General features: G+C 72.9%; 52 protein-coding genes, 1 pseudogene and 1 riboswitch (2 of these 54 cut by a window edge). Of the genes and pseudogenes, 16 read left to right on the top strand and 37 right to left on the bottom strand.

Features of this window, described 5'->3' with window-relative positions; all coding sequences use genetic code 11:
- Positions 1–533, bottom strand: the 5' portion of a protein-coding gene (ung, locus tag ACIBJE_RS15355; RefSeq protein WP_396748455.1) for a uracil-DNA glycosylase. The gene continues 169 nt to the left of window position 1, outside the view; the window shows 533 of its 702 coding nt (coding positions 1–533); the start codon lies at positions 531–533; the stop codon falls past the left edge of the window.
- Between the two features lie 151 nt (positions 534–684).
- Between ung and ACIBJE_RS15350 the strand changes: the two genes are divergently transcribed.
- Complete coding sequence (locus ACIBJE_RS15350) at positions 685–1,341, top strand: hypothetical protein (RefSeq protein ID WP_396748453.1); 657 nt, start codon at positions 685–687, stop codon at positions 1,339–1,341.
- An 80-nt stretch (positions 1,342–1,421) separates the two neighbouring features.
- Here the strand turns inward: ACIBJE_RS15350 and tsaE are convergent, their stop codons facing one another.
- The 4 genes from tsaE to ACIBJE_RS15330 form a co-directional block, all read right to left on the bottom strand.
- Positions 1,422–1,904 (bottom strand): tRNA (adenosine(37)-N6)-threonylcarbamoyltransferase complex ATPase subunit type 1 TsaE, encoded by a 483-nt coding sequence (tsaE, locus tag ACIBJE_RS15345; protein WP_396748451.1) that lies wholly within the window; start codon positions 1,902–1,904, stop codon positions 1,422–1,424.
- A gap of 23 nt (positions 1,905–1,927) precedes the next feature.
- Positions 1,928–3,022 (bottom strand): alpha/beta fold hydrolase, encoded by a 1,095-nt coding sequence (locus tag ACIBJE_RS15340; RefSeq protein ID WP_396748449.1) that lies wholly within the window; start codon positions 3,020–3,022, stop codon positions 1,928–1,930.
- Entirely contained in the window at positions 3,019–4,137 is a 1,119-nt protein-coding gene (gene alr / locus ACIBJE_RS15335) for an alanine racemase (RefSeq protein ID WP_396748447.1), read from the bottom strand. Before alr ends, ACIBJE_RS15340 begins: the two co-directional genes overlap by 4 nt.
- Positions 4,138–4,242: 105 nt before the next feature.
- Entirely contained in the window at positions 4,243–5,712 is a 1,470-nt protein-coding gene (locus tag ACIBJE_RS15330; protein ID WP_396748445.1) for an NAD(P)H-hydrate dehydratase, read from the bottom strand.
- Between the two features lie 229 nt (positions 5,713–5,941).
- Between ACIBJE_RS15330 and ACIBJE_RS15325 the strand changes: the two genes are divergently transcribed.
- Together ACIBJE_RS15325 and ACIBJE_RS15320 are read left to right on the top strand one after the other, a co-directional pair.
- The gene (locus tag ACIBJE_RS15325; RefSeq protein WP_396748443.1) at positions 5,942–6,253 is read left to right on the top strand and encodes a hypothetical protein; all 312 of its coding nucleotides are present in this window, start codon (positions 5,942–5,944) and stop codon (positions 6,251–6,253) included.
- Positions 6,250–7,899 carry an alpha/beta hydrolase gene (locus ACIBJE_RS15320; protein ID WP_396748441.1) on the top strand — a complete coding sequence of 550 codons (1,650 nt, stop codon included), beginning with the start codon at positions 6,250–6,252 and terminating at the stop codon, positions 7,897–7,899. The genes ACIBJE_RS15325 and ACIBJE_RS15320 overlap by 4 nt, the downstream gene beginning before the upstream one ends.
- A gap of 86 nt (positions 7,900–7,985) precedes the next feature.
- Here ACIBJE_RS15320 and glmS read toward each other — a convergent pair whose 3' ends face one another.
- Positions 7,986–9,893 (bottom strand): glutamine--fructose-6-phosphate transaminase (isomerizing), encoded by a 1,908-nt coding sequence (gene glmS / locus ACIBJE_RS15315; RefSeq protein ID WP_396748439.1) that lies wholly within the window; start codon positions 9,891–9,893, stop codon positions 7,986–7,988.
- A gap of 252 nt (positions 9,894–10,145) precedes the next feature.
- Here glmS and ACIBJE_RS15310 point away from each other — a divergent pair, with 252 nt between their 5' ends.
- Positions 10,146–11,351 carry a pyridoxal phosphate-dependent aminotransferase gene (locus ACIBJE_RS15310; protein WP_396748437.1) on the top strand — a complete coding sequence of 402 codons (1,206 nt, stop codon included), beginning with the start codon at positions 10,146–10,148 and terminating at the stop codon, positions 11,349–11,351.
- Positions 11,352–11,486: 135 nt separating this feature from the next.
- On the opposite strand, the gene glmM is transcribed toward ACIBJE_RS15310, so the two are convergent.
- The 4 genes from glmM to ACIBJE_RS15290 all read right to left on the bottom strand — a co-directional run bounded on the left by glmM (position 11,487) and on the right by ACIBJE_RS15290 (position 15,489).
- Positions 11,487–12,842, bottom strand: a complete 1,356-nt coding sequence (gene glmM, locus ACIBJE_RS15305) for a phosphoglucosamine mutase (RefSeq protein WP_396748435.1) — start codon at positions 12,840–12,842, stop codon at positions 11,487–11,489.
- A 130-nt stretch (positions 12,843–12,972) separates the two neighbouring features.
- On the bottom strand, positions 12,973–13,437 hold the full coding sequence (gene rpsI, locus ACIBJE_RS15300; protein WP_088982095.1) for a 30S ribosomal protein S9: 465 nt from the start codon (positions 13,435–13,437) through the stop codon (positions 12,973–12,975).
- Positions 13,438–13,457: 20 nt separating this feature from the next.
- Entirely contained in the window at positions 13,458–13,901 is a 444-nt protein-coding gene (gene rplM / locus ACIBJE_RS15295) for a 50S ribosomal protein L13 (RefSeq protein ID WP_396748433.1), read from the bottom strand.
- Between the two features lie 208 nt (positions 13,902–14,109).
- On the bottom strand, positions 14,110–15,489 hold the full coding sequence (locus tag ACIBJE_RS15290) for an MFS transporter (RefSeq protein ID WP_396748431.1): 1,380 nt from the start codon (positions 15,487–15,489) through the stop codon (positions 14,110–14,112).
- A 288-nt stretch (positions 15,490–15,777) separates the two neighbouring features.
- On the opposite strand from ACIBJE_RS15290, the gene ACIBJE_RS15285 reads away from it, so the two are divergent.
- From ACIBJE_RS15285 to ACIBJE_RS15265, 5 genes and pseudogenes are all read left to right on the top strand, one after another.
- A complete protein-coding gene (locus ACIBJE_RS15285; protein ID WP_396748429.1) occupies positions 15,778–18,003 on the top strand; it encodes a molybdopterin oxidoreductase family protein in 2,226 nt (741 codons plus the stop codon).
- Positions 18,000–19,550: an FAD-dependent oxidoreductase gene (locus tag ACIBJE_RS15280; protein ID WP_396748427.1), complete on the top strand. Its 1,551-nt coding sequence runs from the start codon at positions 18,000–18,002 to the stop codon at positions 19,548–19,550. Before ACIBJE_RS15285 ends, ACIBJE_RS15280 begins: the two co-directional genes overlap by 4 nt.
- Positions 19,551–19,582: 32 nt before the next feature.
- Complete coding sequence (gene nirB / locus ACIBJE_RS15275; RefSeq protein WP_396748689.1) at positions 19,583–22,108, top strand: nitrite reductase large subunit NirB; 2,526 nt, start codon at positions 19,583–19,585, stop codon at positions 22,106–22,108.
- Positions 22,105–22,437, top strand: a pseudogene (gene nirD, locus ACIBJE_RS15270) (nitrite reductase small subunit NirD); the annotation flags it as partial. The gene nirB and the pseudogene nirD, both read left to right, overlap by 4 nt.
- Positions 22,438–22,537: 100 nt before the next feature.
- Positions 22,538–23,626 carry a uroporphyrinogen-III synthase gene (locus ACIBJE_RS15265; protein WP_396748425.1) on the top strand — a complete coding sequence of 363 codons (1,089 nt, stop codon included), beginning with the start codon at positions 22,538–22,540 and terminating at the stop codon, positions 23,624–23,626.
- Positions 23,627–23,747: 121 nt separating this feature from the next.
- On the opposite strand, the gene ACIBJE_RS15260 is transcribed toward ACIBJE_RS15265, so the two are convergent.
- The 4 genes from ACIBJE_RS15260 to ACIBJE_RS15245 all read right to left on the bottom strand — a co-directional run bounded on the left by ACIBJE_RS15260 (position 23,748) and on the right by ACIBJE_RS15245 (position 28,336).
- Positions 23,748–24,371 carry a GTP-binding protein gene (locus ACIBJE_RS15260; RefSeq protein ID WP_396748423.1) on the bottom strand — a complete coding sequence of 208 codons (624 nt, stop codon included), beginning with the start codon at positions 24,369–24,371 and terminating at the stop codon, positions 23,748–23,750.
- Positions 24,352–24,717 carry a DUF742 domain-containing protein gene (locus tag ACIBJE_RS15255; RefSeq protein ID WP_396748421.1) on the bottom strand — a complete coding sequence of 122 codons (366 nt, stop codon included), beginning with the start codon at positions 24,715–24,717 and terminating at the stop codon, positions 24,352–24,354. Before ACIBJE_RS15255 ends, ACIBJE_RS15260 begins: the two co-directional genes overlap by 20 nt.
- Before the next feature lie 65 nt (positions 24,718–24,782).
- Entirely contained in the window at positions 24,783–25,190 is a 408-nt protein-coding gene (locus ACIBJE_RS15250) for a roadblock/LC7 domain-containing protein (protein ID WP_088982086.1), read from the bottom strand.
- The gene (locus ACIBJE_RS15245; RefSeq protein ID WP_396748419.1) at positions 25,187–28,336 is read right to left on the bottom strand and encodes a nitrate- and nitrite sensing domain-containing protein; all 3,150 of its coding nucleotides are present in this window, start codon (positions 28,334–28,336) and stop codon (positions 25,187–25,189) included. The genes ACIBJE_RS15250 and ACIBJE_RS15245 overlap by 4 nt, the downstream gene beginning before the upstream one ends.
- A 443-nt stretch (positions 28,337–28,779) precedes the next feature.
- On the opposite strand from ACIBJE_RS15245, the gene ACIBJE_RS15240 reads away from it, so the two are divergent.
- The gene (locus ACIBJE_RS15240; RefSeq protein WP_396748417.1) at positions 28,780–29,964 is read left to right on the top strand and encodes an ABC transporter substrate-binding protein; all 1,185 of its coding nucleotides are present in this window, start codon (positions 28,780–28,782) and stop codon (positions 29,962–29,964) included.
- 197 nt (positions 29,965–30,161) lie between these two features.
- Here the strand turns inward: ACIBJE_RS15240 and ACIBJE_RS15235 are convergent, their stop codons facing one another.
- Together ACIBJE_RS15235 and ACIBJE_RS15230 are read right to left on the bottom strand one after the other, a co-directional pair.
- Positions 30,162–31,007 carry an ABC transporter permease gene (locus ACIBJE_RS15235; RefSeq protein ID WP_396748415.1) on the bottom strand — a complete coding sequence of 282 codons (846 nt, stop codon included), beginning with the start codon at positions 31,005–31,007 and terminating at the stop codon, positions 30,162–30,164.
- A gap of 138 nt (positions 31,008–31,145) precedes the next feature.
- Positions 31,146–32,177 carry an ABC transporter substrate-binding protein gene (locus tag ACIBJE_RS15230; RefSeq protein ID WP_396748413.1) on the bottom strand — a complete coding sequence of 344 codons (1,032 nt, stop codon included), beginning with the start codon at positions 32,175–32,177 and terminating at the stop codon, positions 31,146–31,148.
- Positions 32,178–32,450: 273 nt separating this feature from the next.
- Between ACIBJE_RS15230 and ACIBJE_RS15225 the strand changes: the two genes are divergently transcribed.
- The 4 genes from ACIBJE_RS15225 (at position 32,451) to ACIBJE_RS15210 (ending at position 36,554) form a co-directional block, all read left to right on the top strand.
- A complete protein-coding gene (locus tag ACIBJE_RS15225; RefSeq protein WP_396748411.1) occupies positions 32,451–33,233 on the top strand; it encodes an ABC transporter ATP-binding protein in 783 nt (260 codons plus the stop codon).
- Positions 33,234–33,235: 2 nt separating this feature from the next.
- Positions 33,236–34,183 carry an LLM class F420-dependent oxidoreductase gene (locus ACIBJE_RS15220; RefSeq protein ID WP_396748687.1) on the top strand — a complete coding sequence of 316 codons (948 nt, stop codon included), beginning with the start codon at positions 33,236–33,238 and terminating at the stop codon, positions 34,181–34,183.
- Positions 34,180–34,473, top strand: coding sequence for a cupin (locus ACIBJE_RS15215; RefSeq protein ID WP_088982081.1), 294 nt, complete (start codon positions 34,180–34,182; stop codon positions 34,471–34,473). The genes ACIBJE_RS15220 and ACIBJE_RS15215 overlap by 4 nt, the downstream gene beginning before the upstream one ends.
- A 158-nt stretch (positions 34,474–34,631) precedes the next feature.
- Positions 34,632–36,554 carry a hypothetical protein gene (locus tag ACIBJE_RS15210; protein ID WP_396748409.1) on the top strand — a complete coding sequence of 641 codons (1,923 nt, stop codon included), beginning with the start codon at positions 34,632–34,634 and terminating at the stop codon, positions 36,552–36,554.
- 4 nt (positions 36,555–36,558) lie between these two features.
- On the opposite strand, the gene thiC is transcribed toward ACIBJE_RS15210, so the two are convergent.
- The 7 genes from thiC to thiE all read right to left on the bottom strand — a co-directional run bounded on the left by thiC (position 36,559) and on the right by thiE (position 42,647).
- On the bottom strand, positions 36,559–38,151 hold the full coding sequence (gene thiC / locus ACIBJE_RS15205) for a phosphomethylpyrimidine synthase ThiC (protein ID WP_396748407.1): 1,593 nt from the start codon (positions 38,149–38,151) through the stop codon (positions 36,559–36,561).
- A 20-nt stretch (positions 38,152–38,171) separates the two neighbouring features.
- On the bottom strand, positions 38,172–38,957 hold the full coding sequence (gene thiD / locus ACIBJE_RS15200) for a bifunctional hydroxymethylpyrimidine kinase/phosphomethylpyrimidine kinase (protein ID WP_396748405.1): 786 nt from the start codon (positions 38,955–38,957) through the stop codon (positions 38,172–38,174).
- Positions 38,954–39,733 (bottom strand): thiamine phosphate synthase, encoded by a 780-nt coding sequence (locus tag ACIBJE_RS15195; RefSeq protein WP_396748685.1) that lies wholly within the window; start codon positions 39,731–39,733, stop codon positions 38,954–38,956. The genes thiD and ACIBJE_RS15195 overlap by 4 nt, the downstream gene beginning before the upstream one ends.
- 71 nt (positions 39,734–39,804) lie before the next feature.
- Complete coding sequence (locus tag ACIBJE_RS15190) at positions 39,805–40,581, bottom strand: thiazole synthase (protein WP_396748403.1); 777 nt, start codon at positions 40,579–40,581, stop codon at positions 39,805–39,807.
- Entirely contained in the window at positions 40,578–40,778 is a 201-nt protein-coding gene (gene thiS, locus ACIBJE_RS15185; RefSeq protein ID WP_396748401.1) for a sulfur carrier protein ThiS, read from the bottom strand. The genes ACIBJE_RS15190 and thiS overlap by 4 nt, the downstream gene beginning before the upstream one ends.
- Positions 40,779–40,884: 106 nt before the next feature.
- The gene (gene thiO, locus ACIBJE_RS15180; RefSeq protein WP_396748399.1) at positions 40,885–42,027 is read right to left on the bottom strand and encodes a glycine oxidase ThiO; all 1,143 of its coding nucleotides are present in this window, start codon (positions 42,025–42,027) and stop codon (positions 40,885–40,887) included.
- Entirely contained in the window at positions 42,021–42,647 is a 627-nt protein-coding gene (thiE, locus tag ACIBJE_RS15175) for a thiamine phosphate synthase (protein ID WP_396748397.1), read from the bottom strand. The genes thiO and thiE overlap by 7 nt, the downstream gene beginning before the upstream one ends.
- A riboswitch (TPP riboswitch) is annotated at positions 42,642–42,751 on the bottom strand. (Overlaps the previous gene by 6 nt.)
- A gap of 160 nt (positions 42,752–42,911) precedes the next feature.
- Here thiE and ACIBJE_RS15170 point away from each other — a divergent pair.
- On the top strand, positions 42,912–43,832 hold the full coding sequence (locus ACIBJE_RS15170) for a hypothetical protein (RefSeq protein ID WP_396748395.1): 921 nt from the start codon (positions 42,912–42,914) through the stop codon (positions 43,830–43,832).
- An 87-nt stretch (positions 43,833–43,919) separates the two neighbouring features.
- Here the strand turns inward: ACIBJE_RS15170 and ACIBJE_RS15165 are convergent, their stop codons facing one another.
- From ACIBJE_RS15165 to ACIBJE_RS15155, 3 genes are all read right to left on the bottom strand, one after another.
- Positions 43,920–44,864 (bottom strand): aldo/keto reductase, encoded by a 945-nt coding sequence (locus tag ACIBJE_RS15165; RefSeq protein WP_396748683.1) that lies wholly within the window; start codon positions 44,862–44,864, stop codon positions 43,920–43,922.
- 120 nt (positions 44,865–44,984) lie between these two features.
- Entirely contained in the window at positions 44,985–46,664 is a 1,680-nt protein-coding gene (locus tag ACIBJE_RS15160) for an ABC-F family ATP-binding cassette domain-containing protein (protein ID WP_396748393.1), read from the bottom strand.
- A 41-nt stretch (positions 46,665–46,705) separates the two neighbouring features.
- A complete protein-coding gene (locus tag ACIBJE_RS15155; protein ID WP_396748391.1) occupies positions 46,706–47,311 on the bottom strand; it encodes a class I SAM-dependent methyltransferase in 606 nt (201 codons plus the stop codon).
- A 123-nt stretch (positions 47,312–47,434) separates the two neighbouring features.
- Between ACIBJE_RS15155 and ACIBJE_RS15150 the strand changes: the two genes are divergently transcribed.
- Positions 47,435–48,652, top strand: coding sequence for a hypothetical protein (locus ACIBJE_RS15150; RefSeq protein WP_396748389.1), 1,218 nt, complete (start codon positions 47,435–47,437; stop codon positions 48,650–48,652).
- Between the two features lie 43 nt (positions 48,653–48,695).
- Here ACIBJE_RS15150 and truA read toward each other — a convergent pair whose 3' ends face one another.
- From truA to secY, 11 genes are all read right to left on the bottom strand, one after another.
- The gene (gene truA / locus ACIBJE_RS15145; RefSeq protein WP_396748681.1) at positions 48,696–49,526 is read right to left on the bottom strand and encodes a tRNA pseudouridine(38-40) synthase TruA; all 831 of its coding nucleotides are present in this window, start codon (positions 49,524–49,526) and stop codon (positions 48,696–48,698) included.
- A gap of 68 nt (positions 49,527–49,594) precedes the next feature.
- The gene (gene rplQ, locus ACIBJE_RS15140; protein WP_396748387.1) at positions 49,595–50,155 is read right to left on the bottom strand and encodes a 50S ribosomal protein L17; all 561 of its coding nucleotides are present in this window, start codon (positions 50,153–50,155) and stop codon (positions 49,595–49,597) included.
- Between the two features lie 34 nt (positions 50,156–50,189).
- A complete protein-coding gene (locus ACIBJE_RS15135; protein ID WP_088982068.1) occupies positions 50,190–51,212 on the bottom strand; it encodes a DNA-directed RNA polymerase subunit alpha in 1,023 nt (340 codons plus the stop codon).
- A gap of 98 nt (positions 51,213–51,310) precedes the next feature.
- A complete protein-coding gene (gene rpsD, locus ACIBJE_RS15130) occupies positions 51,311–51,937 on the bottom strand; it encodes a 30S ribosomal protein S4 (protein ID WP_396748385.1) in 627 nt (208 codons plus the stop codon).
- 13 nt (positions 51,938–51,950) lie between these two features.
- Entirely contained in the window at positions 51,951–52,358 is a 408-nt protein-coding gene (rpsK, locus tag ACIBJE_RS15125; RefSeq protein WP_030329919.1) for a 30S ribosomal protein S11, read from the bottom strand.
- Positions 52,359–52,376: 18 nt separating this feature from the next.
- Positions 52,377–52,757, bottom strand: coding sequence for a 30S ribosomal protein S13 (rpsM, locus tag ACIBJE_RS15120; RefSeq protein ID WP_043965541.1), 381 nt, complete (start codon positions 52,755–52,757; stop codon positions 52,377–52,379).
- A 265-nt stretch (positions 52,758–53,022) separates the two neighbouring features.
- A complete protein-coding gene (gene rpmJ, locus ACIBJE_RS15115) occupies positions 53,023–53,136 on the bottom strand; it encodes a 50S ribosomal protein L36 (RefSeq protein ID WP_088982067.1) in 114 nt (37 codons plus the stop codon).
- A gap of 97 nt (positions 53,137–53,233) precedes the next feature.
- Positions 53,234–53,455 (bottom strand): translation initiation factor IF-1, encoded by a 222-nt coding sequence (infA, locus tag ACIBJE_RS15110; protein WP_007073013.1) that lies wholly within the window; start codon positions 53,453–53,455, stop codon positions 53,234–53,236.
- A gap of 530 nt (positions 53,456–53,985) precedes the next feature.
- Positions 53,986–54,837, bottom strand: a complete 852-nt coding sequence (gene map / locus ACIBJE_RS15105; protein WP_396748382.1) for a type I methionyl aminopeptidase — start codon at positions 54,835–54,837, stop codon at positions 53,986–53,988.
- 113 nt (positions 54,838–54,950) lie between these two features.
- Positions 54,951–55,604: an adenylate kinase gene (locus ACIBJE_RS15100; protein ID WP_285789269.1), complete on the bottom strand. Its 654-nt coding sequence runs from the start codon at positions 55,602–55,604 to the stop codon at positions 54,951–54,953.
- A protein-coding gene (secY, locus tag ACIBJE_RS15095) for a preprotein translocase subunit SecY (protein ID WP_396748379.1) crosses the window boundary here: on the bottom strand, positions 55,605–56,780 show its 3' portion. The gene runs 153 nt beyond the window's last position; the window shows 1,176 of its 1,329 coding nt (coding positions 154–1,329); its start codon lies beyond the right edge, outside the window; its stop codon occupies positions 55,605–55,607.

Here is a 56,780-nt window from a genome sequence, read left to right as displayed (position 1 = left end):
CGGGCGTAGCCGCCCCAGAGCAGGAAGACCACCCGGTGGTCCAACGCGTCGAGGGCCCTGATGGTGGCGTCGGTGAACTCCTCCCACCCCTTGTTGCCGTGCGAGCCCGGCGTCGCCTGGCGGACGGTCAGCACCGCGTTGAGCAGCAGCACCCCCTGCGCCGCCCAGCCGTCGAGGTTGCCGCTGCGCGGCTTCGGCACGCCGAGGTCCTCGCTCAGCTCCTTGAAGACGTTGCGCAGCGACGGCGGCACGCTCACCCCGTCCCGGACGCTGAAGCTGAGCCCGTGCGCCTGCCCGGCCTTGTGGTACGGGTCCTGGCCGAGGATCAGCACCCGGCAGTCCTGCGGAGCGCAGAGCCGGTACGCCGAGAAGAGGTCCTCGACCGGCGGGAAGACCGTCTGGGTGGCGTACTCCCGGGCGACGAACTCGCCGAGCGCGGCCGTACGCGCCGGGTCGAGGTGCGGCGCCAGCACGGTCCGCCACCCTTCCGGCAGCAGGTCCATCAGGTCCAGGGTCGGCACGTCCTCGGGCATGGGCCACCTTTCCGTCCAGCGGTCGGCTCTGTCGACCGCGCGGGGTCGGCTACTTCCTACCAGTCCGGGCCGACAGCGGCGTTCCCACCACCCCACCCGTGGCAGTGGCGGCGGCGCACTACGCTGCGGCCACCTCTCGAAAGGATCATCGATGCGCAAGACCCTGCTGCCCGTCCTGGCCCTCGCCCTGGTCACCGTGCTCGCGTGTGGCTTCGGCGACCAGACATCCCCCGGCGGGGGCGGGACGAGCGACCAGGGCACGAGCAGTTTCACCCCGGACCCGGACGGCGACGACACCCCCGCCGCAACCCCGGCGGCCCGGGCGAGCACCACCGACCCGACCGGATCCGAGCCGCTGACCTGCGAGCAGCTGAGGACCGCCGAGCTGGGCAACGCCGAACAGCCCTACCAGGGCCGCCGCTCACCGATCCGACTGACCGACGGCTCCTGGTCGGGTGACGGCATGGTCGTCCAGTTGCAGTGGCCGTGCGCCATCGGCGACCTGACCGGCGACGACGTCGATGACGCCGTGGTTCCGGTGCTGATGGACGGCGGCGGCACGGGCAAGTTCTGGCAGATCGCGTTCTTCGGCAACATCGACGCCCGGCCGCACTACGTCACGACGACCGAGATCGGCGACCGGACGCCGGTCGAAACGGTGTCGATCAGCGACCGGAAGGTGACGGTGGTCTTCCTGATGCGTCCCGAGGACCCGTCGTCAACGGCGGACGTCGTGCGGCGTACCGCCACGTATGAGCTGAACGGCAGCCGCCTGGTAAAGACCGCCCACACCGACTCCCCCGCCTGAATCTCCCCCCCACGTCGTTGACCAAGAAGTTCTCGTCACCTGCGAGATCGACTCTGACGTCAACCTGTTGATCGACGCGGTCAGGACAGGGCGGTGAGGCGGGTCGGCCAGGTGCCGCCGACCCCGACCAGTTCGGCCGTACGGGTGTCGTCGTCGTGGCGGTCGAGACGGATGTGCAGGTGCGACTCGGTCAGGTGCTCGGCCAGGCCCTCACCCCACTCGACCACCGTCACGGAGTCGTCCAGCGAGGCGTCCAGGTCGAGGTCGTCGATCTCGGCGCGCGGATCGGTGGCGTCGCCCAGGCGGTACGCGTCGGCGTGCACCAGGCCGACCGTGCCGCCCCGCGTCGGATCGGGTCGATGCGCCCGGGCGATCACGAACGTCGGCGAGGTGACGTCGCCGAGCACGCCGAGGCCCGCGCCGATGCCCTGGGTCAGCGCGGTCTTGCCGGCCCCCAGCGGCCCGGTGAGCAGCACCAGGTCACCGGCGCGGAGCAGCCCGGCGAGCCGGCGGCCGAAGGCGTGCGTGTCGGCCAGGGTGGGCAGTTCCACGACGACCGACACCGTTCCTCCACCGCGCACACCGCTCACACTCTCTCCAGGAAGTCCATCAGGGCGGCGTTGACCTCGTCCGCGTGCTCCAGCATCACCACGTGCCCGCTGTCCGGGATCCGGACGAACTCGGCGTGCGGCAGACGGCGCACGATCTCCTCCGAGTGGGTCACCGGCGTGATCATGTCCTTCTCCCCGGCGACCACGAGCACCGGGGTGCCGGCCAGTGTGGCGAGCGCCGGGTAGCGGGCGTGGGTCGCCAGGGTACGCAGGTAGCGGGTGACCGTGTCGGCCGAGGTGCGCGAGTTCATCTTCTCCACGTACGACACCAGGGCCGGGCTCGGCTTCGGGGTGCCGAAGCCGTACCGGCGGGTGAGCAGCCAGGCCACGTTGGAGGTGGACCGGCGGGCCTTGTCGATGATCGTCCCGCCGTACCGGGTGGTGGTGTTGACCATGTAGAGCACCGGCGGGCCGACCCGGCCGAGCAGGGCCGGGGCGACCAGCTTGGTCTCGGCGAGCAGTCCACCGGAGGTGGCCATCAGCACGGTGCCGACCACCCGGTCGCCGAACATCTCCGGGTACAGCTCGGCGAACGCCATGATGGTCATGCCGCCCATCGAGTGCCCGACCAGCACCAGCGGCCCGTCCGGGGTGGTCCGGTCGATGACCCGGCGCAGGGCGTGGCCGAGCGCGGTCAGGTCGTACTCGCCGCTCTCCAGCCTGCCGGAGCGGCCGTGGCCGGGCTGGTCGTACGCGACGACGCGGTGCTCGCCCCGCTCGGCGAGCGCCCGACGCTGGAAGTGGAAGGTCCCCATGTCCAGGCAGAACCCGTGCACCAGGACGACGGTGGGCCGCCCGGCGGCCGGGCGGGTCGGCTCGACCACCTCCACGTGCAGGTCGGTGCCGTCGGGCAGTTCCATCCGGAACGACTCGTCGTACCGCAGCTGGCCGAAGACCTCGTCGGCGTACCGGTCGGTGGGGTCGGTCTTGTACCTACGGACCAGGACCCGTTCGGTGGCCACGCCCGCCGCGAGCCCGGCGGCGGCCACCCCGACGGCCGCGCCGACCAGGCCGGCGACCTTCCCGGCGGCGGTACGCGGCCGGGGCACCCGGTCGAGCAGGGACGTCATGTGCGCTCGCCGTCGTAGACCCGGGTGACCCGGCAGCCGCCGAACCGGGTGACGATCTCGTAGTTGATGGTGCCGACCGCCTCGGCCCAGTCGTCGGCGGTGGGCTCACCGTCGGCGCCGCTGCCGAAGAGGACCGCGACGTCGCCCGCCGCGACCGGGTCGTCGCCGCAGTCGATCATGATCTGGTCCATGCAGACCCGACCGGCGATGGTCCGGTTCCGCCCGGCGAGCCGGACCGGGCCGACGTTCGAGGCGTGCCGGGGCACCCCGTCGGCGTAGCCGACCGGCACCAGGGCCAGCGTGGTCTCCCGGTCGGTGGTGTAGGTGTGGCCGTAGGAGACGCCGGTGCCGGCCGGAACCCGCTTGGCGAGCGTCACCCGGGCCCGGGCGGTCATGGCGGGACGCAGGCCGTGCCGCTCGCCGGCCACCGGGGAGAGCCCGTAGACCGCCAGGCCGGGACGGACCAGGTCGAAGTGGGTGTCGGGGCGGGTCAGGGTGGCCGCCGAGTTGGCCAGGTGCCGGTGCCGGGGGCGCAGCCCGGCCCGCTCGACCATGGCCAGCCCCTCGTGGAAGACCGCGATCTGCCGGTCGATGGTCGGGTGGCCGGGCAGGTCGGCGTAGGCGAAGTGGCTCCACACGCCGACCACCTCGACCAGGCCGTCGGCCTCAGCCTTGGCGGCGGCCTCCAGGAGCGCCGGCCAGTCGGCGACGGTCGCGCCGTTGCGGGAGAGCCCAGTGTCGATCTTCAGGTGCAGCCGGGCCGGGCGCGCCGCCCGCCGGGCGGCGATGGTCATCTCGTCGAGCTGACCGAGGCTGGCGGCGGAGAGGTCGACGTCGGCCGCCACCCCCTCGTGCAGCGGCAGTCCGGGGCTGAGCAGCCAGGCCAGCACCGGCGCGGTGATCCCGGCCCGGCGCAGGGTGAGCGCCTCGTCCAGGGTGCAGACGCCGAGCCAGTCCGCCCCGGCGTCGAGCGCCGCGCGGGCCGCCGGGAGCATGCCGTGCCCGTACCCGTCGGCCTTGACCACCGCCATCAGCTCGGCGCTGGTGCCGGAGCGCAGCCGCGCCACGTTCTCCCGGATGGCGTCAAGATCAACCCGTACCTCGGCCTGCCACATGGTCCCAGCCTACTGACCACGGTGATCGGCGTGCTCCAGCGCCGCTGAAGGATTTCCGGACGATCCGGCCCGCACCGCCCGCCGCGCTCGCGGGTCGTCGCCGGGTCAGCCGAGCCCGGCCAGGACCGGCCGGAGCGCGGCGGCCACGTCGGTCGCGGTCACCGGCCCGTGCCGGGCCGCCTCCCGGCCGGCCAGCCCGTGCAGGTACGCGGCCAGCGCGGCGGCCCGCTCGGCCGGCAGCCCGGCGGCGAGCAGCGAGCCGAGCAGACCGGCCAGCACGTCCCCGGTGCCGCCGGTGGCCAGGACCGGGGTGCCGGTCGGATTGACGTAGGCCCGCCCGGCCGGCGTGCCGATCACCGTACGACTCCCCTTGAGCAGCACCACCGCGTTCATCCAGGCGGCCAGTCGCAGCGTCGCGGCCACGCGGTCGACACCCGGTTCCTCGCCGCAGAGCCGGGCGTACTCCCGGTCGTGCGGGGTCACCACGATCGGAGCGTCCCGCCCGCGCAGCCGGTCGGCCATCGAGCCGTCGACCAGCATGGTCAGCGCGTCCGCGTCGAGCACCACCGGCACCGGCGCGGCGAGCACGGTACGCAGCTCGGCGGCGGCCTCCGCACCGGTGCCGAGCCCGGAACCGCAGACCCACGCCTGCACCCGTCCGGCGTCGGCCACCCGCCCGGTGGCGATCACCGACGGGTGGTGGTGCAGCACCTCGGCGGCGGCGCTGCCGGCGTACCGGACCAGGCCGGTCGGCCCGGCGAGCGCCCCGGCGACGGAGAGCACCGCCGCGCCCGGGTAGGTCGCCGACCCGGTGGCCACCCCCACCACGCCCCGGTTGTACTTCTCCGACCTCGGGCCGAGCCGGGGCCAGTCGTCGACGACGTCCGTCACCTCGGTGACGTGCAGCGCCGGAGTGCCGCGCAGCCAGGGGGCCAACCCGATGTCGACCAGCTCGACCTGACCGGCGTACTCCGCCGCCTCCCCCACCACCAGGGCCGGCTTGAGCGCGCCGAAGGTCACCGTCACGTCGGCGCGCAGCGCGCCCGGCCGCCCGTCGCCGTCGTGCGGCACGTGACCGGTGTCGACCGCGACCCCGCTGGGCACGTCCACCGCGACCACGGTGGCCCGTCCGCCGTCCCGGCCACGGACCTCCCCGAGCCGCGCCACCAGCCGCGCCGCCGACTCCCGGAGCCCGCCACTCCCCCCGATCCCGACGATGCCGTCGAGCACCAGGTCGGCGCGGGCCGGCAGCTCGTCGACGGTTCGGCCACCGGCGGCCCGCAGCGCGGCGAGTCCGTCGGCGTGCGCCCGCCCGGGATTGAGCAGCAGCGCCTCGACCGCCGCGCCCCGACGGGCCAGGTGCGCCCCGGCGAAGAGGGCGTCCCCGCCGTTGTCGCCGCTGCCGACCAGCAGCAGCACCCGCCCGCCGTACACCCCGCCCCGGTCGGCGAGGAGCAGCGCGCAGCGCCGGGCCAGCCCGGCGGCGGCCCGCGCCATCAGGGTGCCCGCCGGCAGGGTCGCCATCAGCTGCGCCTCCGCCGCCCGTACGTCACCGACCCGCCACACCGGTCTCATGCGCACCCCATCCCTGTCGGCCCGATCGGCCCTCTCCCGTCCTGTGGCAGCGACGACGAACACCGACCAACCCTAACGGCGCGGAGGGTAACCGTCGGCCCCCCGGCGAGCAATCCCTGTGGACAGAGCGTGGCCGCGTCCGGCGTCGGTTGTCCACAGCCGGTTCCGGGACCGTCGCGCCGCCCCTAGCGTCGGCGGCACATCGGGGTCGTCGATCGGGAGGTGCCTCGTGGACGGAGCACGTAGATCGGGCGGGCCGCCCCTGACCGTCGACCTGCCGGCGCTGCGCACCGCCGCCGGCCGGCTCGCCGACGAGGCGTACCCGCTGGGCCACGGGCTGGCCGGGGTGCCCGGACTGACGTTGTCCGAGCCCCGCTGGCGCTGCGCACGGGCCCTGTCCGACCTGGAGTCGGCGACGCACATCTGGTTCGGGGCGCTCGGCGCCCGGCTGGCCGACACCGCCACGGCGGTCCGCACCGCCGCCGACCGGTACGCCGCGACCGACGAGCGGGCGGCCCGCCGGCTGCCCACCCCCCGGTGAGCGGCTACACCCGGCTCTGGACGACCGACCCGGCGACCTGGGAGCGGGCCGGCGTCGCCTGGCGGGGTGTCGGCACCCTGGTGGACCGCCGGGCCGCCGGGCTCTCCGCCGGGGCCTCCGGGCTCCGGGACGCCTGGGCCGGCGTCGCCGCCGGGGCCGCCGCCGACCGGCTCACCGGGCTCCGGGCCGAACTGGTCTCGGTCTCCCCGGTGCCGATCGAGGTGGACCAGGTCCTCGCCGAATTCGCCGCCCGGCTCCGCCGGGCCCGGGCCCGACTGGCCGGCGCGGTGACCCGGATCGACGCGGCGGGGCTCGGGGTCGACCGGGACGGGCGGGTCACCGTGCCCGCCGCCGCACCCGTTCCGCCCGGTGCGACCGCAGGTCGGGAGGCCGGGCCGACCCCGGGTCGGGTCACCCGACCGGCGGACCGGGCGGCCGAGGCGGCGCGCCTCTCGGCGGAGATCGGCGACGCGCTCGCCCTGGCTGAGGCGGCCGACCGGGAGGCGACGGCCCGGCTCGACGAACTGGCCGCCGCCGCACGCGCCGGTTGGGTGACGCCACCGCCCGCGTACCGGCCGCCGCCGGGGGCCGACCCGGCGCTGGTCCGTCGCTGGTGGGGCGGGCTGACCCCGGCCCAGCGCCGCTGGCTGGTGGTGCACGAGCCGGCCCGGGTCGGGCGGCTGGACGGGGTGCCCGCGACCGCCCGGGACCAGGCGAACCGGCTCCTCCTCGACGACCACCGGGAACGGCTCCTGGCCCGACGGCGGGAGTTGGTGCGCCAGGTTCCCCGGGGGCCGGCGGAGCTGGTCGGGCTGACCCGGCTCGACGCCACGCTGGCCGGACTCGCCACGCTCGCCGACCGGCTGGCCGCGCCGGGCACGGCCGACGCGCCCCGGGCGTACCTGCTCGGGCTGGACCCGGCCGGCGACGGGCGGGCGGTGGTGGCGCTCGGCAACCCGGACCGCGCCGACCGGGTGCTCACCTACGTGCCGGGGATGACCGCCGATCTGGCCGACGCCGACGGCGAACTGGGCCGGGCGGCCCGGGTCGCGGCCCGGGCCACCGCGCTCGACCCCGACGGCGAGACCTCGGCGGTGCTCTGGCTGGACTACGACGCCCCGGACTTCGTCCACGAGGCGTACCGGGCCCGGCAGGCCGAGGACGCCGCCGTCGGGCTGCACCGCTTCCAGGAGGGGCTACGGGTGACGCACGAGGGACCGCCGGCCCGGCAGACCGTCCTCGGGCACAGCTACGGATCGCTGGTGGTCGGCACCGCCGCCCGGGAGCACGGCCTGGCCGCCGACGCCCTGGTCTTCGTCGGTTCCCCAGGGGTCGGTGTGGACCACGCCGCCGACCTGCGCCTGCCACCCGGCCAGGTCTGGGCGAGCACCGCCACCGACGACGTCATCGGCCTGGTCCGGCCGCCGGTCGAGATGGCCGGCCGGGCGGCGGTCGGCGCGGTCCTGCCCTGGTTGGCCGGGGACGCGCTCGGGCGGCCCGACGACGACCTCTGGTTCGGCCGCGACCCGACCGATCCGGGCTTCGGCGGACGGGTCTTCCCCAGCGGCCGGTACGGCCACACCGGTTACTGGGAGCCGGCGAACCCGGCCCTGGACGGCATGGCCCGCATCGTGGTGGGGCGCTGACCCCCGCGCCCCGCCTTCCGAGTTGATCAAGAAGTTCGCGTCAGCGGCACGGCGGATCCTGACGCGAACTTCTTGATCGCCGCTCGCTACTCGACGGTGACCGACTTGGCCAGGTTGCGCGGCTGGTCGACGTCGTGTCCCCGGGCGGCGGCGATCTCGGCGGCGAGCACCTGCAACGGCACGGTGGTGACCAGCGGAGCAAGCAGCGTAGGGGTACGCGGCACGTAGATCAGGTGGTCGGCGTACGGGACGACGGCCTGGTCGCCCTCCTCGGCGATCACGATGGTCCGGGCCCCCCGGGCGCGGACCTCCTGGATGTTCGAGACGACCTTGTCGTGCAGCATGCCCCGGCCGACCGGCGACGGCACGATGCAGATCACCGGGGTGCCCTTGTCGATCAGCGCGATCGGGCCGTGCTTCAGCTCACCGGCAGCGAACCCCTCGGCGTGCATGTACGCCAGCTCCTTGAGCTTGAGCGCACCCTCCAGGGCCACCGGGTAGCCGACGTGCCGGCCGATGAAGAGCACGGTCGGCTCCGCCTTCAGGTCGCGGGCCAGCTCCCGGACCGGCTCGATCCGGTCCAGCAGCTCGCGCAGCTTGCCGGGCATCTGGTGGAGCTGATCCACCACGGCGGCCACCTCGTCGGCGAACTTGACCCCGCGCACCTGGGCCAGGTGCAAGCCGATCAGGTAGCAGGCGACGAGCTGGGTGAGGAACGCCTTGGTGGAAGCGACCGCGATCTCCGGACCACCGTGGGTGTAGAGCACGGCGTCGGACTCGCGCGGGATGGTGGAACCGTTGGTGTTGCAGATGGCCAGCACCCGGGCCTTCTGCTCCTTGGCGTGCCGCAGCGCCATCAGGGTGTCCATGGTCTCGCCGGACTGCGAGATCACCACGATCAGCGTGGACCGGTCGAGGACCGGATCGCGGTACCGGAACTCGCTGGCCAGCTCCACCTCGCAGGGGATCCGGGTCCAGTGCTCGATGGCGTACTTCGCGACCAGGCCGGAGTGGTAGGCGGTGCCGCAGGCGACGATGAAGATCTTGTCGACGTCGCGGAGGTCCTGGTCGCTGAGGCGTACCTCATCGAGCATGATCTCGCCGCTCTCGGTGAGCCGGCCGAGCAGCGTGTCGGCGACCGCCTGCGGCTGCTCCTCGATCTCCTTGAGCATGAACCAGTCGTAGCCGCCCTTCTCGGCTGCGGAGGAGTCCCAGTCGATGTGGAAGTCCTTGCCGCTGGCCGGCTGGCCGTCGAAGTCGGTGATCTCGATGCTGTCCGGGGTGATCAGGACGATCTGGTCCTGCCCCAGCTCGACCGCCTCCCGGGTGTGCTCGATGAACGCGGCGACGTCACTGGCGAGGTAGTTCTCCCCGTCGCCCCGGCCGACCACCAGGGGCGAGTTGCGCCGGGCGCCGACCACCGCGCCGGGCACCCGGGCGTCAACGGCGAGCAGGGTGAACGCCCCCTCCAGGCGTTGGCAGACCGCGCGCATGGCGGCGGCCAGCAGCGCGGGCCCGTCCGGCTCGCCGGCGGCGCGCAGCTCGGTCAGCGCGGCGGACAGCAGGTGGGCCGCGCACTCGGTGTCGGTGTCGCTGAGGAAGGTCACCCCGTCGGCTTCCAGCTCGGCGCGGAGCTTGGCGAAGTTCTCGATGATGCCGTTGTGGATCACCGCGACCCCGCTGTCCGGGGAGAGGTGCGGGTGGGCGTTGCGGTCGGTCGGACCGCCGTGGGTGGCCCAGCGGGTGTGGCCGATGCCGGTGGTGCCGTCGCCGATGCCGATTTCCCGGCACCCGGTCGGATCCGCGCTGACCCGCTCGGCCAGCACCTTCTCCAGGTTGGCCAGCTTGCCGGCCTTCTTCTCGGTCAGCAGCTCGTCCGCGCAGACGACGGCGACGCCCGCCGAGTCGTAGCCGCGGTACTCCAGCCGCCGCAGCCCGTCGAGCACGATGCCGAGCGCCGGGCGCGCACCGGCGTAACCCACGATTCCACACATGAACCGCAGCCTAACCCAGCTTCACTCACCATGCCTGCGCAGAACGGGGGTTATCGCTCACCGAACTTGAGCGATCAGACCTCATCGCGGGACACCCCGGGACGAATTCCCCTCCCACCAGGCCCGGCCCCCGGACCGGAGGGCACCCGGCCCCCGGACCGGAGGGCACCCGGCGACCGTGCGACAGGGAGGACACCACGCCCCGAAAACCGGGGACGTGAGGCGTCGGCGACAGCCCGTAGGCTGACCGACGTGACGACGACCACGAATGCCGACGTGCCCACGGATCCACTGGTGGCCCGGATGCGTCCGTTCGGCACCACCATCTTCGCCGAGATGTCCGCCCTGGCGGTGCGGACCGGCGCGGTCAACCTCGGGCAGGGCTTCCCGGACAGCGACGGGCCCCCGGAGATGCTCGCCGCCGCCGTCGACGCGTTGCGCGGCGGTCAGAACCAGTACCCGCCCGGTCCGGGCATCCCGGCGCTGCGCACCGCGATCTCCGCCCACCAGCGCCGCTTCTGGGGACTTGAGTACGACCCGGACGGCGAGATCGTGGTCACCGCCGGTGCCACCGAGGCGATCGCGGCGGCCATCCTCGCCCTCTGCGAACCCGGTGACGAGGTGGTCTGCTTCGAGCCGTACTACGACTCGTACGCGGCGTCGATCGCGCTGGCCGGGGCGGTCCGCCGGCCGGTGACCCTGCGCCCGGACGCCGACGGCCGGTACGCCTTCGACCCGGACGCGCTGCGCGCCGCGTTCGGTCCCCGTACCCGGCTGGTCCTGCTGAACTCCCCGCACAACCCCACCGGCAAGGTCTTCACCCCGGACGAGCTGCGCCTGGTCGCCGAGCTGTGCCAGGAGCACGGCGCGTACGCGGTGACCGACGAGGTCTACGAGCACCTGGTCTTCACCGGCACCGGGCACGTCCCGCTGGCCACCCTGCCCGGCATGCGGGAACGCACCCTGCGGATCTCCTCGGCCGGCAAGACGTTCTCCTGCACCGGCTGGAAGGTCGGCTGGGCGAGCGGCCCGGCGGCGCTCGTGTCGGCGCTGCTCCGGGTGAAGCAGTTCCTCACCTTCGTCAACGCCGCGCCGCTGCAACCGGCGGTCGCGGTGGCGCTGGCCCTGCCGGACAGCTACTACACCGGGTTCGCCGAGGACCTGCGGCAACGCCGGGACCAGCTCGTCGGCGGGCTCGCCCGGGCCGGATTCGACGTACTCACCCCGGAGGGGACGTACTTCGTCACCGCCGACATCACCCCGCTCGGCGGGACGGACGGCGTCGAGTTCTGCCGCTCCCTGCCGGAGCGCTGCGGCGTGGTGGCCGTCCCCACCCAGGTCTTCTACGACGACGTCGCCGCCGGCCGCCCGCTGATCCGGTTCGCCTTCTGCAAGCGGCCGGAGGTGCTCACCGAGGCGGTCACCCGGCTGCACACCCTCGCCCGTACCGCCGGCTGACCGGCCGCCGCGCCCGCAGGTGATCCACGCGGTGTACGGCATGTCGGGGTGTCCGAAGGGCTGGACACCCCGACATGCCGCAATTCGTGTCGATCGCCGCCCGAGGGACGGCCCGGTGGACGGCCCGGTGGACGGTCAGGCGGTGGGGCTGGCGGCGCGGACCTCGGCGGCGATGCGCTCGGCGACCTCCTGCGCGCTCTGCTGGGTGGCGGCCTCGACCATCACCCGCACCAGCGGCTCGGTGCCGGAGGGGCGCAGCAGCACCCGGCCGGTCTCGCCCAGCTCCGCCTCGGCCCGCTCGACCTCGGCGAGCACCGCCGGCGCGCCCGCGCCGACCGTCCGGTCGCCCACCGGCACGTTGATCAGCACCTGCGGCAGCCGGTTCACCACCGAGGCCAGCTCGGCCAGACTGCGGCCGGTGGCGGCCATCCGGGACATCAGGTGCAGCCCGGTCAGCACACCGTCCCCGGTGGTCGCGTACGCGGGCATGACGATGTGTCCGCTCTGCTCCCCGCCGAGGGCGAGACCGGAGGCGCGCAGCTCCTCCAGGACGTACCGGTCGCCGACCTTGGTCTCGACCAGCCGGATGCCCTGGGCGGACATGGCCAGGCGCAGGCCGAGGTTGCTCATCACGGTGGCGACCAGGGTGTCCTCGGTGAGCGTGCCGGCGTCGCGCATGGCCAGCGCGAGGATCGCCATGATCTGGTCGCCGTCCACCTCGTCGCCGTCGGCGCTGACCGCCACGCAGCGGTCGGCGTCGCCGTCGTGGGCGATGCCCAGGTTCGCGCCGTGCTCGACCACGGCGGCGCGCAACGCGTCGATGTGGTTCGAGCCGCACTCGTCGTTGATGTTGAGCCCGTCCGGCTCGGCGTTGATCGCGACGACCTCGGCGCCCGCCTCGCGGTAGGCGACCGGGGCCACGTCGGAGGCGGCCCCGTTGGCGCAGTCGACGACGACCTTGATGCCGTCGAGCCGGTGCGGCACCGTGCCGATCAGGTGCTGCACGTAGTGGTCGGCCCCGTCGAGCAGGTCGTGCACCCGACCGATGCCGGCACCGACGGGCCGGTCCCAGGCGGTGGTGGCGTTCGCCTCGACCGCGCCCTCGATCTCGATCTCGATGTCGTCCGGCAGCTTGTGCCCGCCGGCCGCGAAGAGCTTGATGCCGTTGTCCGGCATCGGGTTGTGCGACGCGGAGAGCATCACACCCAGGTCGGCCTTGGCCTCGGCGGTCAGGTACGCCACCGCCGGGGTGGGCAGCACGCCGACCCGCACGACGTTGGCCCCGGCGCTGGTCAGCCCGGCCACCACTGCGGCCTCCAGCATCTCGCCGCTGGCCCGCGGATCCCGCCCGACGACGGCCAGCGGCGGATGGCTGCGGTCCGACTCGGCCAGCGTGTGCGCGGCGGCCACCGCCACCGCCAGTGCCAGCTCGGGTGTGAGGTCGACGTTCGCCCGCCCGCGTACGCCGTCCGTGCCGAACAACCGACCCATACCCGCCAACCTCCAGAAACGGTCACTGCCAGAGAGAACTGGTGGAGAAAGCGGAACGGCCGGTCCACCTCCCCGCGAATCGAGGGAGGCGGACCGGCCGTCCGTCAGACGTACAAGGTGGAGACGCTGATCAGCGCTTCGAGTACTGCGGCGCCTTGCGGGCCTTCTTGAGACCGTACTTCTTGCTCTCCTTGACCCGGGCGTCCCGGGTGAGGAAGCCGGCCTTCTTCAGCGCCGGACGGTCGTCCGGCTCGCTGACGATCAGCGCCCGGGCGATGGCCAGGCGCAGCGCGCCGGCCTGGCCGGTGGTGCCGCCGCCCCGCAGGTTGGCGATCACGTCGAAGGCCTCGGGCTTCTCGGCGGTGACCAGCGGGTCCTTGATGAGCTGCTGGTGCACCTTGCTCGGGAAGTAGGCCTCGAGGTCCCGGCCGTTGCAGGTGATCTTGCCGCTGCCGGGGACGATGCGCACCCGGACGATGGCCTCCTTGCGGCGGCCCACGGTCTGGATCGGGCGGTCACCACGGGGCGCGCGGGCGACGGGCGCCGGCGCCTCGGTGGCGTCGACGCCAACCTCGGTCTCGGTGATGTCGGTCATGCTGATTCCTTCGCCCGCGCTCACTGCGCGATCTGCTTGATCTCGAACGGCACCGGCTGCTGCGCGGAGTGCGGGTGCTCGGCGCCGGCGTAGACCTTCAGCTTCTTGATCAGCTGACGGCCGAGCTTGTTGTGCGGGAGCATGCCCTTGACGGCCAGCTCGATGGCCCGCTCCGGACGCTTGGTCAGCAGCTCCTCGTAACCGACCTGCTTCAGACCACCCGGGTAGCCGGAGTGGCGGTAGGCGATCTTCTGCTGCCGCTTGTTGCCGGTCAGGGCGACCTTGCCGGCGTTGACGATGACGACGAAGTCGCCCGTGTCGACGTGCGGCGCGAAAGTCGGCTTGTGCTTACCACGCAGCAACGTGGCGGCGTGGGTGGCCAGGCGGCCCAGCACGACATCAGAGGCGTCGATGACGTGCCACTGACGCTCGATCTCACCCGGCTTCGGGCTGTACGTACGCACAGGTCTACCTTGTCTCGTCGTCGGTCTGGGGTCGCGCGCCGAGGTGACCAGGGGTTCCGGGCCGGACCAGCGCGCACGAACGACCAAGCGTACCTGAAGCGGTACGCCGCTGAATGTCGTACAACAGCAGGCAACGATACCCGGCGGCCGGCACGCGGGTCAAAACGGGGTCGGCGCCGCGCGCCAGCCGACCGGGACGTGGCATGAATCACACTCCGGCGAGTCGACGGCTGCCCGGCCGCAGGTAGACCACCCAGGTCACCAGCAGGCACACCGCGTAGCAGCCGATGAACGCCAGGTACGCGGCGTCCGCGCTCTGCCAGGTCAGGAACGACTGCCGGAAGGCGATGTTCACCAGTAGCCCGCCGGATGCCCCCACCGCCCCGGCGATGCCGATCAGCGCCCCGGTGAGCCGCCGCGCCCGACGCTCGGCGTCCGCCGCGCCCCACCGTCCGGCGAGCACCCCGGCCGCCGCCCGGGACCGGAAGATCGCCGGAATCATCTTGTACGTCGAGCCGTTACCGATCCCGCTGGTCACGAAGAGGGCCAGGAACCCGGTCAGGTAGAGCGGGAGCGACCGTTCGCGGGCCGCGTAGAGCACCAGCGCCGCGCCGCCGGCCATCGCGGCGAAGTTCCAGAAGGTCACCCGGGCCCCGCCGTACCGGTCGGCGAGGTGGCCGCCGACCGGCCGGATCAGCGAGCCGACCAGGGGGCCGAGGAACGTCAACCAGGCCGCGTCGACCGGGGTGGCGAAGCGGTCGGCGAACTCGATCTGGAGCACCTGGCCGAAGGCGAAACCGAAGCCGATGAACGAGCCGAAGGTGCCGACGTAGAGCAGGGACATCACCCAGGTGTGCGGCTCCCGGGCGGCCTCGCGCAGCGCACCTCGCTCGTTGCGCGCCGCCGGCACGTTGTCCAGCCAGCGGGCCGCGGCCAGCGCGGCCAGCACGATCAGCGGCAGGTAGACCGCCGGCACCAGCCGGGGGTACGCCGCCCCGGCGGTCGCCAGCACCGCCAGCCCGACGAGTTGCACCGCCGGTACGCCCAGATTGCCGCCCCCGGCGTTGAGGCCGAGCGCCTTACCCTTGAGCCGCTCCGGGAAGAAGAGGTTGATGTTCGCCATCGAGGAGGCGAAGTTGCCGCCACCCACGCCGGTGAGGCAGGCCAGCACCATCAGCGTGGAGTACGACACTCCCGGTTCGAGCAGCACCGCCATCGGCACCGCCGGCACCAGCAGCAGCAGAGCGCTGACGATCGTCCAGGTCCGCCCGCCGAAACGGGCCACGGCCAGGGTGTACGGCAGCCGCAGCGCCGCGCCCAGCGCGGCCGGCACGGCGGTGAGCAGGAACTTCCCGGCCGGGTCGATGCCGTACTCGGGCCCGAGGAAGAGCACGGTCACCGACCAGAGGCTCCACACCGAGAAGCCCACGTGCTCGGCGAAGATCGACACCCACAGGTTACGGCGGGCGATCCTGGCCCCGGTGGTGCGCCAGAACTCCGGATCCTCCGGACGCCAGTCGTCGAGCCGGTGCCGGCGGCCCGGCCTCGCGGCGGCGTCGGTGACCGGCGCGGTGGAGAGCATGCTCACGCCACGGCTCCTTCTCGTCTCGGGGCGGGACGAGGGGAACGCTAGACCGCAGCGGTTACCCGTCAATGCCCGTCGCGCGTCATCGCGGATACGGGCGGCGCACGGGCCGAGCGAAGCCGCCGTGAGGGAAGGGCGTCCCGGACGACGCCCCTGCTCGGCGCGGTGCGTCCCCTCGCCGGGCGTCGACCGGCGCCGATCCGCTGCCCCGGCCCGGTGTGAACGCCTCGTGACAGGGCCGAAACGAACGGGACGCGGCACGGAAACCGCCCGCCGGCACGCTTTGGCGACATGACAGACGGTGCACGAGCCGCGACCAGCCCGGGGCGGACGCCTCACGAGGCGGCCACGCACTGCCCGTACTGCGCTCTCCAGTGTGGAATGCTCCTGAGCGAGCGTGACGGGCGGATCGAGGTCCTGCCCCGCGACTTCCCCACCAACCGGGGCGGCCTGTGCCAGAAGGGCTGGACCGCCGCCGAGCTGCTCGACCACCCGGAACGGCTGACCACCCCGCTGCTGCGCGGCCCGGACGGCCGGCTGGCCCCGGCCACCTGGGCCGAGGCGTACGCCCGGATCGTCACCGGCATCCGCGACACCCAGGCCGCGCACGGTCGGGACGCGGTCGCGATCTTCGGCGGCGGCGGGCTGACCAACGAGAAGGCGTACGCGCTGGGGCGGTTCGCCCGGGTCGCGCTGCGCACCCGCATGATCGACTACAACGGACGCTTCTGCATGTCCTCGGCGGCGGCAGCCGGAATGCGCGCCTTCGGCATCGACCGGGGCCTGCCCTTCCCCCTGGCCGACCTGGGCCGGGCCGACACCCTGCTACTGGTCGGGGCGAACCCGGCCGAGACCATGCCCCCGCTGGCCCGGTACCTCACCGAGCAGCGCGAGCGCGGCGGGCGGCTGATCGTCGTCGACCCCCGGGTCACCGCCACCGCCCGCCTGGCCGACCTGCACCTGCAACCGCTGCCCGGCACCGACCTGGCGGTGGCGAACGCGCTGCTGCACATCGCGCTGACCGAGGGCTGGGTGGACCGGGAGTACGTGGCCGCGCGCACCGAGGGCTTCGACGCGGTCCGCCGGATCGCGGCGGGCTGGTGGCCGGCCCGCGCCGAGCGCCTCTCCGGGGTGCCCGTGGCCGACCTGGAGGAGGCGGCGCGGGCGCTGGGCACCGCCCGGACCGCGATCATCCTCACCGCCCGGGGCGCGGAGCAGCACGCCAAGGGCGTCGACACGGTCAGCGCCTTCGTCAACCTGGCGCTCGCCCTCGGCCTGCCCGGCCGCCCCGGCTCCGGGTACGGCTGCCTGACCGGGCAGGGCAACGGGCAGGGTGGACGCGAGCACGGGCAGAAGGCCGACCAACTGCCCGGGTACCGGCGGATCGACGACCCGGCCGCCCGGGCGCACGTGGCCGCCATCTGGGGCGTGCACCCCGACGAGCTGCCCGGTCCCGGGGTCTCCGCGTACGAGTTGCTCGACATGCTCGGCACCCCGACCGGCCCCCGGACGCTGCTGGTCTTCGGCTCCAACCCGGTGGTCTCCGCGCCCCGGGCGGCCCGGGTCGAGCGCCGGCTGCGTGACCTGGACCTGCTGGTGGTGGCCGATTTTCTGCTCTCGGAGACGGCGGCCCTCGCCGACGTGGTGCTGCCCACCGCCCAGTGGGCCGAGGAGGACGGCACGATGACCAACCTGGAGGGTCGGGTACTGCGCCGCCGGGCACTGCGCGAACCACCGTCGGGCGTCCGCACCGACCTGCGCGTCCTCGCCGACCTGACCACCGCCCTCACCCCGCCCGCCCTTCCCGCCGCGCGCTCCGCGCCCGCCGCTGAGGTGGTTGCAGGGGACCCTTCCTACCGCTTTTTGCCGAGCAGGGGTCCCCTGCAACCACCCGACGCAGCACCCGACGCAGCAGCAGACGGCGCGGATCCGCGGGCGGTGTTCGCCGAGCTGCGGCGTGCCTCGGCTGGCGGGGTGGCCGACTACGCCGGAGTCACCTGGGAGCGGATCGACGCCGCCGACGGGGTCTTCTGGCCCTGCCCCGACGAGGACGGGCCGGACACGCCGCGCCTGTTCGCCGACCGCTTCGCGACGCCGAGCGGCCGGGCCCGGTTCCACCCGGTCGAGCACCGGCCGGCGGCCGAGGAGGTGTGCGACGAGTACCCGCTCTACCTCACCACCGGCCGGGTGCTCGCGCAGTACCAGTCCGGCACCCAGACCCGCCGGGTCGACGCGCTGCGACGGGCCGCGCCCGAACCCTTCGTCGAACTGCACCCCGACCTGGCCGCCCGCCTCGGGGTCGAGGAAGGCGACGAACTGCGGGTCGCCTCTCGCCGGGGCGAGATGCGCGCACCGGCCCGGATCACCGCGACGATCCGTCCGGACACGCTCTTCGCGCCGTTCCACTGGGGCGGTGCCGGCCGGGTCAACTCGGTGACCAACGACGCTCTCGACCCGGTCTCCCGGATGCCCGAGTTCAAGGTCTGCGCAGTCCGCGTGGAGAGGGTGACACCGTGACCGGCCGGGTCGTGATCGTCGGGTACGGCATGGCCGGGGCCCGTCTCGCCACCGAACTGCACGCCCGCCCCGGCGACCACAAGGTCACCGTGCTCGGAGCGGAGCCGCACCGGGCGTACAACCGGATCATGCTCTCCACCCTGCTCGCCGGAAAGGTCGACGAGGCCGACGTGGAGTTGACCGATCTGGCCGGGCAGGGGGCGGACCTCCGGACCGGGACGGCGGTCACCGCGATCGACCGGGATGCCCGCACGGTCCGGACCACCACCGGCGAGCAGATCGGGTACGACCATCTCGTCCTCGCCACCGGCAGCCGGGCCATGGTGCCACCCCTGGCCGGGCTGGACCGCGACCGGCTCCCGGACCGGGTCGTGCCGTTCCGGACCCTGGACGACTGCCGGCGCATCCTGGCCGCCGTCCGGGACGCCCGGACCGTGCTGGTGCTCGGGGGTGGACTGCTCGGGCTGGAGGCGGCCCGGGGACTGGCGGCCCGGGGACTGGGCGTGCACGTGGTGCACCCGGTCGGTCATCTGATGGAACGCCAGCTCGATCCGGCCGCCGGGGCGGTGCTCGCCGGCACCCTGGCCCGCCTCGGGGTGCGTACCCATCTGGGGGTGCCGGCGACCGGGGTGGCCGCCGGCCCCGACGGGGTCCGCCTCGACCTGGCCGACGGCCGCGCGCTCGACGCCGACCTGCTGGTGCTCGCCTGCGGGGTGCGACCGGACACCGCCCTCGCCGCCGCGGCCGGACTCACCGTGGAGCGGGGCGTCGTGGTCGACGACCGGCTGCGCACCGGTGACCCGCGCGTCTCCGCGATCGGCGACTGCGCCCAGCACGACGGCGTGGTCGGCGGGCTGGTCGCTCCGGCCTGGGCCCAGGCCCGGGTGGTGGCCCGGTTGCTCACCGGCGAGGACGCCCAGGACCGCTACCGGCCCCCACCTGGGGTGACCCGACTCAAGGCGGCCGGGATCGACCTGGCCGCGATGGGCGAACTGCCCCCGCCGGACCTCCCGGCCGCAGCCGGCACCACGACCGGGAACGGCACGCCGCACGGGCTCGACGGCCGAGGCGGAAACGGCGGTCCCGGTGGGGACGAGCCCGGGGCGGTGGGGCGGTGCGAAGAGCTGACCTTCGCCGACCCGGCCCGGGGCACGTACGCCCGGTTGCGGATCACCGACGACCGGCTGACCGGCGCGATCCTGCTCGGCGACAACCCGGCCGTCGGCACGGTGATCCAGCTCTTCGACCGGGGTGCCCCGGTCCCGGCCGACCGGCGGGCGCTGCTGCTCGGCCGGACGGTCGACGGTCCGGGCGGCGGGGCCGAACCGGCGGCGTCCCCGGCACTGATGCCGGACGCGACGACGGTCTGCCGGTGCAACGGGGTCAGCAAGGCGGACCTGGTCGGCTGCTGGCGGGCCGGCGCACGATCGGTGGCCGAGGTGGTCACCGGCACCCGGGCCGGCACCGGCTGCGGCAGCTGCCGGGACGCGGTCGCCGGGATCGTCGAGTGGCTGTCCGGGGTGGACCCGGTGGAGGTGACGCGATGAGTGGAACGCACCCGATGGACGCAGGTGACGGGATGGACGACAACGACGGGACGACCGGCGGCCGGTTGGTGGTCGTCGGCAACGGAATGGTCGGTCAGCGCCTCGTGGAGGCGCTGCGCGCCCGGGACACCGCCGGACGCTGGCGGGTCACGGTGCTCGCCGAGGAGCACCGGCCGGCGTACGACCGGGTGCGGCTCTCGGCGTTCTTCGACGGGGTGGACGCCGACGAGTTGAGCCTGCACACCCCGGACGACGGGGTCGAACTGCGGCTGGGCGAACCGGTCACGACGGTCGACCGGACGCGGCGGGTGGTGACCACGGCCGGGGGCGAGTACCCGTACGACGCGTTGGTGCTGGCCACCGGCTCGTACGCCTTCGTGCCGCCGGTGGACGGCACGGACCTGCCCGGCGTCTTCGTCTACCGCACGCTGGACGACCTGGTGGCGATCCGGGAGCACGCCCGGGGTCGCCGGGTCGGCGCGGTGATCGGCGGCGGGCTGCTCGGGCTGGAGGCGGCGAACGCGCTGCGCCTGCTCGGGCTGGACACCCACGTGGTCGAGTTCGCGCCCCGGCTGATGCCGGTGCAGGTCGACGAGGCGGGCGGGGCGATGCTCCGGCGCTACGTCGAGGAGCTGGGGGTGCGTACCCATCTCGGGGTGGCCACCACCGCGCTGCGCGCCGGGCCGGACGGCACGGTCACCGGCCTGGTCCTCTCCGACGGCACCACGGTCGACGCGGACCTGGTGGTGGTCGCCGCCGGCATCCGCCCCCGCGACGAGCTGGCCCGCGCGGCCGGGCTCGCGGTCGGGCCGCGCGGCGGCGTGCTTGCCGACGCGACCTGCCGCACGGAGGACGCGCGGATCTGGGCGGTCGGCGAGTGCGCGGCGGTCGACGGCACCTGCTTCGGCCTGGTCGCTCCCGGCTACGCGATGGCCGAGGTGGTGGCCGACCGGCTGCTCGGCGGGGCGGCCGTCTTCCCCGGGGCGGACACCGCCACCAAACTGAAGCTGCTCGGGGTGGACGTGGCCTCGTTCGGCGACGCGCACGGGGTCACCCCGGGCTGCCTGGACGTGACGTTCACCGACCCGGCCACCCGGGTCTACGCCAAGCTGGTCCTCTCCGACGACGCGCGCACCCTGCTCGGCGGGGTGCTGGTCGGCGACGCGAGCGCGTACCCGACGCTGCGGGCGAGTGTCGGCGGCCCGCTGCCGGCCCCGCCGCTGGCACTGCTCGCGCCGGCCGGGGAGGCGGCGGCCGGCGGGGTGGCCACGCTGCCCGCCGCCGCGCAGGTCTGCTCGTGCAACGCGGTGACCCGCGAGCAGGTGGACGCGGCGATCACGGACGGCTACGCCGACGTGCCGGCGCTGAAGGCGTGCACCCGGGCCGGCACGAGCTGCGGCTCCTGCGTACCGCTGCTCAAGCAGCTCCTCGACGCGGCCGGGGTGGTGCAGTCGCGGGCGCTCTGCGAGCACTTCGACGTCAGCCGCAAGGAGCTGTTCGAGATCGTCCGGGTGCGGGGCATCCGGACCTTCTCCCAGCTGGTGGCGGAGCACGGGCGGGGCCGGGGCTGCGACATCTGCAAACCGGTGGTCGCCTCGATCCTGGCCTCGCTCGGCAGCGGGTACGTGCTCGACGGCGAGCAGGCGTCGTTGCAGGACACCAACGACCACTTCCTGGCCAACCTGCAACGCGACGGCAGCTACTCGGTGGTGCCCCGGATCCCCGGTGGCGAGATCACCCCGGAGAAACTGATCGTGATCGGTGAGGTGGCCCGGGACTTCAACCTCTACACCAAGATCACCGGTGGGCAGCGGATCGACCTGTTCGGGGCACGGGTGGACCAGTTGCCGGCGATCTGGCGGCGGCTGGTCGACGCCGGCTTCGAGTCCGGCCACGCATACGGCAAGGCGCTGCGCACCATCAAGTCCTGCGTCGGCGAGACCTGGTGCCGGTACGGGGTGCAGGACTCGGTCGGGCTCGCCGTCGCGCTGGAGCTGCGCTACCGGGGGCTCCGCGCCCCGCACAAGATCAAGTCAGCGGTCTCCGGGTGTGCCCGCGAGTGCGCCGAGGCGCGCAGCAAGGACTTCGGCGTCATCGCCACCGAGACCGGCTGGAACCTCTACGTCGGCGGCAACGGCGGCTTCCGTCCCCGGCACGCCGACCTCTTCGCCACCGACCTGACCACCGAGGAACTGGTCCGCTACGTCGACCGGTTCCTGATGTTCTACGTCCGCACCGCCGACCGGCTGCAACGCACCGCCGCCTGGATCGAGGCGATGGACGGCGGCCTCGACCACCTCCGCGCGGTGATCGTGGACGACTCGCTCGGGCTGGCCGCCGAACTCGACGCGGCGATGGCCCGGCACGTCGGGTCGTACTCGGACGAGTGGCGGGACACCCTGACCGACCCGGAGCGGCTGCGCCGCTTCACCTCGTTCGTCAACGCACCGGACGTGCCCGACCCGTCGATCACCTTCGCGGTGGAGCGGGGCCAGCCGGTGCCGGCGGTGGCCGGCCGGCAGCCGGTCGCCCTGGGTCTGCCGGAGGTACGCCGATGAGCACGACGGACAGTTGGACCCCGGTCTGCGGGTACGACCGGCTGGAGCCCGACCGGGGCGTTGCCGCCCTGGTCGACGGGGTGCAGGTGGCCCTGTTCCGGACCGTCGACGGGCTGTTCGCGCTCGACAACCGGGACCCGGTCTCCGGCGCGTACGTGCTCTCCCGGGGCCTCGTGGGCAGCCGCGACGGGATCCCCACCCTCGCCTCGCCGCTGCACAAGCAGGTGTACGACCTGCGTACCGGCGACTGCCTCGACCGGCCCGGGGCCGCCGTGACCCGGCACGGGGTGCGCTGCCGCGACGGCGTGGTCGAGGTACGGCTGCACGAGCCGGTGGGGTACGGCGACGCCATCCCCGACCGTGCCGGTGCCGACGGTCGCGTCCCCGACCACGCGGTCGCCGGTGCCGGGGGGATCCGTGGGGGGCACGGTGGCTGACGAGCTGGCCGGCTTCACCATCGGCGTGACCGCCGACCGGCGGCGGGACGAACTCGCGGCGATGCTGGAACGGCGTGGCGCGCGGGTGGTGCTCGCCCCGGCGCTGCGGATCGTGCCGCTCGCCGACGACAGCGACCTGCGCGAGGCCACCCGCGCCTGCCTCCAACAGCCACCGGACATCCTGATGGCCAACACCGGCATCGGCATGCGCGGCTGGCTGGAGGCGGCCGAGGGGTGGGGCCTGGCCGAGTCGCTGCGCTCCGTGCTCGCCGACACGTACGTGGTGACCCGGGGTCCCAAGGCACGGGGCGCGATCCGGGCCGCCGGCCTGCACGACCAGTGGTCGCCGGACTCGGAGAGCTGCGAGGAGGTGGTCGATCACCTGCGCCGGCGCGGGGTCGCGGGTCAGGTGATCGCGATGCAGCTGCACGGCGATCGCCAGCCGGAGTGCACCATGGCGCTGGAGGCGGCCGGGGCGACGGTGATCGAGGTGCCGGTCTACCGGTGGGCCCCGCCCACCGACGCGGCTCCCCTGCACCGCCTCATCGACCTGGTCGCCTCCCGGCTGGTCGACGCGGTCACCTTCACCTCGGCGCCGGCCGCCGAGGCGCTGCTGCGGGTCGCCGGGGACCGGGCCGAGGCGGTGCTCGGGGCGTTCCGCAGCGACGTGCTGGCCAGCTGCGTCGGGGCGGTGACCGCCGAGCCGCTGCACCGCCGGGGGGTGCCGGTGAGCGTGCCCGCCCGGGCTCGGCTCGGCGCGCTGGTACGACACATCGTCGACGAACTGCCCCGTCGTACGGTGACCCTGAAGGCCGCCGGCCACCAGCTCACCCTGCGGGGCCACGCGGCCGTGATCGACGGAGAGCTACGGCCGCTGGCCCCCGCGCCGATGGCGGTGCTCCGGGCGCTGGCCCGCTCCCCCGGCCGGGTGTTCTCCCGGACCGCCCTGCTGCGCACCCTGCCGCGCGGCGCGGACGAGCACGCGGTGGAGATGGCGGTGGCCCGGATCCGCGCCGGCCTGGACGCCCCCCGCGTGGTCCAGACCGTCGTCAAACGCGGCTACCGCCTCCGCATCGACTGATCTGCGGTTCGTTGTCCGGCCGCACGGTGGTTGCAGGGGACCCCTGCTACCCGAAAAGCGGTTGCAGGGGGCCCTTGCTACCCAAGAAACGGTAGCAAGGGTCCCCTGCAACCACCCGGCGTCAGCCGACCGGAGTCGGGAAGCCGCGGCCGTGCTCGGCCTGGAGGCGGAGCATGGCGTGCTCGACCACGGTCACCAGCACCTGCTTGACCGACTCCCGGTGCCGGGCGTCGGTCAGGATCAGCGGCACCTGTGGCGAGATCGCCAGCGCCTCCCGGACCTCCTCCAGGTCGTAGCGCGGCGCGCCGTCGAAGCTGTTGAGCGCCACCACGTACGGCAGCTTGCGGTTCTCGAAGTAGTCCAGCGGCGCGAACGCGTCGGTGATCCGACGGGTGTCCACCAGCACGGCGGCACCCACCGCACCCTTGATGATCTCGTCCCACATGAACCAGAACCGGGTCTGGCCCGGGGTGCCGAAGAGATAGAGGATCAGGTCCTCGGCCATGGTGATACGGCCGAAGTCCATAGCGACCGTGGTGGTCTGCTTCCCCGGCACCTTGGACGGGTCGTCGATGCCGACACCCGCCGCCGTCATCACCGCCTCGGTGGTCAGCGGGGTGATCTCCGAGACCGCGCCGACCAGGGTTGTCTTGCCCACGCCGAACCCGCCCGCGATCACGATCTTCGCGGAGGTGATACCCCGGTTACGGCGTGCCCCGGCGGGGTCATAGCCTGCGAAGTCCACTTAGCACCCTCTCAAGCAGTTCCATCCGCTCCTCGTACGCCTCGACGGGAGCGGCAGTGTGTAGCGTCAGCAGACCCTCGGCCACCATGTCGGCGACCAGAACCCGGGCCACGCCCAGCGGCATTCGGGTGTACGCCGCGATCTCCGCCAGAGACTGCGGACGCCCCTCGCAGATCGTGGCGATGCGATGCTTGTCGTGGCCGGCGAAACGGGACTCAGCGACGGCGGTGGGGCTCGCCGTCATCACCGCCTCCAGAGCGATGTCCTGGCGCGGCTCGGTTCGTCCCCGGGTGACCGCGTACGGACGCACCAACGCGCCGCGCGGGTCCTCTCGCCTCCGGTCCATTCGCGATCACCTCCTTCCGCCGGCGCCGCCTGTCGGCACCGGATGACGGTTTCTGCTCGTGGCTACTACCGGACCACGGCCTCTCGGGGCAGCGGCACCAGCGCCGCCCCGACCCGTTCGACCAGCAGCGCCATCTCGTACCCGACCTGGCCCACGTCGCAGCTGCGGGCGGCGAGCACCGCCATCGACGAGCCGTCACTGATGGACATCAGGAACAGATACCCGCTGTCCATCTCGATGACGGTCTGGAGCACGCCACCGGCACTGAACATCCGGGCCGCACCCTCGGTCAGACTCACCACGCCGGAGGTGATCGCAGCGAGCTGGTCGGCGCGGTCCGCCGGCAGGTCACGCGAGGAGGCGAGCAGCAGCCCGTCCGCGGACACCGCGACGACGTGGGCGATGCCCGCCACGCTGTCGGCGAAGTTGGTGAGCAGCCAACCCATGTCCTGCATAGCCGCTGGCCTGTTCATCGGCTCGTCTCCTTGGTCGAATCGCTGTTCTGGTCCACGCCGGCCGTCCGACCGCGTTGCACACCACGGTGGTAGGCCGAGAGCAGACCCCGTACTTCGTCAGGGGTGCGCCGGGTGCTGGCCCGGCTGCCCTTGGGCTCCACGCCGCCCGGGACGAGCTGCGCCTGCGGCACCCGTTTCGGCAGACCGGACCGGGTGGTGCCCGCAGCGGCCGGCTCGGCGGCCTTCACCGCCCGGGACCAGCCCTCGTCCGCCGCCGTACGCCATCCGTCCGTGCCGGTCGGCGCCGGTGCCGGCGTCGGCTCGGCCTGGGCCACCGGGGCCGGGATCGGCGCCGGCTCGGCCGGGACCGGTGCCGGCGGGGTGGCGGCGACCGGCTCGGGGGCCGGCGGCGGCGTCGGTGCCGCCACGGTCGGCGGCGTGTACGACGGCGGCGGCGGCTGCGTCGCGGGCTGCGTCGCGGCCGGAACGACCGTGGCACCCGGCGTACGGCCGGGCAGCTTCGGCAGCTGCGGAACCTCGGTGGTCGGGGCGCCGGTCGCCGCCGGCACGGCGGCGGCCGGCGCCTGGTCGAACTGCGGGCGGGCGAAGATGGCCGTCGCGTCGTTGCCGTGGGTACGGAACCAGGCGGTCTCCATCTCCCGGAAGATCGGCGCCTCGGCCGGCTCGGCCGGCCGGGGAGCCGGCAGGGCGGGCGCGGTGAGCGGGGCGACCGACGGCGGCAGGGCCGGCGGGGTGGCCACCGGACCGGCCACCGGGCCGGCGGGCAGCGTGGGGGCCGGCGTCGCCGGCTGCGACCGGTCGTTCCCCGGGCTCCGCTGCGGCAACGGGTTCAGGGTGGGGAACGCGGTGGTCGGCGTGCCCGCCAGTCCGTTGCCGGCGACCGGTGCCGTCGGGGTGAACGCCGAGGTGGCCAGGGTCGGCGACGCCGTGGTCGGGCCGCCCACGTTCACCGACGGCCCGGTGTCGCGGGCCTCGTTGGCAGCCGGCCACGGGGTCGGCGACGGGTTGGTACGCCACTGGTCGCTGGTGAGGGTGGCCGCCGAGGTACGCCCGGTGCCGGCCAGCGGCTCGCCGAACATGGCGGTCGGTCCGGTGGTCGGGGCCTGCTCGACGGCGAGCGGCTGACGGGGCCGGGGCAGCGGGTCCCGACCACCTTGACCGCGCCCCTGGGGCAGCACCACGGTCGAGTTGGGCAGGGTGACCTGGGCGACGGTGCCGCCCTCCACGTTGCGCCGCAGTTCGACCCGGACGCCGTAGCGGGACGCCAGCCGGCTGACCACGGCGAGACCCATCAGCCGGAACGCGGCGACGTCCACCGTCGACGGCGCGGCCAGTCGCCGGTTGAGCGAGTCGAGCTGCTCGTCGGTCAGGCCGAGGCCGCGGTCCTCGATCTGGATCAGCACGTAGTCGCGGATCCGCCGGGCGTCGGCGACCACGGTGGTGGTCGGCGGGGAGAACCGGGTGGCGTTGTCGAGCAGCTCGGCGACGAGCCGGACCACGTCGTTGACGGCGTGCGCGGCGACCGAGATGTCCGTGTCGACGGTGCCGAACTCGATCCGGTTGTACAGCTCCACCTCGGACTGCGCGGCGCGCAGCACGTCGACCAGGAGCGCGTCGTCGCGACGCGGCACGGCCGAGTCCGCGCCGGCGAGGACCAGCAGGTTCTCGTCGTTACGGCGCATCCGGGTGGCCAGGTGGTCCAGCTCGAAAAGCTGGGCGAGCCGCTTCGGGTCCTCCTCGCCACGCTCGATGGCGTCCAGCTCACCGATCATCCGGTCGACCAGGGTCTGACTACGGCGGGCCAGGTTGAGGAACATCGCCGAGACGCTGGCCCGCAGGGCGGCCTGCTCGGCCGCGATCCGGACCGCCTCCCGGTGGACGACGTTGAAGGCGAGCGCGACCTGGCCGACCTCGTCCTTGTTGGTCAGCTTGATCGGATCGCGGACCTCCTTGACGATCTCATCCACGCCGCTGTCACCGACGTTGCCCATGTTCTGCAGCCGCTTGACCGCCTCCGGCAGGTCGTGGTTGGCCACCGAGAGCGCACCCTCCCGCAGCCGACGCAGCGAGTGGTTGAGCGACCGGGCCAGCACCACGGCGAGGGTGACGGCGACGACGAGGGTGAGCAGCACCAGCAGCGACTCGATCACGGCCTGCCGGATGACCGCCGTACGGGCGTCGTCGGTCTGGCTGAGCAGCCGGTCCTGGAGCTGCACCTCGGTCCAGCGCATCAGGTCGTTGACCGCGCCGATGGCGAAGGTCGCGTCCTCGGCCCGGACCAGGGCCGGCGTCTGCCCGACGGAGCGGGTGATGTCGGCCGCGACCCGGTCGGCGAGGACCACCGCGTCACCGGTGACCGTGCTGTCGACCAGCGCCTGCTGGGTCGGGTCCGCGGCGAGCGAGAACGTGAGCAGGGCTTCCTGCTGGCTGGTGAGCGTGGCGACGAAGGAGGAGAACTGTTCCTCGTCGATCCGGTTGGCCGCGAGCGCGGCGAAGGCGACCGCCTCCTCCTCGGCCACGGCCGACTTGGCGCGGCTGAACGCGGCGACCGCCCGCCGGCTGTCGGCGAGCGCGCCGTCACCGGGGAGCTGGGCCAGCGCGTCGCCGTAGCCCACCAGGTCGGCCAGGACCACGCCGTACCGCAGCACGGCCGCGGAGACCGGCATCTGCCGCCGGTCCACCACTTCCTGCCGGGTCGCATTCAGGGTGGCCAGGTGGTCGTCGACGATCCGGAGCCGGTCGCTGACCGCCGAGGGCAGCTCGCCCACCTCACGCCGCTGGGCGTTGTACTGGGAGACCCGCTGGTCGGTGCGGCGCACGTGCAGGTTGAACGAGTCCGGCTTGGCGGTGGGCGAGGCGAGGTAGGTCGCCGCCGCCATCCGCTCACGGTGCAGGTCCTGGGTGAGCGCCGAGATGTCGACCGAGAGCGCGGTCAACGAGCGGGCCTGGTTGGCCTCGTAGGCGCCCTCACCCACCGAGATGAGTCGTACGGTGGCCAACGCGACGACCGCGGCGACCGGTACGACGAGGATCAGCGCCAGCTTGGACCGGATCCGCGCGTCGCGCAGCCGGGGCAGCCGGCGCCGTCGCTTCTCCTGGGTGGGCTGACCGCTCTCGGGCAGGGTCGTAGGTGCGGTGCTCACGACATCGCCTCCGTCGTTTCTTCCACGCTTGACCCGCCGACCCGCGCCTGGTGCAGCGGACAGCGCCACGCGCGGCACGGCCGCGATTTCATCAGAGAAGATCGGGTTTGGGAAGCCGCAGTGAGACAGGAAACGTTAGGAGAACACCAAACCGCTGAAGTGGTCAACTATTACCTTCATTTCCACAAGGCCCTGATCAGGGCAGATGATCCACAGTATTCGTCCGCATCTGCTCAGTGAGCATTTGCAAAACCTCGGGGCCACCACCATGTGGGACGGCCATCCCGAAACGCCCCGGCCTCCCGCGCTTGACCACGGGGGCTCGGCATTGGCAAGGTTTTGCAGGCTTCGCGCACACCGTACGGCAGACCCATCCCGTCCCTCCACCGAGGACGGAAATAGCGGGGTTCGGGCACCGCCCACCCGCCTTCTGGAGGACCAAGTTGAGCCCCTTCCGCTCCGTCACCACCGCGGCGCTCGCCTCGGCCGTCCTGGCCACCACGCTCACCGGCTGCCAGTTCGGCGAGGAACCCGCGGACACCAGCCCCATCGTCATCGGCGTCGACCTCGAACTCTCGGGTCCGCAGGCGGCCACCGGCAAGGCGTACCAGCGCGCCCTGGAACTCAAGCGCGACCAGTTGAACGCCTCCGGCGCCCTGGGCGAGCGCCGGGTCGAGCTCAGAGTCAAGGACAACCGCTCCGACGCCGCCGAGTCGCAGCGCAACATCGGTGACTTCGGCAACGACACCTCGGTCACCGCGGTCATCATGGGTGGCTGCAACGAGTGCGCGGTCAACGCGGTCCGCACCATCGACGAGAAGCGGGTTCCGACGATCGCCCTGGCCGCGTCGGGCTCGATCACCACCTCGTCCGCCGCGCAGCGCTCGTACGTGTTCAAGCTGGCCCCGAACGCCACGGACAGCGCGGACGCCCTCACCACCGAACTGACCCGGCGCGGGGTCAAGGAGGCGGCGCTGCTGCACAGCGACGACGACTACGGGCGGGAGGGACTCGACACCCTGCGCGCCGAGTTCACCAAGGCGAAGATCGAGCTGGTGGCCGTCGAGGCGGTCAAGGGCACGGACACCGACGTCACCGCGCCGGTGGAGACGCTGGTCGAGGACGAGCCCGACGCGCTGGTGCTCTGGACCCCGTCCGAGCAGGCGATGCTCGCCAGCACCGCGGCCAAGAAGGCGAAGTTCGAGGGCTCCCTCTTCCTCGACGCGGCGGCGGCGGGTGAGCTCTTCCTCGGCACCTCGGCCCGCTCGGCCGAGCAGGCCACCCTGGTCTTCACCCAGACCATGGTGATCGACGACGTCATCGCCACCACGCCGGCCAAGGCCGCCCGCCGGCAGTGGTTCCGGGACTACACCGCCCGCTTCGGCGGGTACAACGGCTTCTCCTCGTTCGCCGCGGACGCCGTGCAGCTGATCGCGGACGCCGAGCTGCGCGCCGGTGGCGAGCCCGGCCGGGTCGACCGGGACGGCCTGCGCGACGTGCTGGAGACCTCCCAGATGGACGGCCTCTCCGGTCCGATCCGGATGACCCCGGACAACCACTCCGGCCTGATGCCCCAGGCCCTGACCACCCTCGTCGCCCAGGGCGGTCGCTGGCGGCTCGCCGGTTAGGTGGGGTGTGTGGCCCACCGCAGCCGGCTCCGGGCGGTCAGGTGGGTTGCTGGTGTGGCCCGCCCCGCCCGGCTCCGGGCGGTCAGGCTTGATCCCTGCGCCGGGCGGGGCGGGCCACACCCTGGTTGAGCTGAGCGCTCCCGTCGAGGTCGGGTTCCCCGGTCGACGTGGCTTTCCGTTGGTCGCCGGTCTGGTGGTCAGCGGCTGGACGTGGTGGCCCGCACCCAGGGCAGGGCGAGCCGCTCCACCAGCACCAGCGCGAAGTAGAGCAGGATGCTCATCGCGGCGATGAGGACGATCGCGGCCCACGAGGTGGAGTAGGACCCGACCCCGTTGAACTGGAGGATCTGGTATCCGAGCCCGGCCTCGCCGGCCTGGAACTCCCCGATCACCGCGCCGATCGCGGCCAGCGGCATGGCGACCTTGAGCCCGACGAAGATCTGGGGCAGGGCCGCCGGGAAGCGCACCTTGCGGAACGCCTGCCACCAGGAGGCGTTCAGGGATCGGGCCAGTTCGGCGAGTTCGGCCGGCGTGGTGGTCAACCCGGTCGCGGTGGAGAGCACGATCGGGAAGAAGCAGAGCAGGAACACCATGGTGAGGATCGGCTTCTGCCCCCAGCCGAGGGAGACCACCAGCAGCGGCCCGAGCGCGATCTTCGGGACCGCGTTGACCGCCACCAGCAGCGGTGAGAACATCCGCTCCACCCGTCGGGAGGCGGCCAGCGCCAGGCCGATCAGGACCCCGGCCACCGTCGACAGCAGGAAGCCGACGACCGTGGAGAGGGTGGTCGCCCCGGCCGCCTCCAGCAGCACCGACCGGTTCTCGACCAGGGCCCGGAAGACGTCCTCCGGCGGGGGCAGCGAGGCCGGGTGGACGAGGTGGAACACCGAGGTGACCAGCCACCACACGCCCATCGCGACGAGGACGCCGAGCAGCGGCAGGCCGATGGCCGCCGACCCGGGACCGAGCCGACGGGCCTTCACCCGGGCCGGGGTCGGCTTCGTTGTAGCGGGCTCCGCGGCCCGCTCCTGCAACTCCGTCATGTCTTCTTCCTTCTCCTCGGTCCGTCGGGCAGAGGTCTCCCGGGGGTACGGGAGGGAGCCCTCCAGTCCCGACGGCCGGAGCGCGAGCGGGGGGTGCGCTCCGCCGGTCGTGGCGGAACACACCCCCGTGTGGATCGGTCAGGCCTTCGGCGCGAGGTTGAAGTCGACGACCTGATCCGGGGTGATGTTCTGCTTGAGCGCCCCGGCGCCCTGGAGGATGGCGATGCTCTTGGCGATCCGACCGGGGTCCAGCGCACCGATGGCGGTACCCGAGTTGCTGGACCGGACGTAGCCGGCCATCAGCTCCAGCTCGGCGGCGGCGGAGACCGGGTTGGCCTCGGGAACGTTCTTCTTCAGGATCTCGCCGGCCTCCTTCGGGTTGGTCAGGCTGTACTCCAGGCCCTTGAGCAGCGCGGCGGTGAAGCGCTTCACCATCTCCGGCTCCTCCTTGGCGAGCTTCTTGGAGGTGATCAGCGCGTTGCCGTAAAGGTCGGTCATCACGTTGCTGTACGGGAGCATGACCGGCTCCTTCTTGGCCACCGCCCGGACCGTGGGCGCACCCACGACGAACTGGCCGATGCCGTCGACCCGGCCCGAGGCGAGCGTCGCCATCAGTGTCTGCGCCTCGCCGTTGACCCACTTCACCTTGCTGTTGTCGATGCCGGCCAGCTTGGCGTAGGTCGGGAAGAGGTTGCGGACGACGGAGACCGGGGTGTCGGCGAGGGTCTTGCCCTCCAGGTCCTTCGGGGAGGCGATGCCCTTGTCCGAGGTGGTCACGATGGCGGCCATGGTGCGCTGCTGGATGGCCGCGACCGCGACGAAGTCCTTGGGCTTGTCGTCACCACCGCCGAGCTGGAGGATGCCACCGGTCAGGTCGATCGGACCGAACTCGGCCTGACCGCCCACGATGGTCTGGATGACGCCACCGGTGCCCTGGCCCGGCTTGATGTCGACGTCGAAACCGGCCTCCTTGAAGAAGCCCTTCTCCTTCGCCACCCACGCGTAGGAATCCCGGCCGAAGTTACCGAAGGAGGTGAGATACGTCACTTTCCGCAACGAAGCGCCGTCGCCATTACCGGAGCCGGAGTCGGAGTCACTGCTGCAAGCGGAGACCAGAGCCAGGGCCGTGGCCAATGCAGCCGCGGCGACAGTGCGGGTCAACCTTCTCATTGTTGTGCACCATGTCCTTTCCAGACCGGCGGCGATGGCCACCGGAGGAGTTGTCGAACCCGATGACGCCGTGGTGAGGGGGGGTGGGGACCGGCGTCACCATCGCGGGGGGACTCTTCGCCGGCACAGCGTACGAGAGAGTCACCTTGACGACACCAGGTGGATCCGGTTACGGAACGACAACAGATTGTTGTCCACCCTGGACGGTGTCAAGCAGACGTAATGCCGTTAGCCTTGCGTCGCTCGCGAATACCGTGGATGGGAGAACGCCGGATGATACGACTGTCGGGGGTGTCGCGCACCTTCACCGGTCGCTCCGGTCAGGTCGAGGCGTTACGCGGAATCGACCTGGACGTTGCCGAGGGTGAGTTCGTCGCCGTGCTCGGACGGTCCGGCTGTGGCAAGTCCACCCTGCTCCGGCTGATCGCCGGGCTGCTCCCGGTCACCGCCGGGGAGGTCGAGGTCGACGGCAGGCCGATCACCCGTCCCCGGCCCGACATCGCGATGCTGTTCCAACGCCCGGCGCTGCTGCCCTGGCGCAACGTGCTGGACAACGTCCTGCTCCCGGTGGAGATCTTCGGCTGGAGCCGGTCCAAGCACCGGCAGCGGGCCCGTGACCTGCTGGAGGTGGCCGGGCTGGCCGGCTTCGAGAAGCGGCTGCCGCACGAGCTCTCCGGCGGCATGCAGCAGCGGGTCTCGCTCTGCCGCTCGCTGATCGCCGAGCCGCGGGTGCTGCTGATGGACGAGCCGTTCTCCGCCCTCGACGCGCTCACCCGCGAGGAACTCTCGGTCGAGTTGCAACGGGTGCACATGCAGAACCAGGCCACCATCGTGTTCGTCACCCACTCCATCGACGAGGCGGTGCTCCTCGCCGACCGGGTGGTCGTGCTCAGCCCCCGGCCCGGCCGGATCCGCAAGGTGGTCGACGTGGACATCCCCCGGCCGCGCAGCCTGGGTCGTAACGCGCACCTGGCCGACGTGGCCCGGGTCAGCGCCGACCTGCACGAGCTGCTGATGGAGCGGGACCCGGCCCCGGCCGGGGCGAAGGGGCGATGACCGTGCGGGTGTGCGTCTTCGTCGAACCGCACCGGGGAGCCACCTACGACAACCAGCTCCGGTTCGCCCGCCGGGTGGAGGAGACCGGCTTCGAGGGGTTCTTCCGGGCCGACCACTACCAGTCGATGGCGGCCGACCCCGGCCTGCCCGGCCCGACCGACGCCTGGCTGACCCTGGCCGCGCTGTCCCGGGAGACCTCCCGGATCCGGCTGGGGACGCTGGTCAGCTCGGCCACGTTCCGGCTGCCCGGACCGCTGGCCGTGATGGTGGCGCAGGTCGACCAGATGAGCGGCGGCCGGGTCGAGCTGGGTATCGGCGCCGGCTGGTACGAGCGCGAACACGTCTCGTACGGCATCCCGTTCCCGCCCGTGGTGGAGCGCTTCGACCGGCTGGCCGAGCAGCTGGAGGTGATCACCGGCCTCTGGCGTACGCCGGCGGGTGAGACGTACCACCACGACGGCGCGTACTACCGGCTGGTGGACGCCCCCGCCCTGCCCAAGCCGACGCAGGTGCCCGGTCCGCCGATCATCGTCGGCGGCAAGGGACCGAAGCGCACCCCCGAGCTGGCCGCCCGGTTCGCCGACGAGTTCAACATGCCGTTCAAGAGCGTGGCCGAGACCGCCGCGGCGTACGACCGGGTACGCGAGGCGTGCGACCGGCACGGCCGGGACGCCTCGGGACGCGCCCCGCTGGTGTTCTCCGCCGGGATCGTGGTGGCGGTCGGACGCACCGACGCCGAGGTCCGGCGACGGGCCGCACCGCTGCACGTCAAGAGCGCGCTGCCCCCGGAGGACCCGGTGATCGGGTCGCCCGCCCAACTCGTCGACCGGCTCGGTGAGTTCGCCGCGATCGGCGCCACCCGGGTCCACCTGCGCCTGATCGAACTCGACGACCTGGACCACCTCGAACTGATCGCCACCGAGGTGCTACCCCAACTGGAGACGCGATGAGCACGGAACTGGGCCCGGTGGGCCAGGAGATCGTCCTGGAGAACGACAAGGTCCGGGTCTGGCACATCCGCCTCGAACCGGGCGAGCAGCAGCCGCTGCACCGTCACGACCACCCGTACCTGGTCATCGCGGTGCAGGGGGCGAAGAACGTCATCCAGACCGTCGACGGGACGCGGATCGACGCCGACGAGCCGACCGGCGGAGTGGTCTACCGGGACCCGGGTGCCGTCCACATGCTCACCAACGTCGGCGACACGACGTACCTCGCGCGGCTGGTCGAACTGAAGTAACCACCACCGGGGGATTGAGTAGTCACCCCCGGCGGACTGACGTAGTCGTCGGGTAAGTACTTGAGTTGTCGTCGCCTTCCGGCGTCGAGGACGGCGCGCCTGCCGCGTGATGCCCCGTTTTGGTGGCGATCGGGGTCGACGGGCCGTAACGTGCGCACATGGCCATACGGACCTGGGGCAGATCTCTGCTGGTGGCGCTCGGGGTGAGCGCGCTGGCCGGGGCCGGCCAACTCGGCATCGCGTACGGTCTCGGCATCCTCCGGTTCACCCGGTCCTTCGTCGACGCTCCCGGCCACTGGCCCGCGCAGCTCGTCTGGGTGAGCTGGTTCGCGGTCGGCGCCACCATGGCCGGCGCCGTGGTCGCCGAGCGGTACGCCCGCCGGGCCGACCTCCCGGTCACCACCGTCGTGCAGGTCACCATCGCGGTGGCCGCCACGGTGGGCGCGACGGTGGTCGCACCGCTCTGCATGCTGCCGGCCCGCAACGCGCAGGTGCCCTCGGGAGACCCGGTGCTGACCGTCGCGGTCAGCGCCCTTTTCGGCGCACTGGCCGGGACGGTCGCCGCGGTCGCCGTGCTCCGGTACGCCCCGGTGGGCTGGAACGTCGCCACGTCCACCGCCGCGCTCTGGCTCCTCGCGCTGCTGTCGGTCGTACCGTCGCTCGGTGCGGTCGGTCCGCTGCCGGCCGTACGCCTCGGCGCGCTGGACCCGGCCTGGCTCTTGCCGGACACCGCCGGACGCCTGGCCATGCTGATCCTGCCCGGTCTGGCCCTGCTCGTCGGAGCGGCCGTGGCGGGGGTGGCCCGCTGGCGCGGGCTGCCCGCACTGCTCGGTGGAGCCAGCGGGGTGGGGGCACCGCTGCTGGTCGCGGTCGCCTACCTGATCGCCGGTCCGGGGCGGGGCGACGACGGCTACCAGTCCGGGCCCTACCTGGCCGCGCTGCTCGCGGTGCCGACCGGGGCACTCGGGGCGGCCGCCGCCACCGTGTTGCGCCGACCACCACTGGACGCCGCCACCCTGCTGCGGTGGCCACCGCCGGCCATCGCCACCCTGCTGCGCCGGTCACCGCCGGCCATCGCCACCCTGCTGCGGCGACCGTTCCAGGCCCGGACCCGGACCCGCAGCGACGCCATCGAGCCGACCGACATCCTGCGTCCCCTCCCGGCCGGCACCGGGCTGCCGCCCGTCCCGGCACCGGCCCGACCGACCGACGACCCGGTCCCCGCTCCGGTCGGCGTCGTGGTGACGGCCCCGCCCGTTCCCGACGCGGCCGGCCACGACGTCGAACCCGCCGCCTGGTTCGAGACCACGATCCCCCAGCCGGCCGTGCCCACGCCGGAGCCGACCGTACCCGCGCAGGTCGAGCGGCCGGGTCACGAGCGGCCGGGTCACGAGCGGCTTGGTCCCGAGCAGCCCGGTCCCGAACGGCCCGGCCCCGAACGGCTTCGTCCCGAGCGGCTTGGTCCCGAACGGCTTGAGGAGGGCGCCGAGGTCCCCGCCGGTCCAGGCGCGACGGGCCGCCCGGGCTCAGGCCCGACCGGAGACGCCGCCGGAGAGTCGTCCGGTGCCGCCGGGCCCCAGCCGATCGGGCGACTCCCGTGGCACGTTCCCCAGGCCACCAGCGCCGACCGGAACCGGTTGGGCACGACGGACTGGCCGAGTCCGCCCGGCACGACGGAGGCCGTGTCGACCGGGGGCCTGGACTGGTCGCGCCCGGACCCGACCCGGTATGCCGGCGACACGTCGACCGGCACCGGGCCGGGGGCGCACGGCGACTCGGCGGTCGCCGGTCCCGGACCGGCCGGAACCACCGGTGAGCAGGGCGACGCCTCGGTCGCCGGCGGGTTACGTAAGCTGCGGGGCCTGCTCCGACGCGACCGGTCCCCGGGCGGCGCGGGCACCGCCGGCCGGTCGGAGGGGACCGGCGGTCGCGAGCGGGAGGAGCCGGCCCTGCTCCCGCACGACGAGGAGTACGTCGACTGGGTCGCCCAGCTGGGCCAGCCGATGCCCGACACCACCGCCTCCTCGGACCCGGGTGACCGGCGTACCCTCCGCGCCCCCGGACGACACCAGCGCGACTGACCGGTCAGGCCAGCGGCAGGTAGACCCGGCTCCCCGAGGCGACGAACTCCTCGGACTTGTCCCGCATGCCCCGGGCCGCGTAGTCCTTCAACTCCTGCGTGATCTTCATGGAGCAGAACTTCGGCCCGCACATCGAGCAGAAGTGCGCGGTCTTCGCGGGCTGGGCGGGCAGGGTCGCGTCGTGGTACGCCCGCGCGGTCTCCGGGTCCAGCGAGAGGTTGAACTGGTCCTCCCAACGGAACTCGAACCGGGCCTTGGAGAGCGCGTCGTCCCGGGCCTGCGCACCGGGGTGCCCCTTGGCCAGGTCGGCCGCGTGCGCCGCGATCTTGTACGCGATCACACCGGCCTTCACGTCGTCCCGGTCGGGCAGGCCGAGGTGCTCCTTCGGCGTCACGTAGCAGAGCATCGCGGTGCCGAACATGCCGATCATCGCCGCGCCGATGGCCGACGTGATGTGGTCGTACGCGGGCGCGATGTCGGTGGTCAGCGGACCGAGCGTGTAGAACGGGGCCTCGTGGCACCACTCCTGCTGGAGGTCCACGTTCTCCTTGATCTTGTGCATCGGCACGTGTCCCGGGCCCTCGATCATCACCTGCACGTCGTGTTCCCAGGCGACGCCGGTCAGCTCGCCGAGGGTTCGCAGCTCGGCGAACTGGGCCTCGTCGTTGGCGTCCGCGATCGAGCCCGGCCGCAGCCCGTCGCCGAGGGAGAAGGTGACGTCGTAGCGCGCCAGGATCTCGCAGAGTTCGGCGAAGTGGGTGTAGAGGAAGTTCTCCTCGTGGTGGGCCAGGCACCAGGCGGCCATGATGGACCCGCCCCGGGAGACGATCCCGGTCACCCGGTCGACGGCCAGCGGCACGTACGGCAGCAGCACCCCGGCGTGCACCGTCATGTAGTCCACGCCCTGCTCGGCCTGCTCGACCACGGTGTCCCGGAACACCTCCCAGCTCAGCTCCACCGGGTCACCGCCGACCTTCTCCAGCGCCTGGTAGATCGGCACCGTCCCGATCGGCACCGGCGAGTTGCGGACGATCGCCTCCCGGGTCTCGTGGATCCGCCGGCCGGTGGAGAGGTCCATCACCGTGTCCGCGCCCCACCGGGTCGCCCAGGTCAGCTTCTCCACCTCCTCGGCGACCGAGGAGGTGACCGCCGAGGTGCCGATGTTGGCGTTCACCTTGACCAGGAACGCCTTCCCGATGATCGCCGGCTCGCACTCGGGATGGTTCACGTTGAGCGGCAGCACCGCCCGCCCGGCCGCGATCTCGTCCCGGACGAACTCCGGGCTCACGCCCTCCCGGATCGCCACGAACTCCATCTCCGGGGTCACGATCCCCGCCCGCGCGTACCCGAGCTGGGTGGGCCGCTTCCCGGCCACGCCCGCGAGCGGGGTGCCGGCCCCGCGCACCGGGGCGACGTCGCCGCGCTCGGCGATCCACGGCCCGCGCAGCGGCGGCAGCCCGACCTCCGGATCGGAGCCGGGGCCGGAGGTGTCGTAGAGCCGCACCGGTGGGTTGTCCCCGGTCAGCTCCACCTCGGTGAAGGGCACCCGGACGTCCGGCCGGGACCCCTCGACGTAGACCTTGCGTCGTGCCTGCATGACAGCCTCCCTGGTGGTCGTCAGGACCAACCGAAGTGGTCCAGCGGGCCGCGTCCCGCGCCCAGTTCCCAGTCCCGCGCGCCGGTCAGCGCGCGGGTGACGTACTCCTTGGCGGTCGCCACCGCCGTCGGCACCGGGTCGCCCGCCGCCAACCGCACGGCGATCGCCGCCGAGAACGAACAGCCGGTGCCGTGGTTGTGACGGGTGTCCACCCGGGGCGCGCGGAGCACGGTGGTCGTACCGCCGCCGACCAGCACGTCGACCGCCTCGTCGTCGGCGTCCACGTCACCGCCGGTGACCACCACGAACGCCGGGCCGCCGGCCGCGAGCGCCCCGGCGGCGGCGACCATCTCCCCGACCGTGGTCACCGGCGCTCCGGTGAGGGCCTCGGCCTCCGCGCGGTTCGGCGTCACCACCAGCGCGTACGGCAGCAGCCGCTCGACCGCCCCGACGACACCGAGCCGGTGACCGCTGGTGGCGACGAGTACCGGGTCGACGACCAGATTCGGCAGCCGTCCGGCCCGGGCCGCCCCGGCCACCGCGTCGGCGATCGCCGGGGTGCCGAGCATGCCGGTCTTGACCGCCCGGACCCGGAAGTCACCGAGCACGCTGTCGAGCTGGTCGGTGACCGTGGCCGGAGGCAGCGGCAGGACGGCGTCCACGCCCCGGGTGTTCTGCGCGGTCACGGCGGTGACCACGCTGGTGCCGTACGCGCCGAGCGCGGCGAACGCCTTCAGGTCGGCCTGGATGCCGGCACCGGCGCCCGAGTCCGAGCCGGCGATGGTCAGCACGGTCGTCGGGGTCACTGTCGGTCTCCGGTGCTCGCGGAGGGCTCGGTGGAGGGCTCGGTGGAGGGCTCGGTGGAGGGCTCGGTGGAGGGCTGCGGCCGGACGTGCCCACTCCGGGCGGTCAGGCTTGGTCCCTCCGTGGTCACGCCCGGCCGCAGCCCCGGGTCGGAGACCTCCGTCGGGGCGTTTCGGGCATCTGATCCGGTGGTGACCGCCTCCTCGAAGGCGCGGGTCAGCACCGCTGCCACCTCGGCCGGCTGCTCGGCGCGCATGAGGGCGCCGAGCACCGCCACGCCGACGGCGCCGGCCGCGACGCAGGCGTGCACCTGGTCGGGGGTCTCGATCCCGCCGAGGGCGAGCACCGGCACCGGGCTGGCCCGGATCAGGTCGGCCAGTCCTTCGGGGTGCAGGGGTGGTCCGTAACCGGGTTTGGTCCGGGTCCGGTGGACGGGCGAGCAGGTCACGTAGTCCTCGGTGGTGAGTCGGCCCAACTCGGTCGCGTCGTGGCAGGAACGGCCGACCAGCGGGAGGTCCGACGGCGGGTACGGGCCGGCGGCCGGCAGGTGGACCGCGTCCCCGTCCAGCGGGTCGGGGCCGGCGACGACCAGGGTGCCGCCCGCCTCGGTCAGGATCGCCCGCAGCTCGGCGGCGAGAGCGGCCCGCTCGGGACGGGGCAGGTCCTTCTCCCGCAGCACCACCCAGCGCACTCCCCCGGCCACCGCCGCCGCCACGACCTCCGGCAGTGGCCGTCGGGCCAGCCGTCGGTCCGTCAGCGCGACGACCCCGGCGGGGATGGCGACGGTGGTGGGGATCGGCCCCGGGTGGAGCTCTTCCGCGCCGCGACCCAGCCGGGCGACCTGCGCCGTCACAGCTCCGGCCGTCCCTCGTCGGGTGTGGAGGCCAGGGCGTGGAATCGGCGCGGGATCCGCCCGGCCCGGTACGCGAGCCGCCCGGCCTCGACGGCGTGACGCATCGCGGTGGCCATCGCCTCCGGATCTGCGGCCCGGGTGACCGCGCTGGCCAGCAGCACCGCGTCGCAGCCGAGTTCCATGGCGAGCGCGGCATCGCTGGCGGTGCCGATGCCGGCGTCCAGGACCACCGGCACGTCGACCTCCTGCCGGATCAGCCGGATGTGGTGCGGATTCGTGACGCCCAGGCCGGAGCCGATCGGCGCGCCGGCCGGCATCACCGCCGCGCAGCCCACGTCGACCAACCGCCGGGCCAGCACCGGATCGTCCGACGTGTACGGCAGGACGGTGAACCCGTCGTCGACGAGCTGTTCGGCGGCGCGCAGCAGTTCCACCCCGTCGGGCAGGAGGGTCCGCTCGTCACCGATCACCTCCAGCTTCACCCAGTCGGTGTCGAACGCGTCGCGAGCCAGGTGGGCGACCTTCACCGCCTCCCCGGCGGTGTAGCAGCCGGCGGTGTTGGGCAGCAGCCGCACCCCGCACCGGTCGAGCAGGTCCAGCAGGCCGCCGTGCCCGCTGGTCCGGTCGACCCGGCGCAGCGCCAGGGTGACCAGCTCGGTGCCGGAGGCGCGGATCGCCCGTTCCAGCACGTGCAGGTTGGCCGCGCCACCGGTGCCCAGGATCAGCCGGGAGGTGAACGTCGTACCGCCGAGGGCGAAGGTCACCGTGCTCACCCGCCCTGCGCCGCGCTCAGCACCTCGACCCGGTCGCCGTCGCGCAGCGTCGCGGCCGGCCAGGCGGTGCGTGGCACCACCTCGCCGTTGACCGCGACCGCCACCCCACGCTGGTCGGTGGTGACCTCGCGGACCAGGTCCGTCACCGTCGCCGTGTCGGGCAGGCTCCGCCCGATGCCGTTGACCGTCAGTTCCACCTGTGCCGTCCTTCCGTTGCAGGTCATGAGCCCGTGTGACGCATTCGCGAGGCCGGACCCCTGTGACGCGTTCGTGGGTCACGGGCCCGTACCACGCGTTCGTGGGTCACGGGCCGGTCGCCGGCCGGGTGAGCGGGCCGAACCGGTCCGGGGTGAAGGGGGCGAGCATCGCGTCGGGGGTCCCGGTGGTGAGCAGGTCGGCGACCAGGTCGGCGGTGACCGGGGTGAGCACGATGCCGTGCCGGTGGTGGCCCGCCGCGACCAGCACCCCGGGTCGGCCGGGAAGCGCGCCGATGACCGGGGCGTTGTCCGGAGTCCCGGGACGGAATCCGACGTTCGTCTCGACCAGGTCGTACTCGGCCAGCTCGGGCAGCAGGTCGACGGCCGCCCGGAGCAGCCGCAGCACCGCCCCGGCGGTGACGGCCGGATCCGTCCGCTCCTCCACGGTCGCCCCGACCACCACCTCCCCGTCGACGCGGGGCACGACGTACACCTGTTCGCCGTTGACGTACCCCCGGACGACGTGCCGGAAGCCCGGCGGGCCGCCACCGGGCGCGCGGAGCCGGAGGATCTGCCCCTTCACCGGCCGGACCGGCAGGCCGGTGAGCGCGGCGGTGCCGCAGCCGGCGGAGACCACGACGGCCGGCGCGGTCAGCTCGCCGAGCTGACCGACCGGGGTGTCGACCAGCACCGCGCCGGCCCGCTCGGCGGCAGTGCGCAGTGCCACCAGCAGACGGCGGGGGTCGACCTGGTGGTCTCCGGGGGCGAACGCGCCGCCGCGCACCCGGGGAGCGAGCGCCGGCTCACGGTCCCGCAGCCCGCTCGGGCGCAACAAGGTGATCGGCAGGCCCAGCCCCTGCTGGTACGCCCCGAGCCGGCGTACCTCGGCCAGGTCGTCGCCGGTGAGGCCGACGACCAGGGTGCCCTCGGTGCGGTACCCGAGATCGACGCCGCTGGCGGCGGTCAGCTCGGCGGCGAACGCCGGCCAGCGGGCAGCGGACTCGACGAGCAGCCCGGTCAGCTCGGTCTCCCCGAAGTACGCCTCGGCGACCGGGGCGAGCATCCCGGCGGCCACGGTGGACGCCCCCGACCCGGATGCCGGGTCGTGCACGGTCACCGACAGTCCCCGCGCGGCACAGCGCCAGGCCACCGCCCACCCGACGACCCCGCCCCCCACCACCGCCACCTCCGGTGCATGCAGGGGACCCCTGTTACCGCTTTTTGATGAGCAAGGGCCCCCTGCTACCACCTGAGGGCTCCGAGCAGCTCGGCGGTCGCGCGGGCCGGGTCGGCGGCGGTGGAGAGCGCCCCGACCACCGCCACTCCGTACGCCCCTGCGGCGCGCAGCGCCGGCACCGTCGCCGCGGTCACTCCGCCGATGGCGATCACCGGCACCGGTACCGCTTCGGCCACCGCGCGGATCCCGTCCGGACCGATCGGTGCCGGCAGGCCGTCCTTCGTGGTGGTCGCGTGACAGGGGCCGACACCGAGGTAGCCGGCCCCGGCGGCGACCGCCCGTACGGCGGCCACCGGTTCCCGGGCGGTCGCGCCGAGCACCGCGTCGGGGCCGAGCACCCGGCGGGCCGCCTCGACCGGCAGATCGTCCGCGCCGACGTGCCCGCCCGCCGCGCCGGCCGCGAGCGCCACGTGCAACCGGTCGTTGACCAGGCACGTCGCGCCGACGGGCGCGCACAGGTCAAGGATCCGGCCGGTCAGGTCGTACGCCTCGCGGTCGGTGGCGGAGTCCTCGACCCGGACCTGCACCACCAGCTCCGGGCCGGCGACGCCGAGGGCGGCCCGGACCACGGTGAGCGGATCGCGTCCGGGGCGGGTGTCGGTGACAAGATGCAGTCGTCCCAGGGACGGCACGGCAACTCTCCTCCCTGCGCCGGCATTACCCGGATCAGGTTCGACGGTCGGGGGCTCTCAGCCCCCCTCTCAGCCCGGTCCACCGGGCTCCCGTGGGTTACTTGCGTGCCACACCGTACGACGGATCGGAAAATCCGCCAAGGATGCCGCGTCTGTTTTTCCGCAGTTCGGCACGGTTTTCCCCGCAACGACGACAGTGGAGAAAATCTCACAATTGCCCGCTGGGGGCAGCGCGTGACCGTCCGGTCACGTCATGCTGTCCTGATGCCGCGCCTCCCCCAGGTTCCGCCCGGTCTCGAATCCCGGCCCTTCCGCGGCAGCACCGCCGTGGCCCACGGCCTTCTCACCTGGACGATGTTGCGCGGACGCGCCTGGCAGCGGCTGCTGCCGGACGTCTACGTGCACCGGGCGGCCCACCGACCGGAGGACCATCGGATGTGGTGCGAGGCCGTGGCGCTCGTGCTCCCGGCCGGCGCCGCGATCGCCGGACTGAGCGCGGCGTACCTGTGGGGCGCCGGGCTGCTGCCGCCGGACGCGCCGGTCACCGTGGTGCTCCCCCGCTCGGCCCGGATGCGCCCGCACACCCGGGTGGCCGTCACCCGCTCGGTCCTGCCCGACGCCGACCTGACCGTCCACACCGGGTTGCCGGTCACCACCGCGCTCCGGACGGCCTTCGACCTGGGTCGCCGGCCACCGCGCACCGAGGCGGTGGTCGCCGTCGACGCGCTGCTGCACCACCGCGTGGTGGACCTACCCACCTTGCGCGGGTACGCCGCCAGCCGCGCCGGCTGGCCCGGGCTGCCGCTGCTGCGGGAGGTGCTCTCCCTGGCCGATCCGCTCGCCGGGTCCCCGATGGAGACCCGGCTGCGCCTGCTCCTGCTCGACGCCGGGTTGCCCACGCCGACCGTACGACACGACGTGCGCGACGCCGTGGGCCAGTTCGTCGGCCGGGTGGACCTCGCTTACCCCACCCGCCGGGTCGCGGTCGAGTACGAGCCCGGCCCGCCCCGCGACCCGGCGTTGCTCCGTCGAGAGGCGAGCCGGTTCCACGCGCTACGTGCTGCGGGCTGGCGGGTGGTTCGCTGCACCTCCGACGACGTGCTCCGCCACCCCACCCGGACGGCCCGGATGGTGGCCGCCGCGCTACGGGGGCGCACCGCGCACCGGGTCAACGGCCTGGTCTGAACCGGCCGCCGGTCGACACGGGTGGGGCGGTCGCAGGATCGCCCCACCGTCCGGGTCTGCTTCCGGCGGTCTCGGTGTCCGCAGTGGTCAGAGGAGCGCGCGCAGGGCGGCCAGGTCGTCGTCGTCCGGTTGCCAGGCACCGGCTGCGGCGTTGGCCCGTGCCTGCTCGGGCGTGGTGGCCCCGGCGATCACCGAGGTGACCGCCGGCTGGGCGGCCAGCCCGCCGATGGCCACCTGGAGCATGGTGAGCCCCCGCTGGTCGGCGTACGCCCCGATGGCCTCGATGGTGTCCCAGTCGGCGGTGGCGAACCGCTGCGCGTACCGGCCACCGCCGGCGAGCCGACTACCCGCCGGAGGCTGCTCCCCGCGCTGGTACTTGCCGGTGAGCAGGCCGTCGGCCAGCGGGAAGAACGGCAGCAGCCCGAGTCCGAAGCGCTCGCACGCCGGCACCACCTCGGTCTCCACCGCACGTTCCAGCAGGCTGTAGTGGTTCTGGGCGCTGACGAACCGGCTCGTGCCGACGGTACGGGCGGTCCAGTCCGCGTCGGCGATCTGCCAGCCGCTGAAGTTGGAGTTGCCCAGGTAGCGGACCTTGCCGGCGCGGACCAGATCGTCCAGGGCGGCAAGGGTCTCCTCGATCGGCGTGCCCGGGTCGGGCTCATGCATCTGGTAGAGGTCGATGTGGTCGGTGCCGAGCCGGCGCAGCGACGCCTCGACCGCCCGGACGACGTACCGGCGGGCACCGCGCGCACCGTGGTCCGGGCCGTTCATGCCGTTCATGTCCATGCCGAACTTGGTGGCCAGCACCACGTCGTCGCGCCGCCCGCGCAGGGCCGCGCCGAGCAGTTCCTCCGAGCCGCCCTGGGGCTGCCCGTAGATGTCGGCGGTGTCGAAGAGGTTGATACCGGCGTCGAGGGCGGCGTCCACCACCGCGCGGGTTCCGGCAAGGTCGAGCTTGCGGCCGAAGTTGTTGCAGCCGACACCGACCACGGAGACCACGAGCCCCGAGTCACCCAACCGGCGGAAGGTCATCTCAGTCACGAGATCAACTCTATGCCGCGATGGTTGCAGGGGTCCCCTGCTACTCAAAAAGCGGTAACAAGGGTCCCCTGCTACCACCTCGGACGGCTACCGCCCCGAACCGCTACCGTCTCAGGCGACGTCCCAGACCGGTTCGGGGGTCTCGCGGACCTCGCCGTCACCGGCGAAGAGGACGAAACGGTCGAAGGAGCGGGTGAACCAGCGGTCGTGGGTGACCGCGACCACCGTGCCGGCGAACGCCTTCAACCCCTCTTCGAGGGCCTCGGCGCTGGCCAGGTCGAGGTTGTCGGTGGGCTCGTCGAGCAGCAGCAGGGTCGCCCCGGAGAGTTCCAGCAGCAGCACCAGGAACCGGGCCTGCTGCCCGCCGGAGAGGGTGCCGAACCGCTGGTCGCCCTGGCCGGCCAGTTCGTACCGGCCGAGGGCGGCCATCGCGGTGTGCCGGTCCATGCCGGCCCGGTGATCGTCACCCCGCCAGAGGACCTCCACGAGGGTCTTCGCCATCAGCTCGGGCCGGTCGTGGGTCTGCGAGAAGTGCCCGGGGCGGACCCGGGCGCCGAGGCGGACCACCCCGTCGTGGGCGACCGGGGCGAGCGCGGCGGCCCCGTCGACGGGGCCGTTCGCCGGGTCCGGGTCGGTGCCGCCCCGGGCCAGCAGGCGCAGGAAGTGCGACTTGCCGGTGCCGTTCGCACCGAGCACCGCGACCCGGTCGCCGTACCAGACCTCCAGGTCGAAGGGGTAGGTCAGGCCGTCCAGTTCCAGGGCCTCGCAGATCACCGCACGCTTGCCGGTCCGCCCGCCGGTGAGGCGCATCCGGATGTCCTGGTCCTTCGGGGGTACGGGTGGCGGTCCGGCCTCCTCGAACTTGCGCAGCCGGGTCTGCGCGGCCTGGTAGCGGGACGCCAGCCCGTCGTTGTACGCGGCCTTCTGCTTGTACATCAGCATCAGCTCGCGCAGCTTCTGGTGTTCCTCGTCCCAGCGGCGGCGCTGCTCGTCGAGGCGGGCGTGCCGGGCCACCCGGGCGTCGTACCAGGTCGCGAAGCTGCCCGGGTGGACCCAGGCGCTGCCGCCCTCCACGGCGACCACCCGGTCGGCGGTCTGCGCCAGCAGTTCCCGGTCGTGCGAGACGTACAGCACGGACTTGGTGGACTCGCGCAGCCGCGCCTCCAGCCACCGTTTGCCGGGCACGTCGAGGAAGTTGTCCGGCTCGTCGAGCAGGAGCACCTCGTCGGGGCCGCGCAGCAGCAGTTCCAGGGCGAAGCGTTTCTGCTGGCCGCCGGAGAGCGTCCGCACCGGACGGTCCCGGGCGACGTCCCAGGGCAGGTCGAGGACGATGGTGGCGACGGTGTCGAAGAGCACCTCCGCGTCGTAGCCGCCGGCCTCGCCCCAGGCGGCCAGCGCGTCCGCGTACGCGAGCTGCGCCTTGCCGGCGGCGGTGCTGTACTTGCCGCGCACCTCGGCGGCCCGCATCGCCGCCTCGGTCTCGACCAGCCGACGGCCGGCGTCGCGCAGCGCGGGCGGGGCGATGCCGAGCGCCAGGTCGGCGAGGGTGGAGTCGTCTCCGATCATGCCGATGAACTGCCGCATCACGCCGAGCCCACCGGAGCGGGCGACCCCGCCGACCTTCACCGGCAGGTCTCCGGCGACCATCCGCAGCAGGGTCGTCTTGCCCGCCCCGTTCGGTCCGACCAGGGCGACCTTGGCCCCCTCGCCGACCCGGAACGACACGTCGGCGAAGAGTTCCCGACCGTCCGGCAGGGTGTGTGCCACCCCGGCCACGTCCACGTATCCCACCCCGGCATCCTGCCCGAGCGGGACCGGCCTGGGACATCCAATTACCGGGTGACGCGGAGCACCCGGTAGCCCTTCTGGCTGGCGTGCCGCACGACCTGCCAGCCCTGGTCGGTGAGCCAGCCGTGCAGCGAGTCGCCGCCGAGGTGCCGGGCGACCACGAGCCAGGCGACCCCGTCCGGGGCGAGCCGGGGCAGCCAGCGCCGCAGCAGGGTGTGCAGTTCCTCCTTGCCGATCCGGATCGGCGGGTTGGACCAGAGTTGGGTGAAGGTGATCTCGTCGGGTACGTCGTCCGGCGCGACCACCCGGACCCGGCCGGCGGCTCCGACCCGGGCGGCGTTTCCGGCGGTGAGTTCCCGGGCGCGCTCGTTGACGTCGACCGCCCAGACCGTCGTTGTCGGGGCGTGGGTGGCGAGGACGCAGGCGATCGGGCCGAATCCGCAGCCGAGGTCGAGCAGCGCCCCGGTGCTCTCCGGCGCGGGCAGCTCGGCCTTGCGCAGCAGGACCGCGGTGCCCGGGTCGAGGCGGTCGGCGGAGAAGACTCCGCCGGCGGAGTCCAGGGTGTAGTCGCGCCCGGCGACGGAGAACTCGACCTGCCGCGGCTGGGGCAGGCTCGCAGGGCGGGAGCTGAAGTAGTGGTCGCCGGTCACGTCCGCATTCTCGCCTACCGGCGCGGAGGCACCGGCACCGACGGCCCGTTGTCCGGAGCGGAGCGTCGGGGGCTAATTTCCCGTTTTACTCCCCGAAAGGAGTAATGCCCTTAATCTATGGCCATGGTGTACCGGTACGAGTCCGATGAGGACGCACTGCAGGGGCTTCCGCACGCCGGAGCCGACCCGTCGGTGGCCCGCGCGCGACGCGCCGCCGGCCCCTCCCCCTCCCGCTTCCCGACGCCGGACCTGCCCCCGGCCCCCCGGGTGACCGTCGAGCCGGCCCGGGCCGTCGTTCCGGCGCCACCCCCGGGCCCGCCGGTGCCCGAGCAGACCGCCCCCGCGCCCGCCGCCCCGACCGACCCCCGGGCCACCGGACCGGGAGCCACCGCACCACAGGCCACCGCACCACAGGCCGGCGCGCCGGAGGCGATCGAACCGCACGCCACCGCGCCGCAGGCCACGGCACCACCGGCCAGCGGCCCGGAACCGGCCACCGGGTCGGAGGCGGCACCGCAGGCGGCGCCGGCGTCCGCCGTGGTGTTCCCGACGGTACGCGTGCCCCGGATGGGTGGCCGGCTCTGGCAGGTGGTGGTGGGCGGCGCGGCAGCCCTGGTGCTGCTGGCCATCTGCGGCCTCGGCACCGCCGCCGTGCTGATGGAACGAGAGCCGGCGTCGGAGCCGCAGACCCCACCGCCCGTCCAGCCCGGTGCGGTACGCACCGAGGGACCGGTCCGGACCGACCTGGACTCGCGCGCTACCGACCCGCTGCCGCTCACCGCGCGGGAGGTGTTCCCGAGCCAGCAACTGGTCGTCGCCGACGGGCAACTGGCGTACCAGGTCCTCAAGACCCACTCCAGCGCGAGCTGCGCGGTGGCGGCCACCGACGACCTCGCCGACCTGCTGGTCCGGCTCGGCTGCAACCAGGTCGTCCGGGGCACCGTCCGGGCACCGGACGGTGAGCACCTGGCCACCGCCGGGCTGTTCAACCTCACCGACCGGGCCACCGCCGAGCAGGTCCGGGAACGGATCCGGGAGATGCTCCAGCAGCGCCGGGGCCGGTTCCTGGCCCTGGAGGCCGGCAGTGAGACCGAGGTGCTGACCACCGCCCCGGCCCGGGTCGCCTGGCAGGTACGCGGCCACTACATCGCCTACTGCCTGGTGGTCCGGGCCGACGGTCAGCCGGTCGGCGCGAACGACCCGGAGGCGAAGCAGGTGCTCCACGACCTGATCGAGCGCCACCTCGACAAGGGGGTGCTGGAGCGTCGGGCCGACGGCGACCTCCTCCAGCCCATCCCGGAGGAGAGCGAACGGACGGACTCCGGCGCCGACGACAACTGAGCCGACCGGCTGGCCAGCCGCAGCCTGGCGGCCAGCGGCCGGGTCAGGACGTGCTCGGCACCCGCAGGCGACGGGTGAGGTCGGCACGGCGGGCGTACTCCGTCGGGTCCTCGGGGTAGCCGACCGCGACCAGGGTCAGCCCGTGCGCGGGCGCCACGGTCACCTCGCTCGACCGTTCCCGTCGGGTGAGCAGGCTCGCCGGCCAGTCGACCGGGCGTCGGCCGTCCCCGGCGACCAGCATCGCCCCGACCAGGCTGCGCACCATCGCCTGGCAGAACGCGTCCGCCTGCACGGTGGCGACCAGCAGGCCGTCCGGGTCCCGCCGCCAGTCCAGTCGGGTCACCTCGCGCAGCGTGGTCGCGTTCTCCTTGCGCCTGCAGTACGCGGCGAAGTCGTGCTCGCCCACCAGCCCGGCCGCGGCGGCGTTCAACGCGGCCAGGTCCAGCGGACGTGGCCAGGCCAGCACCTCGTGCCGGCGCAGCGGCTCGGTGCCCCACGGGGCGTCGGTCACCCGGTACTCGTAGCGCCGGAAGGTGGCCGAGAACCGGGCGTCGAAGTCGGCGGGCACCTCGGTCATCGCCCGGACCCGCACGTCCGGCGGGAGCAGCCGGGCCAGCCGGCGCAGCAGTCCGCCCTCGTGCGCCCGCCACACCTCGCCGGGCAGGTCGAGGTGGCACACCTGCCCGGAGGCGTGCACCCCGGCATCGGTCCGGCCGGCCACGGTCAGCCCGGTCGCGGTCCCGGCCCCGAGGACCAGGTCCAGGGTCGCGGTGAGCACCCCGGCCACCGTCCGCCGCTCCGGCTGCGCGGCCCACCCGGAGAAACCGGTGCCGTCGTACGCGACGTCCAGCCGAAGCCGGATCCGCTCCTCCACTCGTACCTCCGCGTCATGCATCGGGCCCGGCACCCCGAAGGGTGCCGGGCCCGATGGTGGCCTCACGCTCAGGCCTTGTCGTTCTCGCCGGCCTCGTCGCTGTCCTCGCGGGCGGCGGCGGTGTCGCCGGACGCCGACACCGGCGGCTCGGCGTCCTGGTCGTCGCTCTTGGCCTGCGGAGCCTCGTCGGCCGGGGCGAGCGCCTCGACCTTGTCCTGCTGCGCGGACTTGCGGGCGGCGGTCTTCCGGTTCGCCTTGGCCTCGGCGACCTGAAGCTCCTCGACCAGCTCGATGATCGCCATCGGCGCGGCGTCACCCTTGCGCGGACCGGTCTTCACGATCCGGGTGTAGCCACCGTTGCGGTTGGCGTACCGGGGCGCGATCTGGTCGAACAGGGCGTAGACCACGTCCTTGTCCTTGACGACGCCCAGCACCCGCCGCCGCGAGGCCAGGTCGCCGCGCTTGGCCTTGGTGATGAGCTGCTCGGCCAGCGGACGCAGCCGCCGGGCCTTCGTCTCGGTGGTCTGGATCTTTCCGTGCTGGAACAGCGCGGTGGCCAGGTTGGCCAGCATCAGCCGCTCGTGCGCGGGGCTGCCGCCGAGGCGGGGGCCCTTGGTGGGCGTGGGCATGCCTGTTGCTCCTCGTTTAGATGCTCAGCCGCGGTTACAGCTGCTCGGTCTCGCGGTAGTCGTCGGTGTCGTAGTCAGCCTCGCCGAAGGTGTCCACGACGTGTGCCGGGTCGAAGTTGGGCGCGGAGTCCTTCAGGCCCAGCCCCATCCCGGCGAGCTTCATCTTGACCTCGTCGATCGACTTCTGACCGAAATTGCGGATGTCGAGGAGGTCGGCCTCGGTGCGCCCGATGAGCTCACCGACGGTGTTGATGCCCTCGCGCTTCAGGCAGTTGTAGGAGCGGACGGTCAGGTCCAGCTCCTCGATCGGCAGGGCCAGGTCCGCCGCGAGCTGGGCGTCCTGCGGGGACGGCCCGATGTCGATGCCCTCGGCGGTCTCGTCCAGCTCCCGGGCCAGCCCGAAGAGCTCCACCAGCGTCGAACCGGCGGAGGCCAGCGCGGTACGCGGACCCATCGACGGCTTGGTCTCGACGTCGATGATCAGCCGGTCGAAGTCGGTCCGCTGCTCGACCCGGGTCGCCTCGACGCGGTAGGTGACCTTCAGGACCGGCGAGTAGATCGAGTCGACCGGGATCCGGCCGATCTCCGCGCCGGCCTGCTTGTTCTGCGCCGCCGTGACGTAGCCGCGGCCCCGCTCGACGGTCAGCTCCATGTCGAGCCGGCCCTTGCCGTTGAGGGTGGCGAGCTTCAGCTCCGGGTTGTGCACCGAGACGCCGGCCGGGGGCTGGATGTCGCCTGCGGTCACGTCGCCCGGACCCTGCTTGCGCAGGTACATGCTGACCGGCTCGTCGTGCTCGGAGCTGACGCAGAGCTCCTTGATGTTCATGACGAGCTCGACCACGTCCTCCTTGACACCGGGGATCGTGGTGAACTCGTGCAGCACGCCGTCGATCTTGATCGAGGTCACCGCCGCACCCGGGATGGACGACAGCAGCGTACGCCGCAGCGAGTTGCCCAGGGTGTAGCCGAAGCCCGGCTCCAGCGGCTCGATGGTGAACCGGGACCGGGTCTCGTTGATCGACTCTTCGGAGAGGGTCGGTCGCTGGCTGATGAGCATGTTGTCTCTTCTCTTCCGGGGCGCCCGCTATATGACGCCCACGACAAACTGTTCCGGTGGTCCGCCCCGGCCGGGGCGGACCACCGCAACGAGCCCGACTACTTGGAGTAGAGCTCGACGATCAGCTGCTCCTGGACCTGCGTGTCGATGACCTGCCGGGCCGGGAGCGAGTGCACCAGGATCTTCATCTGGCTGGGGATGGCCTCCAGCCAGGCCGGCACCGTCTTCGAGCCGGCCTCGGCCTGCGCCACGATGAACGGGGTGAGCTCCTTGCTCTTGCCCCGGACCTCGACGATGTCGTGCTCCTTCACGCGGAACGACGGGATGTCGACCTTCTTGCCGTTCACCGTGAAGTGGCCGTGCTTGACCAGCTGACGGGCCATGTCCCGGGACTTGGCGTAGCCAGCCCGGTAGACCACGTTGTCCAGCCGCGACTCGAGGATCTGCAGGAGGACCTCACCGGTCTTGGCCTGCTTGGCCACGGCCTCCTCGTAGTACCCGCGGAACTGCTTCTCGAGAATGCCGTAGACCCGACGGGCCTTCTGCTTCTCGCGGAGCTGGAGCAGGTACTCCGTCTCCTTGGTGCGACCCCGGCCGTGCTGTCCGGGCGGGAACGGCCGCGACTCGAACGGGCACTTCGGGCCATCGCACTTGCTGCCCTTGAGGAACAGCTTCATCTTCTCCCGCCGGCAACGGCGGCAGTCAGCACCGGTGTAACGAGCCATCTCTCTCTACCTCTCAGACCCGACGACGCTTCGGCGGACGGCATCCGTTGTGCGGCTGCGGGGTGACGTCGGCGATCTGGCCGACCTCCAGCCCGACGGCCTGCAGCGAACGGATGGCGGTCTCCCGGCCGGAGCCGGGGCCCTTCACGAAGACGTCGACCTTGCGCATGCCGTGCTCCATCGCCCGGCGCGCGGCGGCCTCGGCGGCCAGCTGCGCGGCGAACGGGGTCGACTTGCGCGAGCCCTTGAAGCCGACCTGACCGGCGGAGGCCCAGGAGATGACCGCACCGGTCGGGTCCGTGATGGACACGATCGTGTTGTTGAAGGTGCTCTTGATGTGCGCCTGCCCGTGGGCGACGTTCTTGCGTTCCTTGCGCCGGACCTTCTTGACGGCGGCTCCGGCACGAGCCTTCGGTGGCATAAGTCTGTGCGCTCCTAGTTACTTCTTGCCGGGCTTCTTCTTGCCGGCGACGGTCCGCTTCGGGCCCTTCCGGGTCCGCGCGTTGGTCCTGGTCCGCTGCCCGCGCACGGGCAGACCCCGGCGGTGCCGGATGCCGGCGTAGCAGCCGATCTCGACCTTGCGGCGGATGTCAGCGGCGACCTCGCGGCGCAGGTCGCCTTCTACCTTGTAGTTCCCCTCGATGTGGTCGCGGAGCTGGACCAGCTCCTCGTCCGTGAGGTCCCGAGCGCGCTTGTCCGGCGAGATGCCGGTGGCGGCGAGCGTCTCCAGGGCGCGGGTGCGGCCCACGCCGAAGATGTAGGTGAGCGCGATCTCCATCCGCTTTTCGCGGGGGAGGTCGACGCCGACTAGACGTGCCATGTGCGGGCGTACTCCCTTGTGGTGTTCTGGCGGAGGTCTGAGCCCGCCCCACCCCGTTCCGACCACTGCTCCGACCGGACGCGTCGTGACGCGTCGCGACCGGGGGCGGTCGTTGCCCGAACGGGCCCCGGCCTCCGACCGGGGGTCAGCCACGGGGGAGTACGCGATGCGTACCGCTCGCGGCTGGGACGAGCTGATGATGTGGTGTCAGGATCCGCGGCCCGAACCGGATCGACCGACCGTCGGACGGTCGGTCAGCCCTGGTTCAGCCCTGGCGCTGCTTGTGGCGCGGGTCGGAGCAGATGATCATGACCCGGCCGTGCCGGCGGATGACCCGGCACTTGTTGCAGATCCTCTTGACGCTCGGCTTGACCTTCACGGTTGCCTTACTTCCCATCTGGCCCGGAGACGCGACGAAGCGCGACACCGGACGTCGAAGACGGACACGGGGACTACCCGGCCGTCGTCAGGCGTGGTTACTTGTAGCGGTAGACGATGCGCCCGCGGGTCAGGTCGTACGGCGAGAGTTCGACGACGACCCGGTCCTCCGGCAGGATACGGATGTAATGCTGCCGCATCTTGCCGCTGATGTGAGCCAGCACCTTGTGACCGTTCGCGAGCTCCACCCGGAACATGGCGTTCGGCAGGGGCTCGATGACTCGACCCTCGATCTCGATGGCTCCGTCTTTTTTCGGCATGTCCTCCGCTGTCCTGACGTCGGTTACTCCGGACGGCCCACAACGTCTTACACGAACTCCTGATGTCATCAGAGTGTTCGAGCCAGCCGCGGCTCCGACCGCCACCGAAGCGCAGGGTGGGCATGCCGGAGTGGACGCTGTGCGCCGATCTGAAAGTGTACGCTCGCCGACCGGCGCACGCCAAACCGGCCACCCCGGTCACCCAAAATTAGGACAAACGGCCACTCATCACGCCTGGTCGCCGTCGTCGCGCTCGGGTTTTCCGGGCCTCGCGCTTCCGGCGGCGGCGTTCCTGCTCCGCCGCCCAGCGCGCCGGCTCACCGTGGGCCAGGCCGCTGACCGTCTGGACCAGGTGCACCGCGCCCCCACGGGCCGGCCACCCACCCGGACCAGAAGTAGTACGCCTCCCCCACCATCAGCGCGGTGGCGCCCCAGATCGCCGTCACCAGGGCCGCGCCAGCGGCCGGTGCGGGGCTACGGAGGGCCGGCACCGGGCGGTGGGTTGGCCGGTGCGGGCGGTCAGCGACCGGTCAGAGCGCGGGTGAGCCGGCGGGCTGGCGGGAGGTCACCAGGTCGCCCAGGCGGGCCCGGCCGCCGTCCGGGGCGGTGAGCACCCAGACTCCGTCCTCCAGCAGCGCCATGGAGTGCTCGACGTGCGCGGCGACCGACCCGTCCCGGGTCACCACCGTCCAGCCGTCGGCGAGTTCGGCCGTACGCGGTGAACCCATCGTGATCATGGGCTCGATGGCGAGCGCGATCCCCGGCACCAGGCGCGGCCCGCGCCCCGGGCGACCGTGGTTGAGCACGTGCGGGTCCTGATGCATCTCGGTGCCGATGCCGTGCCCGCCGTACCCGTCGACGATGCCGTACCGGCCGCCCCGACGGACCGCGTTCTCCACGGCGTGGGAGATGTCGGTGAGCCGGCCCCTGCCACTCGCCGCGCCCCGGGCCGCGGCGGCGATCCCCGCCCACATGGCGTCCTCGGCGACCTCGGCCATCCGCAGCAGCGCGGGGTCGACGGCACCCACCCCGACGGTGATCGCCGCGTCGCCGTGCCAGCCGTCCAGGACCGCGCCGCAGTCGATCGAGATCAGGTCGCCCTCCCGGAGGACCTGGTCGGGCGAGGGGATGGCGTGCACGATCTGCTCGTTGACCGAGGAGCAGATCGAGGCGGGAAACCCGTGGTAGCCCTTGAACGAGGGGACCCCGCCCGCACCCCGGATCACCGACTCGGCGATCGCGTCGAGGTCGGCGGTGCTGACCCCCGGTGCCACCGCCTCGCGCATCCGTTGCAGGGCGGCGGCCACCACCAGGCCCGCGGCACGCATCTTCTCGATCTGCTCGGGGGTCTTCAGCTGGATGTCCAGCTGGTGACGGCGCATGACGCGGTTACCTTTCGTCAACGGGAGGCGGGGCACGACGGGACGCGCTCGTGCTCCTCGCACTCTAGCCGCCGCGAAACGCAGGGCCCCGGCTGTCGCGGGAGCGCGGGGCGTCAGCCGCCGTAGGAACGCAGGGCGTCGATCGCCCGGACGGTGACGTCCTCGACCGGTCCGGTCGCGTCGATCCCGACCAGCTTGCCCTGGGCACCGTAGTAGTCGACCAGCGGAGCGGTCTTCTCGGCGTACTCGCGCAGCCGGGCCGCGATCGTCTCCGGCTTGTCGTCGTCGCGCTGGAACAGCTCCGCGCCGCAGCGGTCGCAGATGCCGTCCCGGGTGGTCGCGTCGAATTCGACGTGCCAGATCTTGCCGCAGCCCCGGCAGGTCCGGCGGCCGGAGAGCCGCCGGATCACCTCGTCGTCGTCCACGACCAGCTCCAGCACCAGTTCGAGCGCGGTGCCGAGGTCGGCGAGGAGCTTGTCCAGGGCGGCGGCCTGCGGCGTCGTCCGCGGGAAACCGTCGAGCAGGAAGCCCTCGGCGGCGTCCGGCTCGGCGAGCCGGCCCCGGACCATGTTGATGGTCACCTCGTCCGGGACCAGCTTGCCGGCGTCCATGTAGCGCTTGGCCTCGACCCCGAGCGGGGTGCCCTGCGAGACGTTCGCCCGGAAGATGTCCCCGGTCGAGATCTTCGGAACCGACAGGTGCGCGGCGATGAACTCCGCCTGTGTGCCCTTGCCCGCGCCCGGTGGGCCAACCAGAACGAGTCTCATCTACCGCAGGAACCCTTCGTAGTTCCGCTGCATGAGTTGGCTCTCGATCTGCTTCACGGTCTCCAGGCCCACGCCGACCATGATCAGCACGGCGGTACCGCCGAACGGGAAGTTCACGTAGGCCTGGCTGTCCAGCCAGATGAAGAAGAAGTTCGGCAGGACCGAGATGGCCGCGAGGTAGAGCGCGCCCGGCAGGGTGATCCGGCTGAGGATGAAGTCGAGGTACTCGGCGGTCGGCTTGCCGGGGCGGATGCCCGGCACGAAGCCGCCGTACTTCTTCATGTTGTCCGCGACCTCGGTCGGGTTGAACGTGATCGAGACGTAGAAGTAGGTGAAGAAGATGATCAGCAGGAAGTAGACCGTGATGTAGATCGGGCTGGTCGGGTCGGCCAGGTTGTTCTGGATCCACGCCTGGGTCTTGCCCGGGTCGGTCTGGTCGAAGAACTGGAGCGCCAGCTGCGGCAGGTAGAGCAGCGACGAACCGAAGATGACCGGGATGACACCCGCCTGGTTGACCTTCAGCGGGATGTAGGTGGAGGTGCCGCCGTACATCCGCCGGCCGATCATGCGCTTGGCGTACTGCACCGGGATCCGGCGCTGAGCCTGCTCGATGAAGACGACCGCGGTGATGACCAGCAGGACCAGCACGATGACGAGGGCGAACCAGTCCCAGCCCTTGCTGATCTTGATCTGCCAGCCCTCGCTGGGGAGCCGGGCTGCGATCGAGGTGAAGATCAGGACGGACATGCCGTTGCCGACGCCCCGGTCGGTGATCAGCTCACCGAGCCACATCACCATGCCGGTACCGGCGGTCATGGTCATGACCAGGATGGTCAGGGTCAGCCAGTCCGGGATGCCGGTCCCCTGCGGGATGATCGGGAACTGGTCGCACTGGTTGTTGAAGAGCTGACCAGAGCGGGCCAGGGCGACGAAGGCCGACGCCTGGAGGACACCCAGGCCGAGGGTCAGGTACCGGGTGTACTGCGTGATCTTCGCCTGGCCGGCCTGGCCCTCCTTGCGGAGCTGCTCCAGCCGGGGGATCACCACCGTCAGCAGCTGCAGGATGATCGACGCGGTGATGTAGGGCATGATGCCCAGCGCGAAGACCGAGAGCGACAGCAGCGCGCCGCCGGAGAAGAGGTTCAGCAGGTTGAAGACTCCGTTGGAGCCCCCCTC

It is taken from the genome of Micromonospora sp. NPDC050187, from assembly GCF_044459745.1.
GTDB lineage: Bacteria > Actinomycetota > Actinomycetes > Mycobacteriales > Micromonosporaceae > Micromonospora.
Note: the sequence above shows the minus strand (reverse complement) of the source record. Positions and strands in the feature narration are given on the sequence as shown.

Coding starts and splice junctions, on each gene's coding strand:
- ACIBJE_RS15250 (WP_088982086.1), bottom strand. CDS start 25,190: ATGAACAGGCCAGCGGCTATGCAGGACATGGGTTGGCTGCTCACCAAC.
- rpsI (WP_088982095.1), bottom strand. CDS start 13,437: ATGACCGACATCACCGAGACCGAGGTTGGCGTCGACGCCACCGAGGCG.
- glmM (WP_396748435.1), bottom strand. CDS start 12,842: ATGGGTCGGTTGTTCGGCACGGACGGCGTACGCGGGCGGGCGAACGTC.
- rpsK (WP_030329919.1), bottom strand. CDS start 52,358: ATGCCACCGAAGGCTCGTGCCGGAGCCGCCGTCAAGAAGGTCCGGCGC.
- nirB (WP_396748689.1), top strand. CDS start 19,583: ATGGACGACAACGACGGGACGACCGGCGGCCGGTTGGTGGTCGTCGGC.
- ACIBJE_RS15230 (WP_396748413.1), bottom strand. CDS start 32,177: ATGAGAAGGTTGACCCGCACTGTCGCCGCGGCTGCATTGGCCACGGCC.
- ACIBJE_RS15285 (WP_396748429.1), top strand. CDS start 15,778: ATGACAGACGGTGCACGAGCCGCGACCAGCCCGGGGCGGACGCCTCAC.
- rpsM (WP_043965541.1), bottom strand. CDS start 52,757: ATGGCACGTCTAGTCGGCGTCGACCTCCCCCGCGAAAAGCGGATGGAG.
- ACIBJE_RS15150 (WP_396748389.1), top strand. CDS start 47,435: ATGGTGTACCGGTACGAGTCCGATGAGGACGCACTGCAGGGGCTTCCG.
- ACIBJE_RS15255 (WP_396748421.1), bottom strand. CDS start 24,717: ATGGACCGGAGGCGAGAGGACCCGCGCGGCGCGTTGGTGCGTCCGTAC.
- ACIBJE_RS15340 (WP_396748449.1), bottom strand. CDS start 3,022: ATGACGTCCCTGCTCGACCGGGTGCCCCGGCCGCGTACCGCCGCCGGG.
- map (WP_396748382.1), bottom strand. CDS start 54,837: ATGCGCCGTCACCAGCTGGACATCCAGCTGAAGACCCCCGAGCAGATC.
- ACIBJE_RS15210 (WP_396748409.1), top strand. CDS start 34,632: ATGGCCATACGGACCTGGGGCAGATCTCTGCTGGTGGCGCTCGGGGTG.
- rplQ (WP_396748387.1), bottom strand. CDS start 50,155: ATGCCCACGCCCACCAAGGGCCCCCGCCTCGGCGGCAGCCCCGCGCAC.
- ACIBJE_RS15135 (WP_088982068.1), bottom strand. CDS start 51,212: ATGCTCATCAGCCAGCGACCGACCCTCTCCGAAGAGTCGATCAACGAG.
- ACIBJE_RS15330 (WP_396748445.1), bottom strand. CDS start 5,712: ATGAGACCGGTGTGGCGGGTCGGTGACGTACGGGCGGCGGAGGCGCAG.
- glmS (WP_396748439.1), bottom strand. CDS start 9,893: ATGTGTGGAATCGTGGGTTACGCCGGTGCGCGCCCGGCGCTCGGCATC.
- ACIBJE_RS15215 (WP_088982081.1), top strand. CDS start 34,180: ATGAGCACGGAACTGGGCCCGGTGGGCCAGGAGATCGTCCTGGAGAAC.
- ACIBJE_RS15225 (WP_396748411.1), top strand. CDS start 32,451: ATGATACGACTGTCGGGGGTGTCGCGCACCTTCACCGGTCGCTCCGGT.
- ACIBJE_RS15350 (WP_396748453.1), top strand. CDS start 685: ATGCGCAAGACCCTGCTGCCCGTCCTGGCCCTCGCCCTGGTCACCGTG.
- alr (WP_396748447.1), bottom strand. CDS start 4,137: ATGTGGCAGGCCGAGGTACGGGTTGATCTTGACGCCATCCGGGAGAAC.
- ACIBJE_RS15235 (WP_396748415.1), bottom strand. CDS start 31,007: ATGACGGAGTTGCAGGAGCGGGCCGCGGAGCCCGCTACAACGAAGCCG.
- ACIBJE_RS15165 (WP_396748683.1), bottom strand. CDS start 44,864: ATGACCTTCCGCCGGTTGGGTGACTCGGGGCTCGTGGTCTCCGTGGTC.
- ACIBJE_RS15170 (WP_396748395.1), top strand. CDS start 42,912: ATGCCGCGCCTCCCCCAGGTTCCGCCCGGTCTCGAATCCCGGCCCTTC.
- infA (WP_007073013.1), bottom strand. CDS start 53,455: ATGCCGAAAAAAGACGGAGCCATCGAGATCGAGGGTCGAGTCATCGAG.
- thiC (WP_396748407.1), bottom strand. CDS start 38,151: ATGCAGGCACGACGCAAGGTCTACGTCGAGGGGTCCCGGCCGGACGTC.
- rpsD (WP_396748385.1), bottom strand. CDS start 51,937: ATGGCTCGTTACACCGGTGCTGACTGCCGCCGTTGCCGGCGGGAGAAG.
- ACIBJE_RS15100 (WP_285789269.1), bottom strand. CDS start 55,604: ATGAGACTCGTTCTGGTTGGCCCACCGGGCGCGGGCAAGGGCACACAG.